Source organism: Modestobacter altitudinis, from assembly GCF_005930475.1.
Lineage (GTDB): Bacteria > Actinomycetota > Actinomycetes > Mycobacteriales > Geodermatophilaceae > Modestobacter > Modestobacter altitudinis.
Genome location: NZ_SJEW01000009.1, coordinates 1 through 56,036 on the forward strand (window position 1 = coordinate 1; position 56,036 = coordinate 56,036).

The window sequence follows — 56,036 nt, forward strand, 5'->3', positions numbered from 1 at the left end:
GATGGGGGTCGGCGCGGGCGTGCCGGTCGGGGCGCTGGTCGGTGTCGGGGTCGCCGTCGGCGTCGACTCCCTGGTGGGGGTCGCCGCACCGGTGACGCCGCCTGGCCGCGGTCGGACGCCGCTCGCCCGCACCGGCGTGCCGGCCGTGGGGACCGCCGCGTCGACCGTGGCGGGAGCCGTGGCGGCGGCCGCGGGGAGCAGGACCGGGACGTCGGCCGGGGTGGTCGCCCCCGTGGTCGCCCCCGTGGTCGCCCTCGTGGTCGCCCGGCTGGTGGCGCTGGGGGCCGCCGGCGTCACCGGAGCGGTGGTCACTGCGGGTTCGGTGGTGATGGCAGGCAGCTCGGCGGGTGGGACCACCGCCGACGGGGCGGCCGGCTGCTCGGTGCGCCGCGGCGCGACGGGGACCGTTGCGGTGGTCGGCGCGGCGGTGGCCGCCTGGCGCTCCGACGCCGCCACCTCGGCTCCGTCGCCGGACGAGGTGGTGGTGAAGGCGAAGCCCGCCAGCAGCCCCGCGACGAGCAGCACGGCCAGCGGGAGCAGCAGCCGCCTGCGCAGCCGCCCGGGTGGGGGCGCGGCACGGACGACGGGGACGTCGGGCACCGCGTCGTCCACCACGGTCGTGTCTGCGGTCGTGTCTGCGGTCGTGTCTGCGGTCGTGTCTGCGGCGAGGAGCTCGACGGGCGGGAACTCGACCGGCACCGGCTCGACCGGCACCGGCTCGACCGTCGGGGCCGCGGGGAGCGAGGACGCCGACCGCTCGGCGAGCGCCTCCCCGGCGCGGATGGCCTCCTGCCAGGCGGCCAGCTGGGCCGCGGCCTGCGCGTCGGCGGCACGCTGGGCGGCCAGTTCCTCCTCGCGCAGCTCGGCGAGGGCGGCCTCGAGGCGGGTCGGCAGCGGCCCGGCGGCGGCCTCCGGCGGGTCGTCGGTCTGGGCGCGGGGGTCGAGGCGGGGTGGCAGCTCGGGATGGACCCACTGGGGCAGCCAGGCCTCGTCCCAGGGCTCGTCGGGCATCGGCTGGGTGAGGAACTGGTCCGCGGGGCTCGCCGGGGCCACGGCCTCCTGCGGCGCCCCGGTGCTGTCCTCGTCCGGTCGCTCCGCAGCCACAGCCCGCTCCTCCCCGGCACCCTCCCGCCGACCACCTGTCGTGGTCGAGCCGGCCAGCGCGCCCGACCAGCCATGCTGCCGGACGCATCGACCCGCCCCGGGCAGGCGCGGCGTGGTCAGCCGGTCACACCCCGCTGGGGCTCTCCGGAGCCACATCCGTCCCACCGGCGACGGGCGGACGCACCGCCGCGGTGAGGTCGGCGTGCTGCTGCACCCACGCGTGCATGGCGATGCCGGCCGCCACCCCGGCGTTCAGCGACCGCGTCGAGCCGAACTGGGCGATGGACACCGTCATCGCGGCTCCCTCCCGTGCGGCCGCCGACAGCCCCGGGCCCTCCTGGCCGAAGAGGAGCAGCGAGCGCCGCGGGAGCTCGACCGTCTCCAGCGGGACGGCGTCCGGGCCGTTGTCCACGGCGACGACCACGAGCCCCTCGGCCGCAGCGGACCCCAGCAACCCGGCGACGTCGGGGTGGTGGCGCAGGTGCTGGTAGCGGTCGGTGACCATCGCCCCGCGCCGGTTCCACCGGCGCCGGCCGACGACGTGCACCTCGGCGGCGAGGAAGGCGTTGGCGGTGCGCACGACGGTGCCGATGTTGAGGTCGTGCGCGAAGTTCTCGATCGCCACGTGGAAGGGGTGCCGGCGGCTGTCCAGGTCCGCGACGATCGCCTCGAGGGTCCAGTAGCGGTACCGGTCGACGACGTTGCGGCGGTCCCCCTCGGCGAGCAGGTGCCGGTCGTACCGCGGGTCCTCCGGCCACGGGCCGTTCCAGGGGCCGACCCCGACGGAGCTGCCCCACTCGGTGGGGCCGGGTCCCGCGTCGTCCGTCGTCATCGCCCCGGCATGCTGTCACGCCGGGCGGTGCGGTTGGGTCGGAGAGGTGGAGGACCAGACGATCGGCCCGCTGCTGCACCTGACGACGGACGCCGAGTGGCGGGCGGCGCTGGGCACCGGCGCGGTGACCCCTCCGTCGTTGGCCGAGGTGGGGTTCGTGCACCTGTCGACGCCGGCACAGGTGCACCTGCCCGCCCAGCGGCTCTTCCCCGGTCGACGCGACGTCGTCGTGCTGGTGGTCGATCCGGCACGGCTGCCCGCCCCGGTGCGGTTCGAACCCGGGGTCCCGGGCGACCCGGCGAGCATGCGGTTCCCGCACCTGTACGGCCCGCTGCCGACCGCCGCGGTGGTCGCCGTCGTCCCCTGGCAGCTCGGGACGCCGCTGCAACTCCCCGGGCTGCCGACCTGACGGAACGGGCTAGCTGGGGGCGATGAGCGAGAGCGCGAGGTAGGCGACGACCGCGGACGGGAGCAGCGAGTCCATCCGGTCCATCAGACCGCCGTGGCCGGGCAGCAGGTTGCCCATGTCCTTGATCCCCAGGTCGCGCTTGATCAGCGACTCCGCCAGGTCGCCCAGGGTCGCCGTCAGTGCGATCGCGACGCCGTACAGCGCGCCGCCCCACCAGGGGGCGTGGAAGGTCAGCGTGGCCAGCAGCGTCCCGATCAGCACGCACGCGGTGATCGACCCGGCCAGCCCCTCCCAGGACTTCTTCGGGCTGATCGACGGTGCCATCGGGTGCTTGCCGAACAGGACCCCGGCCGCGAACCCGCCGACGTCGCTGCAGACCACCGTGGCGATGAAGGCGAGCACCCGGGCGGCGCCGTCGTCCGGGACGAGCAGCAGCACCGCGAACCCGGCGAGCAGCGGGACGTACAAGGCGACGAGGACCGCGGCCGAGGCATCGCGCAGGTAGCCGACGGGGCCCTGGCCGAGCCGCCACAGCAGGACGGCGAAGACGGTGAGCAGGAAGGCGACGACCAGTCCGGACGGCCCGCGGGCCCAGGCGAGCGCCAGCATCGCGAGCGCGCCGACCAGCACCGGTGTCCGGGGCGGGCGGTGACCGCCCCGGACCAGGGCGCCGGTGAGCTCCACGATGCTGATCAGCACGGCGGCGGTGAGGACCAGCAGGAACGCCGGACGCCAGATGAGCAGCGCGGCCAGGATGACCGCGCCCAGCCCGAGCCCGACCCCGATCGCCGAGGCCATGTCGCGGCCGGCGCGGCCGGTGGCCCGGGGTGCGCCGGTGGGGGTGTCGATCGGGTCCACCCCGGTCGCCTCCGCGCCCAGGGCGTCCGGGACGGCGGTCAGCGGCGGGTCGGCGGGGTCGTCAGCGGCCGGGACGCGCTCGGCACCGGACGCGTTCCCGGCGGCTCCCCACTGCAGACCGACGGTCTCCGGCCCCTGCCCCGGCGGCCGGTGCTGCGACCCCTGCCCCGGGACCGGCGGACGGGGCGGCGGCGGTGGCACCGGCGGCTGCCCGATGCGGAGCACCGGACCGGCGTCGTCGGCGTCTGCGTCGAAGACCCCGGCCCGGCCGCGGGGACGCTCGCGCCCCGAGCCGGTGGGCTCGGGGCGGTGCGGGCGGCGGGGCATGCCGAGGGGTCCGGGTCGGATCAGACGTCGAGGAGCTCGGTCTCCTTGTTCTTCATCGCCTCGTCGATGGCGCCGACGTGGGTGGCGGTGAGGTCGTCGAGCTCCTTCTCCGCACGCCGCACGTCGTCCTCGCCGGCCTCGCCGTCCTTGGAGATGCGGTCCAGCTCCTCCTTGGAGCGCCGCCGGATGTTCCGGATGGCGACCTTGGCGTCCTCGCCCTTGGACCGGGCGACCTTGACCAGGTCACGGCGCCGGTCCTCGGTGAGCTGCGGGAAGACGACGCGGATCAGTGACCCGTCGTTGGTCGGGTTCACGCCGAGGTCGGAGTCCCGGATCGCCCGCTCGATCGCCTGCAGCTGCCCGGCGTCATAGGGCTTGATGACCGCCATCCGGGCCTCGGGGATGGTGATGGAGGCCATCTGCGGGATGGGGGTGTAGGCGCCGTAGTAGTCGACGACGATCTTGTTGAACATCGACGGGGCGGCACGGCCGGTGCGGACGGAACCGAGGTCCTCGCGGGCGACCGACAGGGCCTTGTCCATCCGCTCCTCGGCGTCGAGCAGGGTGTCGTCGATCACGGTCATCTCCTCCTGCGGCAGTGCCGCCGTGCTGGCCGGTGGGTGTGCGGTGGTACGGGTGCGGACGGGGCCGGCGACCTCGTCCGTACCCACAGCCGGTCGGGTCAGACCGACTGGCTGATCAACGTGCCGATCTTCTCACCTGCGACGGCCCGGGCGATGTTGCCGTCCTGCAGCAGGTTGAACACGACGATGGGCATCTTGTTGTCCATGCACAGGCTGATCGCCGTCGCGTCGGCGACCTTCAGCTGCTTGGCCAGCACCGTCGCGTAGTCCAGGTCGGTGTACAGCGTGGCGTCGGGGTTGGTCCGCGGGTCGTCGTCGTAGACGCCGTCGACGCCGTTCTTGGCCATCAGCAGGACCTGGCAGCCGATCTCCAGCGCCCGCTGCGCGGCGACGGTGTCGGTGGAGAAGTACGGCATGCCGGCGCCGGCCCCGAAGATCACCAGCCGGCCCTTCTCCAGGTGCCGCACGGCCTTGCGGGGGATGTAGGGCTCGGCGACCTGGCCCATCGTGATCGCGGTCTGCACGCGGGTCTCCAGACCCACCTGCTCGCAGAAGGCCTGCAGGGCCAGCGCGTTCATGACGGTGCCGAGCATGCCCATGTAGTCGGCGTGCCGGCGGTCCATGCCCGCGTCGGCCAACTCGGCGCCACGGAAGAAGTTGCCACCCCCGACGACGACGGCGACCTGGGTGCCGCCGTGCACCACCTCGGCGAGCTGCTCGGCGATGCGGTGCACGATGCCGCCGTCGACCCCCACGCTGCCGCCACCGAAGGCCTCACCGGAGAGCTTGAGCAGCACCCGGCGGTAGCCGCTGCCATCGGTCGGGGCGGAGGCGGCCGGTGCGAACAGCAGGCCCTCCGGGTTGCTGCCAGCGGTCGTGTCGCTCACGTGGAGGGTCCCTCGGTTCGATGTCGTCGTGGGTGGATCCTGCCCCATCCGCCCCGCGGCTTCCTCCGCACCGGCGTCCGGACAGGCCACCGGCCCCCTCCCGGTGCGGGAAGGGGCCGGAGTGACGTGCTGGTCCTGCGTCAGGCCTGGCCGACCTCGAAGCGGACGAACCGCTCGACGGTCAGGCCGGCGTCACCGATGACCTGCTGCACGGTGCGCTTGGGCTCGGTGATCGAGGGCTGCTCCAGCAGGACGAAGTCCTTGTAGTAGGCGTTGACCCGACCGTCGACGATCCGGCTGATCGCCTGCTCGGGCTTGCCCTCCTCCTTCGCGGTCTGCTCGGCGACCCGGCGCTCGGTCTCCACCGCCTCGGCGGGGACCTCCTCGCGGGTCAGGTAGCGCGGACGGGCCGCGGCGACGTGCATCGCCAGCGAGCGGGCCGCGTCGGCGTCACCACCGGTGTACTGCACGGCGACGCCGATGGCCGGGGGCAGGTCGGTGGCCCGCTTGTGCAGGTAGACCGCCGTGGTGCCCTCGAAGACGGCGAAGCGGGACAGCACCAGCTTCTCGCCGATCCGGGCCGACTCGCTCTCGACCAGGGCGGCGACCGTCTGGCCGTCGACCTGGGCGGCCAGCAGCGCGTCCACGTCGGCCGGCTTCTCGGCCAGCACGACGTCGAGCAGGCGCTCGGCCAGCTTCACGAAGTCGGCGTTCTTGGCGACGAAGTCGGTCTCGCAGTCGAGCTCGAGCAGCGCGCCGTCCCGGCTGACGACGACGCCGTTGGTCGTCGAGCGCTCGAGGCGCTTGCCGACGTCCTTGGCGCCCTTGACGCGGAGGAACTCGATGGCCTTGTCGTAGTCGCCATCGGCCTCGGTGAGGGCCTTCTTGGAGTCCATCATGCCGGCGCCGGTGGCGTCACGGAGACGCTTCACGTCGGCTGCGGTGAAGGCAGGCATGTCACTTCCTCTGGTGTGGGGTGCTGGTGTGCGGACGTGCGGCGGCGCCGCTCCCCGCCCGGCGGGCGATGGGGAGCGGCGCCGGTGAGGTTCAGCCGTTCTGGGCGCCCTGGGTGCCGGTGGAGGTGTCGCCGGTGGCGGGCACGCCTGCGACCGGGGCGATCTCCTCGGCCGTGACGGTGGCCGGCTCGGCCGGGGTCTCGGGCAGCTCGGTCGCCGTGGCCGGCGCAGCGGCGTCGACGGCCGGGGCCGCGTCGACGGGCGGGACCGCGTCGACGGCCGGGGCCGCGTCGCCACCGGTGAGCAGCTCGCGCTCCCAGTCGGCCAGCGGCTCGCCACCGCCGACGGCCGGGGTCTCGGCGCCGTCCTCGGTGCGACCGGCGTTGGCCTGGGCGGCCGAGCGGGCCATGAGGCCCTCCGCGACCGCGTCAGCGATGACGCGGGTCAGCAGCGCGGTGCTGCGGATGGCGTCGTCGTTGCCCGGGATCTTGTAGTCGACCTCGTCGGGGTCGCAGTTGGTGTCGAGGATCGCGACGACCGGGATGTTCAGCTTGCGAGCCTCGCCGACGGCGATGTGCTCCTTCTTGGTGTCCACGATCCAGACGGCGCTGGGCACCTTCTTCATGTCGCGGATGCCGCCGAGGGAGCGCTCGAGCTTGGCCTTCTCGCGGGAGAGGACCAGCTGCTCCTTCTTCGAGAGGCTGACCAGCGCGCCGGTCTGCTCGAGGTCCTCGAGCTCCTTGAGGCGCTCGAGCCGCTTGTAGACGGTCTGGAAGTTGGTGAGCATGCCGCCCAACCAGCGCTGGTTCACGTAGGGCATGCCGACCCGGGTCGCCTGCTCGGCGATGACCTCCTGCGCCTGGCGCTTGGTCCCGATGAACATGATCGAACCGCCGTGGGCGACGGTCTGCTTCACGAACTCGTAGGCCTGGTCGATGTAACCCAGCGTCTGCTGGATGTCGATGATGTAGATGCCGTTGCGCTCGGTGAAGATGAAGCGCTTCATCTTCGGGTTCCAGCGACGGGTCTGGTGACCGAAGTGGACCCCGCTGTCGAGCAGGTTCTTCATGCTGACGACTGCCACGTGGCGCCGCCCTTCTGTGCTCGTGCGCGGGCGACCGGAGGCCTGGGCCGCGCTGCTCGGTTGTCGCGACGGCCCCGGTGGGGCCGCCGCCCTGGTGTCCGGCCACGCCACCGAACCCGTCGTGAGAGGGGACCGAGGTGGCGACCGCCCCGCTGCAGCAGCGGGAGGAGGACACGCGAAGTCGATCCGTCGAGGACGGACCGCACCGGTGAGCATACCCGTTCCCGGCGCCTGCTCCGCCCGGGTCGTCCCCAGGCCGGTGCCCGGTCCACCACCGGCTCCCGGTGGCGCCGCGACGCCGCCGCCGAGGGCAGGGTCGTCGACGTGCTGCGCGCCCGCCTGCTGGTCTTCCTGATCGTCGTCGTCTCCCTCGTCGGCGGCTCGCCGGCCGCCTCGGCAGCTCCGGGGCTGTGGGGGTCGCCGCTGCCGGGCGACCTCGTCGTTCCCCGCGCGTTCGACCCGCCGCCGACGCCGTACGCGGCCGGCCACCGTGGTGCCGACCTGGCCGGTGCCGCCGGGACCCCGGTGCTCGCCGCCGGTGCGGGGGTCGTGGCGTTCGCCGGGATGGTCGCCGGGCGTCCGGTGGTGAGCGTCGCGCACGCCGGCGGGCTCCGGACGACCTACGAGCCGGTGCAGCCCGCGGTGGCGGCCGGCCAGGCGGTCGCCCGCGGGACGCCGCTGGGGGTGCTGGTCGACGGCCATCCCGGGTGCACCGCCCAGGCGTGCCTGCACTGGGGGCTGCGTCGCGGCGACGTCTACCTGGACCCGTTGTCGCTGCTGCGGCCGCCCAGGGTCCGGCTGCTGCCGTGGCACTGACCGGACGGCGCGGCCGCCCACTACCGTCCGGGCGTGCGCTGGCGACGGAAGCAGACCCCGCAACCCGAGACACCCACGTCCCCGGAGGCGGCCGGTGCAGAGGCGGCCGGCGCGGAGGTCGCCGGGCCGCCGGACGACGCCCAGGTGCTGGACGACCTGCGGCGGGTCGTCGACCGGTTCGGCTGGGCGGTGCTGCACGGCGGCGGGAGCGGGCCGGGCGACCCGCGCTGGTCCCACACCGTGGGGCTTGCCGGCCTGGGGCACCCCGAGGTCATCGTCGTCGGGCTGCCGTTCGAGGCCGCCGAGACCTACCTCAACCTCGTGGGCGAGGCCGTCCGCGCGGGCGCCCGGTTCAGCCCCGGCGTGGTGACGACCGCCCTGACCGACGCCGACTCACCCGTGGTGTTCCTGCAGGTGGCCGACACCGACCGGTTGGCCGTGGCCGAGCAGTTCTCCGGCTCCGTGGACGCCCTGCAGCTGGTGTGGCCCGACTCGACCGGGAAGCTGCCGTGGGAGGAGGGCCACCGCAACCCGCCGCACGCCCAGCCGCTGCTGGGCCCCCGGCCGCAGGACTGAGCCGCTGCGCACCCTGTTCGCAGCAGCCTGCCGAGGCCACTGGTCCTCCGATGGGTCACCTCGACTGTCGTGGCCTCGCGGTCCAGGCGGTGCGCCGGTGATCGGCAGTCAGGCCCGAGCCGCGTCGCAGAGCGCGAGCACCATGTGCAGCCGACGATCAGCGACCTCCTGCAACGGGGGAAGGAGCAGTGTGGTGAGGCCCTCCTCCACCGCTGCTCCGTCCGGACGGGACCGGTCCCCGACCATGAGCGCGTCGCTCGCGTCCGCGCCCAGCGCCTCGAGGGTCCGCCGGAACATCAGCGGGTCGGGCTTCTGCACGCCCTGTTCACAGGACAACGTGAAGACGTCGACCAGGCCGGAGAGACCAGCTGCGTCGAACGCGGGACGCAGGTCGAAGTGAACGTCGCTGACCACCGCGATCTCGAGCCCGCGATCGCGGATCGCGCCCAGCGTCTCGGCGACATCGAGCGCGAAGGCGTTGTGTCGTGGGTCGGACTCGACCGAGTACAGCGCCTCCGCCAACTCACCGTCCAAGCCAGCGTCTGCGAACACGCTCATGTACGTCTTCCGGTGGAGTGCTGCGTCACTGTCCACACCGGGACCGTCCAGTCGGTCCTCATCGCCATTCGCTGCTCCGATCGCCGCGACGATCCTGTCGACGACGGCCGGCGCGGGATCGCATCTGACTTCCCGCAGTGCCTGTTCAACCCACTGGGTCTCGGTCAGCGTCGTGACGAGCGTTCCACGCCAGTCGAAGAGCACCGCGCGCGTCACAGAGCCACCGTACTGAGGCAGCCAGGCCGGGGCGGCTGCTCAACTGTGGTGTCCACCGACGCTCGTGCTCACGTGCGATGTCCATGGCTCGGCCAGGGTGTCCTGACACACCGGTCAGGCGATGTCGGCGAGCTTGCTGCGCAGGTGCAGCACGGCCTTGGTGTGCAGCTGGCAGATCCGGCTCTCGGTCACCCCGAGCACCCGGCCGATGTCGGCCAGTGTCAGGCCCTCGAAGTAGTAGAGGCTGACGACGACCTTCTCCCGCTCGGGGAGCTGCTCGACGGCGCGGGCCAGCAGCTGCCGGGCCTCACCGTGCTCGGCCATCGCCTGCGGGTCCAGCGCTGCGGTGTCCTTGAGGGTGTCGACCAGCCGCGGCGCGGAGCCGTCGTCGTCGACCAGCAGCTCGTCGAGGGCGACGACGTTGACCAGGGACAGCTGGCCGAGGAACTTGCGGATCTCCTCGACGTCCATGTCCATCTCGTCGGCGATCTCCTCGTCGGTCGGGCTGCGCTGGAGCTTGGCCTCCAGGGCGGCGACCGTGCGCTCGAACTGCCGCGCCTTCATCCGCACCGACCGCGGGATCCAGTCGGTCGAGCGGAGCTCGTCGATGATGGCGCCGCGGATGCGCGCCATCGCGTAGCTCTCGAACTTGATCTCCCGGGACGGCTCGAACCGGGTGATGGCGTCGATCAGCCCGAACGTCCCGTACGACACCAGGTCGGCCTGCTCGACGTGGGCGGGCAGGCCGCTGCCGACCCGGCCGGCGACGTACTTCACCAGCGGCGCGTAGTGCAGGATCAGCCGGTCGCGCAGGCCGGTGTCCCGCCCGTCGACGTATCGGGCCCACAGGTCCGCGATGAACGCGTCCGGGTCCTCGCTGGTCAGCCGGTCGACCGTCGCCTCAGACACGTGCACTCCCCCGCTCGACCACCAACAGCTTCTGCTCCAACGCCGTGCCCCTCATGCTCGCGGGTGTGCCTGGGCATGCACCGCACGCAACCGCTCGACGGTCACGTGGGTGTAGACCTGCGTCGTCGCGAGGCTAGCGTGACCCAGCAGCTCCTGGACGGTGCGGAGGTCAGCGCCGCCCTCCAGGACGTGCGTCGCCGCCGAGTGTCGCAGGCCGTGCGGGCCGACGTCGGGCACCCCCGGGGCAGCGGCCACTGCCGCGTGCACCACCCGGCGGGCCTCGCGGGCATCGAGCCGACCGCCACGCACGCCCAGCAGCAGGGCCGGCCCGCTGGTCGGGGTGGCCAGCACGGGGCGACCTGCGCTCAGCCACACCTCCAGGGCTGCCGCGGCCGGGGCGCCGTAGGGCACGCTGCGCTCCTTGCGGCCCTTGCCGAGCACCCGCAGCAGCCGCCGTCCCCGGTCCACGTCGTCGACGTCCAGACCGACCAGCTCCCCCACCCGGACGCCGCTGGCGTACAGCAGCTCGACGACCAGCACGTTGCGCAGCCGCAGGGCTGCCTCGGCCGGCTGCTCCGCCTCGGCCGGCGGCTGCGTCGCCTGGTCGAGGACCGCGCGCGCCTGGTCGGCACCGAGGACGCCGGGCAGGGTGCGGTGGGCGCGCGGGCTGGACAGCCGCAGGCCGACGTCCTCGGCCACCTGACCGCTGCGGCGCAGGTGCGCGGTGAAGGAGCGGGCCGAGGCGGCGTGGCGGGCGGTGGTCGACCTGCTGTCCCCGCGGGCGCGGCCCTGGGCGAGCCAGCTGCGCAGCGTCGCCAGGTCCAGGTCGGCGACCGTGCTCCCGCTCCGCCGGACGAGGTGGTCCAGCAGCGAGACGACGTCCCCGACGTACCCCCGGATGGTGTGCTCGGAGAGGTCCCGCTGCAGGCGCAGGTGCTCCTCCCAGCCGTCCAGCGACTCGGTGAGCGCGGGCGGCAGTGCCGCGCGCAGCTCAGCGGTCCCGGTGGCCATGGGCGCAGCCTCCGTCGGGAGCGGCTGCGGGTCAACGTGCCGCGCCGGGGACCGGTTGCGCGCAACAGCTCAGACGCGGTGCGGAGTCGTCGGACCCCTGCGCTCCACTGGTCACCTCCCCGCCGGTCGGCGGGCTCCTCGAGGAGTGCAGATGAGCGTCGAGTCGATCAACCCCGCCGGACTGCCGGTCCCCACGGCGTACGCGCAGCTGTCCGTGGCCAGCGGCTCCCGGACCGTCTACCTGTCCGGGCAGGTCGCGCGGGACGCAGCGGGTGAGCCCGTCGGGAACGGGGACCTCGCGGCCCAGGTGGAGCAGGCCTACCTCAACGTGGCCACCGCCGTCGGCTCGGTCGGTGGCAGCTTCGCGGACATCGCGAAGCTCACCGTCTACGTGGTCGACCACACCCCCGACAAGATGGCCGACCTGATGACCGGCGTCGGCCGGGTCGCCGAGCGCCTCGGGATCGACCCGATCAAGCCCATCACCCTGATCGGGGTCAGCGCGCTCGGCGAGCCGGACCTGCTCGTGGAGGTGGAGGCGGTGGCCGTCCTCCCCTGACCCGCTCACCGTGACGGCCGGCCGTCGGACGGGTCTCGGGCGATCCGCCAGCCGGTGCCGGTCCACTCCACCAGCCCGTGCACCTCGAGCACCGGCAGCACCCGCAGGACGTCGGCCACGTCGCAGCCGGCCACCGCGGCCAGCCGCTCCGGCGGCACACCGGTGCGCACCGGGCAGGCGTCCAGCACCCGGCGGGCGAGGTCGGACAACGAGTCGCGCGGAGACCCCGGCCGGGGCGGGGGCTCGGCGAGGTCCGTACCCAGGGACCCGACCACCTCGACCACCTCCGCCGCCGACGTCACCAGCCGCGCTCCTTGCTCGGTGTCGCGCAGCAGCTGGTGGCAGCCGACGCTCATCGCCGAGGTGACAGGACCGGGCACGGCCATCACCGCCTTGCCCAGGCCGTGGGCCCGGTTCGCGGTGGCCTGGGCGCCGGACCTCACGGCGGCCTCGACGACCACCGTGCCCCGGGAGAGCGCGGCGATCAGCCGGTTCCGCACCAGGAACCGGTGCGAGAGCGCCGCGCAGCCCGGCGGCCACTCACTGACCAGCGCCCCGTCGTCGAGGACCCGGGCGAACAGTGCCGAGTGCGCACCGGGGTAGGCCCGGTCGACGCCACAGGCCAGGACGGCGACGGTCGGTGCGCCGGCTGCGAGCGCGCCGCGGTGGGCAGCCGCGTCGATGCCGAAGGCCCCGCCGGAGACGGTCGTCCACCCGCGCTCCCCCAACCCGTGGGCGAGCTCCGCGGCGACGTGCTCCCCGTAGGCGGTGGAGGCCCGTGAGCCCACCAGCGCCACCGACCGGTCGACCAGCTCGTCCAGCGGCCGGTCGCCGCGCACCCACAACGCCACCGGGGGCACCAGGACCTTCGTCCGGTCCGGGAGGTCCCGCGGCTCGGTCGGCAGGCCGTGGGCGGCGAGCGTCAGGCAGTGCAGGGCGAACGCAGGCCACTCGTCGTCCTCCGGCACGACCAGCCGGGCGCCGCACCGGTCGGCACGCAGCAGGTCGTCCTGGCTGGCGTCCTCACCGGCCCGCCGGCCGGCGAGCGACTGGACCGCTGGGGGCGCGCTGCCCGACTGCAGCGCCTGCACCGCTGCCACCGGGCCCTCCCGCTCGACGAACCGCCAGAACGCCACCGAGCCCGGCTCCACCGCGCGGGACAGCCAGGCCCGCGCCAGCCGGACCTCCGGCTCCGCCGTCCCGGTCACGCCGCCACCCGCTGCAGGCGCATGCCGAGCGCCTCGGCGACCTGGTCGGGCCCGGGTGTGGCCAGACCCGCGAGGTCGGCGAGCGTCCAGGCGACCCGCAGCACCCGGTCGAACCCACGCACCGACAACGACCCCCGCTCCAGCGCCCGCTCGACGAGCGTCAGCGACCTCCGCGGCACCGACCAGCGGTCGCGGAGCAGGCGCCCGGGCACCTGGCTGTTGAGCGACAACCCGGTCCCGGCCATCCGCTCGGCCGCCGTGGCCCGCGCGGCACGCACCCGCGCCGCCACCGCCGACGTCGGCTCCGGTGGCTCCACCCCGTCCAGCCAGGCGGCCCGGGTGACCGGGGGAAGGGTCACCCGCAGGTCGATCCGGTCGAGCAGCGGCCCGGACAGCCGGGACTGGTAGCGGCGTCGCTCCAGCGCACTGCAGGTGCAGGCGGTGTCACCGGCTGCGCTCGCGCACGGGCAGGGGTTGGCCGCCAGGACCAGCTGTGCCCGGCAGGGGAACGTCGCCGACCCGCTGGCCCGGTGGATGGTCACCGACCCGCGCTCCAGCGGCTGGCGGAGCGTGTCCAGCACCGTCCGGGGGAACTCCGGTGCCTCGTCGAGGAACAGGACGCCCCGGTGCGCCCGGCACAGGGCGCCGGGCCGGATCTGCCCCGACCCGCCACCGACCAGCGCGGCCATCGTGGCCGAGTGGTGCGGGGACTCGAAGGTCGGCCGGGTGACCAGCGGCGCGCCCAGCGGCAGCGTGCCGGCGATCGAGGCGATCGCGGTCACCTCCAGGGCGGCCTGCTCGTCGAGCGGCGGCAGCAGCCCGGGCAGCCGCTCGGCCAGCATGGTCTTGCCCGCGCCGGGTGGACCGCTGAGGAAGAGGTGGTGCCCACCGGCCGCGGCCACCTCGACCGCCCGCCGTCCGGCGGCCTGCCCGACCACGTCGGCCAGGTCGGGACCGGGCGGCAGCGGAGCCGGCGCCGCCCGCACGTGCGCCGGGATCCGCGCCCGGCCGGCCAGGTGGGCGACGACCTGGCCGAGGGTGGCGGCGGCGAGCACCTCGATGCCCTCGACCAGGCCGGCCTCGTCGGCGTTGTCCTGCGGGACGACCACGCACCGGTGCCCGGCCCGGGCCGCGGCGAGCACCGCCGGGAGCACGCCCCGCACCGCACGCAGCGACCCGTCCAGGCCGAGCTCGCCGAGCAGCACCAGGTCACGGACGGACGCCGCGGGCAGCACCTCGGCCCCGGCGAGCACGGCGACGGCGAGCGCGAGGTCGAACCCGCTGCCCTGCTTGGGCATGGCCGCGGGCGAGAGCCCGATGGTCACCCGGCGCAGCGGGAAGTCGTGGCCGGTGTTGACCACGGCAGCACGCACCCGGTCCACCGACTGCCGCACCACCGCGTCGGGCAGCCCGACCAGCACCACCGTGGGCAGACCGGAGGCGAGGTCGACCTCCACCTCGACCATCGCACCCTGGACCCCGGCGAGCCCCACCGACCACGTCCGCGCGAGCGCCATCAGAACGCGTTCCGCAGGTGCGTGACGTGCGCGGGGCCGGATGTCGGGACGTGCACCCCGACGACGTCGAAGCGGAGGTCGGGCGCATGGTGGTCGTGAGCGGCGAGCCACGCCTGGGCCAGCCGCCGCAACCTCCGCCGCTTCGTCGCGGTGACCGCTTCGGCCGGCTGCCCGAACCCGGTGCCGGTGCGGGTCTTGACCTCGCAGAAGACCAGCGCGTCGCCGTCGCGGGCGACGACGTCGAGCTCACCCTCCCGGCAGCGCCAGTTGCGGCCGAGGACCTGCAGCCCGGCGTCGGTCAGCGCCCGGACGGCGACGCGCTCGCCGTAGGCGCCGAGCGCGGCGCGGTGGTCCGGCGGGGTGTTCTGCGGAGTCGGCACCCGTCGACCGTGCTGGGCGAGCAGGCCCCGGCACCAGAGCGCCGGCCCGGTTGTGGACGGAGCCCCGGCCTGTGGACGGCGTGGAGCGCGTCGCGCTCAGGACCGGTGAGGCTGCCGGGGTGGGCAGCCGACGACGATCAGGGCAGGCGGGGTTGCTCGGGCAGCTCGAGGTCGGGCTTGTCCAGCTCCTCGACGTTGACGTCCTTGAACGTCACCACCCGCACGTTCTTCACGAAGCGGGCCGGGCGGTACATGTCCCACACCCAGGCGTCGGAGAGCTTCAGCTCGAAGAACACCTCGCCCCCGGCGTCGCGGACCTGCAGGTCGACGCTGTTGGCCAGGTAGAAGCGCCGCTCGGTCTCCACCACGTAGGAGAACTGGCGGACGATGTCCTTGTACTCGCGATAGAGCTGCAGCTCCATCTCGGTCTCGTACTTCTCGAGGTCCTCGGTGCTCATCGCGCGTGCTCCATCGGTGCCGGGGACATCAGTGCTGGGTCGTCAGTGGTGGGACGTCAGTGCTGAGCCGTCAGTGCGGGGACGTCAGCCCTGCGGAGGTCGGGTTCCTGCCCATCATCGTGCATGCCGCCCCCGCCGGACAGGGCGACTCCACGCGCGGCGTGTGCCGCGCGGGCGCGGGCGACGTTGACGAACCGCATCCGGTGCTCCGGGCAGGGCCCGTGCTGGTCCAGGGCAGCGCTGTGCGCGTCGGTGATGTACCCCTTGTGCTCGGCGAACCCGTAGTGCGGGAACCGCTCGTGCAGCTCCAGCATCATCCGGTCCCGGCTGACCTTGGCCAGCACCGACGCAGCCGCCACGCACGCGGCGACCCGGTCGCCCTTCCACACCGCGAGCGACGGCTGGGACAGGCCGCTGACCGGGAAGCCGTCGGTCAGCACGTAGTCCGGCTCCACGTCCATGCCCCGCACGGCCCGCCGGAGCGCCTCGATGTTCGTCACGTGCATGCCCCGGGCGTCCAGGTCGCCGACCGGGATCGCCACGACCGACCAGGCCACGGCGCGGTCCAGCACCTCGGCGTAGACCTCGTCCCGGGTGGCCGGGGTGAGCAGCTTGGAGTCCGCGAGCCCGGGCACCCGGCCGCGGCGACCGGCGGGCAGCACGCAGGCAGCAGCGACCAGCGGACCGGCACAGGCGCCGCGACCGGCCTCGTCGGCGCCGGCGATCGCCGCGAAGCCCCGGCGGCGCAGTGAGCGTTCCATCGCCCAGAGGTCGTCGGGGGTCTCGTCGTCGGTCCGGCGCGAGCGGGGTGCAGCAGGAGCAGATCGAGCAGCCATCGCCTGCCGACCCTACGTCGGGCCGCCGACGGCCGGACCACCGCTCCACGGACGACCACGAGCCGATCCCCGGGGGAACGGGGACCGGCTCATGGCGGCCTGCGGGACGGCGTGCACCGCCCCGGCCGGCCCACCGGGACGGTCGTCCCGGCAGTGGGGGTCGGCCCGGGCGCCGGATGGCCAGGCGCCCGGGCCGACGAGGGTCCCGTCGGCTCAGCGGCCGGCGGTGGTCAGGGGGTGGGTGCTGCAGGTGCAGGTGCCACCGTTGCGGGCGGACAGGACGAGAGCTACTGCGTGGGCGCGGTCGCGGGCACCCAGCTTGCGCAGGATCGCCTTGACGTGGGACTTCACGGTGTCCTCGGAGATGAACAGCGCCTTGCCGATCGCCCGGTTGGACAGGCCCTGGACCAGCTCGTCGAGCACGTCGGACTCCCGGCGGGTCAGCGGCACCTCCGGGGTCAGCTCCCGCGACACCGGCACCTCCCCGGCCTCACCCCGGCGGATCTGCGGGTCCACCACGGTCCGCCCGGCCCGGGCGGCCAGCACCGCCCAGCCCAGCAGCGTCGGAGAGGTGTTCATCAGCAGGTAGCCGCGCACCCCCGCGGCCAGCGCCTCGTTGACCACGGCCGGGTCCTCGGCGGTGCCGACCGCGACGATGGCGATCTGGGGATAGCGGCGGCGCAGGTCCCGGCAGGCGTTCAACGTCGCCGCCCGGCCGGTGCCCAGCTCCACGATCACCGCGTCGGGGCGGGCGGTCTCGGCCAGGGTCAGCGCCCGCCGCGGCTCACCGGGGGTGCCCACCGCCTGCAGACCGGCGGTCTCGTTGACCATGCCGATCAGGCCACGGCGCAGGACCGGGGCGTCGGCGAGGATGAGGACGCGGGTCACGCCGCGGGTGGTGCCGGCCAGCGGGGTGGACACAGGTGACTCTCCGTTCGAGATCCGATGACGTGCTGTCATGGTCATCGGACGGGTGAACGGACTCCTTGAACTCCTCCGGCGAATTCGCTGCGACGGTGCGCGGCGCGGTCAGCCCGCGTCGGTCTCCCGACCCGGTCGGGTCTGCGCCGGCCGGCGGACCCGCCGCCACCCGGTGCGGGGAGGACGGCGCGACGGACCGGTCAGCCGGGCACCCCGGCGACGGCGTCGGCGGCGCACCGCGCTGATCGGCAACGCCCCTGCCAACCCCAGCGCGTAGGGGGCGGCGACGGCCGCGTCCCCGTGCACCCACGCCTCGGGTCGCACCGCCTGCGCCTCGGCCTGCTGCTGGATGTCTGGGCTGTCCAGCACGGTGAACCGGTCCAGCGGCCAGACGATGAGCGCGCCCTTGCCGATGACGTCGTCCACGGCGATGGTGCCGCTGTACTGGTCGCTGACGTGGCTGCGCGAGTCCGCCGACGCCGAGCGGTGGTCGCCCATCACCCAGAGCCGGCCGGCTGGCACGGTGACCGGGCCGAACTCGCGCCCGTTGGCCCCGCCCCCGAGCGGGGAGTCCTGGTAGATGTAGGGCTCGGTGAGCGGCTTCCCGTCGACGGTCACCCGGCCCTGCGCGTCGCAGCACTGCACGGTCTGCCCGGCGGTGGCGATGACCCGCTTGACGTAGTCGTCCTCGCTCGGCGGCGCCACCCCGATCGCCCGGCCCAGGCTCAGCAGCGCGCCGGAGACCCAGTTGCTGGGTTCGGCCACGGTGATCTCCGGGGACCAGGTGTCCGGTCCGCGGAACACCACGATGTCACCGGGCTCGGGCTCGCCGAACCAGTACGGGACCTTGTTCACCAGCACCCGGTCACCGGTGCAGCCGGTACATCCGTGGAGCGTCTGCTCCATCGAGCCGGAGGGGATGAAGAAGGCCTGGATCAGGAACGTCTTGACCAGCAGGGCCAGCACGAAGGCGATCACCAGGAGGACCGGCAGCTCACGCAGGAGCGAGCCCTTCTTGGCGGCCGTCGTGCCCCGGCGCCCGCGACGGCCGGCCGAGAGCGGCTCAGCGGCAGCAGCGCCCTCGCCGGCGGATGGGGTCACCGGCGCGCCGGACTCGTTCGTGGCGGACGGCCCGGGAGTGTCGGCGTCGGCAGGCTCACTGGGCCCGTGCGTGGTCATCGCCGATCAGCCTACGGTCCGCCGACGACCTGGCCCGCCGACCCGCCCGGCGCCTCCGACCGGACCGGCCCGTCCGGTGGAGTGCTCGGTGTCAGCGGGTGACGACGTCCCGCTTCTCCTTGATCTTGGCGGCCTTGCCGCGCAGCTCACGCAGGTAGTACAGCTTGGCCCGACGGACGTCGCCGCGGGTCAGCACCTCGATCTTCTCGACCACCGGGGTGTGCACCGGGAAGGTGCGCTCCACGCCGACGCCGAAGCTGACCTTGCGCACCGTGAAGGTCTCGCGGATGCCGCCACCCTGACGCCGGATGATGACGCCCTGGAAGACCTGGATGCGTGAGCGGTTGCCCTCGATGACCCGCACGTGCACCTTCACGGTGTCGCCGGGGCGGAACGTGGGGATGTCATCGCGCAGCGACGCAGCGTCGAGGGCGTCCAGGGTGTTCATCGCAGCAGTCCTCAGTCCTAGCGGGGAAACTCGTCTGTGGCACGGACAGCGGTCACCCGGGGTGTCCGTGCGGGGCGCTGCGCTCCGCTGCCCCAGGAGGGCAGCAGGCACCGTCGATGGGAACCGACGATCTGCAGCAGCTCTCTATTCTGCCACGACTTCAGTCGACGATGCGCGGCGGCCCGGCCCAGGGCCCCTCGAGCACGTCGGGGAGGACGGCCGCCAGCTCGCGGGGCGCGAACACCACGGCACCCGAGGCCACCTCCGCCAGCGTCCACCAGCGGTGCGGTTCGTCGTCGGCCAGCTCCTCGGCGGTGCGCCCGCTCGGGTCCACCTCGTGGTCGACGTCGCGCAGCACGAAGTAGGTCTCGCGGGAGTCGATGGTCTCGGCACCCCACGCGGTCAGGTGCCGGCGGAACCAGACCGGCCCCTCCAGGTCGGTCGACGCCACGCGCAGCCCGATCTCCTCGGCGAGTTCGCGGACGGCGGCCGACCGGAGGTCCTCGCCGGCCTCCACGCCGCCGCCGGGCGTGTACCACCACTGCACGCCCGTGCCCGGAGCCGGCGCGTGCCCCCGGGAGCCGAGCAGCAGCACGCGCTGCTGCCGGTCGAGGACCAGCACCCGGCTGCTCGGCCGCACCCGTGCCGGGCTCATGGCTGCGGATCGGCGTCCAGGGCGGCCCGGTCGCCGGCGTCCAACGCCCCGTCGGGCAGCGCGGCCAGCAGGTCGGGGCGACGGTCGGCGGTGCGGCGCAGCGACTGGACGCGACGCCACCGGGCGATCGCGGCGTGGTCGCCGGACAGCAGCACCGGGGGCACGTCGAGGTCCCGCCAGGCCGCCGGCCTGGTGTAGGAGGGGCCCTCGAGCAGCCCGTCGGCGTGCGAGTCGAACTCCACGGAGTCGGCGTTGCCGACCACGCCGGGGATCAGCCGGGTGACCGCCTCGACCATCACCAGCACGGCGGACTCACCGCCGGCCAGGACGTAGTCGCCGATGGAGACCTCGGACACCGGACCGGCACCGGCGGCCCAGTCCGCGACCCGCTGGTCGATCCCCTCGTACCGGCCGCAGGCGAAGACCAGCCCCGGCTCGGTCGCCCACTGCGCGGCCACCGCCTGGGTGAACGGCCGGCCGGCCGGGGTGGGGACCACCAGCCGGGTGCCGGGCGGCCGGACCGCCTCCAGCGCCCTCCCCCAGGGCTCGGGCCGCATGACCATGCCCGGACCGCCGCCGTAGGGGGCGTCGTCGACGGTGCGGTGGACGTCGTCGGTCCACTGCCGCAGGTCGTGCACGCCGACGGTGACCAGGCCACGCTGGGCGGCCTTGCCCAGCAGCGACTGCCCCAGCGGAGCGAGGTACTCGGGGAAGATCGTCAGGACGTCGATCCGGAACGTCACAGGTCGAGCAGCCCCTCGGGCGGGTCGACGACCAGCCGTCCGGCCGCCAGGTCGACCGTCGGCACGATGGCCGTGACGAACGGCACCAGCAGCTCGGCGCGGTCGGGGCGGCGGACGACGAGCAGCTCGGTGCCCTCGTGCCGCACCCCGGTGACCTCCCCGATCGGGGTGCCGTCGGGCAGCTCGGCGGCCAGCCCGACCAGCTGGTGGTCGTAGAAGGAGTCCGGGTCGTCCAGCTCGGGGAGCTTCTCGACCGGGACCAGCAGCATGGTGTTGCGCAGCTCGTCGGCCGCCTCGCGACCGGCGACCACCACGCCGTCCGGCCCGGCCAGGGTCAGCAGCAAGGTGCCGCTGTGCCAGCGGGCGGCTTCGACGGTGAGCGGGCCGCGGGCGGCCGGCTCGGTGAGCAGCGTGGCGCCGGGGGCGAACCGCAGGTCGGGGTCGTCGGTGCGGACCTCGACGGTCACCTGACCACGGACACCGTGGGGCCGGCCGATGCGGCCGACCACCACGGTGTCGGTGGACTGCGGGGTGGCGCCGGAGGCGCCGGGAGTGCTCAGCGCCCGTCGGTGTCGACGACGTCGACCCGCAGGCCGCGGCCGCCGACACCGGTCATGACCTGGCGCAGCGCCTTGGCGGTGCGCCCGCCGCGGCCGATGACCTTGCCGAGGTCGTCGGGGTGGACCCGGACCTCGAGGGTCTTGCCGCGCCGGCCGTTGACCAGGTCGACCACGACGTCGTCGGGGTTGTCGACGATGCCCTTGACCAGGTGCTCGAGCGCCTCTTCGAGCACGACTTACTCGGCAGGCGTCTCGGCGGGGGCGCCGGAGGCGGCAGTCCCGGAACCGGCGGCGCCGGCAGCCTCGGCGACGGCCTCAGCCGGAGCGGGGGCGGCGTCGGCCTTGGGAGCGGCCTTCTTCTTCGGCGTGGTCGCGTCGGCGGTCGGCTCGTTCATGGCCGCGCGGGCGGCCTCCTCGTAGATGGCCTTCTTGTCCGCCTTGGGGGCGGCGACCTTCATCGGCGCCGGGGCCGGCTCGCCCTTGAACTTCTGCCAGTCACCGGTCACCCGGAGGATGGCGGCGACGGCCTCGGTCGGCTGCGCGCCGACGCCGAGCCAGTAGGCGGCGCGCTCGGCGTCGACCTCGATGAAGGAGGGGTCCTCCTTCGGGTGGTACTTGCCGATGGTCTCGATGGACCGGCCGTCCCGCTTGGTGCGGGCGTCGGCGACGACGATGCGGTAGTACGGCGCGCGCATCTTGCCCAGGCGCATGAGCTTGATCTTGGTGGCCACGAGTGTGGTGTGCTCCTCGAACGTGTGTGGTTGCCCGCCGGACGGACGCGTGGGGGTACGCCGGGGCGGAGCGCTGGACACGGGCGGGAACGGTGAGAGGGCCGCCCCGCCGTGTTCGACAGACCATGATGCCAGATCCCAGGAGCAGAGCCGTGGGCAGCTCCGGACTGCTGCACCACCTGGAGCTCTGGGTGCCGGTCCTGGTTCGTGCGGCGAGGTCCTGGGGCTGGCTGCTCACCCGCCTGGCTGCGCTGCCCCACCAGGACTGGGAGCACGGCCGGTCGTGGCGGTGGGGGCCGACGTACCTCGTCCTCGAGCAGTCCCCGGCCCTGGTCGGCGACCGGCACGACCGGCGCTCCCCCGGGATGGACCACCTCGCCTCCTGGGCCGGGACGCGGCTACGAGGTCGAGCTGGTCGCGGGGTCACCCGACTCCTGAGGCGGCACCAGGAAGCCGCCCCAGCCGTCGCAGCTCCCGCCCTGGCGCTGCACGATGCCCACGATCTCCCGGGTGAAGGCCGCAGCGGTCTGGTGGTCGACCGCGGTCATGGCACTGAACTCCAGCCACACGGTGAGGAACCGGCGGTACAGACCGTCGACCCGGTAGCCGGCCGCGGTGAGCTCCTGACCGGCTGCCGTGGCCGACCGCCGCGACCGGAACCCGGCGGTGTGGTCGATCGGGCGCGAGGCGTGCACCTGGTCGCCGTACGCCAGGTTCTGCTCGACCACCTCGGCGGTCAGCTCCAGCTGCTCGGGGAGCGACCGCTCACCCACGGACGGCGGCGAACACGTCAGCGGCGGCCTCGGCGACCGGCACCTCCGTGCGCTCGCCCGTGACGCGGTCGCGCACCTCGATGACGCCCTCGGCCAGACCACGGCCGACGGTGACGATCGTCGGCATGCCGAGCAGCTCGGCGTCCTTGAACTTCACCCCGGGGCTCACCTTCGGCCGGTCGTCGTAGAGGACGGTGAGCCCGGCGGCGACCAGCTCACCGGCCAGGGACTCGGCGAAGGAGAAGACGGCGGCGTCCTTGCCGGTGGCGACGAGGTGGACGTCGGCCGGGGCGACCTCGCGCGGCCAGACCAGCCCGAGCTCGTCGTGCATGGACTCGGCGATCGCGGCGACCGCACGGGAGACCCCGATGCCGTAGGACCCCATGGTGACGGTGACGAGCTTGCCGTTCTCGTCGAGCACCTTGAGGCCCAGCGCCTCGGCGTACTTGCGGCCCAGCTGGAAGATGTGGCCCATCTCCACGCCGCGGGCCAGCTCCAGCGGGCCGGAGCCGTCGGGGGCGGGGTCCCCGGGCAGCACCTCGGCGGCCTCGATGACGCCGTCCCAGCTGAAGTCCCGCCCGGCGGTCAGGTCGAACACGTGCCGGCCCGCCTCGTTGGCGCCGGTGATCCACCGGCTGCCGGGGACGACCCGCGGGTCGACGAGGTAGCGGATCCCGGACTTCCCCTCGGTGCCCAGCACCTGCGGGCCGATGTAGCCCTTGACCAGGTCGGGGTGCGCGGCGAAGTCGGTGAACGGCTCCACCTCCGCCGGGCTCACCTGCGCCTCCAGGCGCTTGGTGTCGACCTCCCGGTCACCGGGCAGCCCGATCACCAGCGGCTCCCGGGTGCCGTCGGGGTGCGCCAGCGTGACGACGACGTTCTTGAGCGTGTGGGCGGCCGTGTAGCCGGCGTCCGGGAACAGGTCGTTGGCCACCGCGACCAGCGTGTCGATGGTCGGGGTGTCGGGGGTGTCCTCGACGTGCGCCTCGGGCAGCCCGTCGAGCGGGATCGACTCGGGGACGACGGTCCGCACCGCCTCGACGTTGGCCGCGTACCCGCCGGGCGAGCGCACGAAGGTGTCCTCGCCGATCGACGTCGGGTGCAGGAACTCCTCGCTCTTCGAGCCGCCCATCGCACCGGACATCGCCGAGACGATCACGTAGTCCAGGCCGAGCCGGTCGAAGACCTTGATGTAGGCGGCCCGGTGGGCGGCGTAGGAGGCGTCCAGCCCGGCGTCGTCCACGTCGAAGGAGTAGCTGTCCTTCATGGTGAACTCGCGACCGCGGAACAGCCCGGCCCGGGGCCGCGCCTCGTCCCGGTACTTGGTCTGGATCTGGTAGAGCGAGACCGGGAGGTCCTTGTAGGAGCCGTAGAGGTCCTTCACCAGGAGCGTGAACATCTCCTCGTGGGTGGGGCCGAGCAGGAAGTCGTTGCCGCGGCGGTCCTTGAGGCGGAAGAGGTTGTCGCCGTACTCGGTCCAGCGGCCGGTCGCCTCGTAGGGCTCGCGGGGCAGCAGTGCCGGGAAGTGCACCTCCTGCGCGCCCATCGCGTCCATCTCCTCGCGGACGATGCGCTCGACGTTGCGGAACACCCGCCAGCCCAGCGGCAGCCAGGTGAAGCCCCCCGGCGCAGCACGCCGGATGTAGCCGCCCCGGGCGAGCAGGCGGTGGCTGGGGACCTCGGCGTCGGCCGGGTCGTCGCGCAGGGTGCGCAGGAAGAGGGAGGACATCCGAAGGAGCACGGGACCAGTCTCCCAGGCGACGCGCGGCCGCCGTCCACGGGTTTGGCGCTCAGGCGGGTTCCGGCACCCCGCCGGGGTCGCCGCCGGGGTCGCCGGGCGTCGGTTCGATCGGCGGCGGGGGCAGCGGCTCGGGCGCGTCGGGGAGCAGCTCACCCGGGTCGTCGGGCACTGGCTCCGTGGGGTCGATCAAGGGGTCCGGCTCCGGGATCGGCGACACCATGCCGGTAGTCAACCAGCGTCAGGCGACGACGACCCCCCGGAGCACCATCCGTCGAGGCCGGGCCAACGTGTCCAGGTCCGCGCGCGGGTCGCTCTCGTAGACCACCAGGTCGGCGGGCGCGCCCTCGACGATGCCCGGCAGCCCGAGCCACTCCCGCGCCGCCCAGGACCCTGCCGCCAACGCGGCCTCGGCCGGCAGCCCCGCCGCGTGCAGCGCCCGCACCTCCTCGGCGATCACCCCGTGGGCGATGCCGCCGCCCGCGTCGGTGCCGGCGAACACCGGGACCCCCGCCTCGTACGCGGCCCGCACGACCGCACCGGAGCCGGCGTACAGCCGCCGCATCGTGGACGCGTAGCCGGGGAACCTCGCCTCCCCCGCCGCCGCGAAGCCGGGGAAGTTCTCCACGTTCACCAGCGTGGGGACGACGGCGGTGCCCCGCGCCGCCATCTCCGCGATGAGGTTCTCGGTCAGCCCGGTGCCGTGCTCGATGCAGTCGATCCCGGCGGCCAGCAGCCCGGGGAGCGCGTCGGTGCCGAACGTGTGCGCGGTGACCCGGGCGCCCTCGGCGTGCACGGCCTCGATCGCCGCGGTGAGCACCTCGGCCGGCCACTCCGGGGCCAGGTCGCCGATGCCGCGGTCGATCCAGTCCCCCACCAGCTTGACCCAGCCGTCACCCCGCCGGGCCTGGACGACGGCCTCGGCGACCAGATCGGCCGGGTCGAGCTCGATCGCCAGCCCGGGGATGTACCGCCGGGGCGCGGCCAGGTGCCGCCCGGCCCGGATGACCCGCGGCAGGTCGAGGTGCTCGTCCAGCTCCCGGGTGTCGACGGGCGAGCCGCAGTCGCGCAGCGCCAGCACCCCAGCGGCCCGCTCGGTCAGTGCCTGCTCGCGCGCCGCGGCGAGGTCCTCGACCGCGGTGCCACCGGTCGCGATGCCGACGTGGCAGTGCGCGTCGACCAGGCCGGGCAGCAGCCAGCCCCCGCGGCTGACGGTCTCCGCGCCGGGCACGGCCTCGAAGGTGATCCGCCCGCCGGTCACCCACAGGTCGCGGTGCTCGCCCTCGGGCAGCAGCACACCCGACAGGTGCAGTGCGGGTGCCGTCACCGGCCGGGCCGGTCGTCCTTGAACTGGCTGAAGTCCAGCTTGCTGAGGTCCGGGAGCGCCTGACCCGGGGGCAGCCCGGGCACCCCGCCGGGCATGCCGCCGGGCAGCTGGCCGGGGAACCCGGCGCCGCCCATGCCGCCCGGGGCGCCGATCGGCCGCCGGGCCGGGCCGGGCTTCTTGCCGCCCTTGCCCTTCTTGCCCTTGCCGCGGGTGGCCTGCGCCTGCTGTTGCCGGCCCCGCGCCTTCTTCGACATCGGTCCCATGCCGGGCATGCCCATGCTGCCGGCCATCTGGCCCATCATCTTCTGCGCCTGGGCGAAGCGCTCCAGCAGCTGGTTGACGTCGGTGACGCTCACCCCGGAGCCGTTCGCGATCCGGACCCGCCGCGAGGCGTTGATGATCTTCGGGGTGACCCGCTCCGCCGGGGTCATCGACCGGATGATCGCCGCAGTGCGGTCCAGGTCGCGGTCGTCGACCTGCTTGAGCTGCTCCTTCATCTGCCCGGCGCCGGGCAGCATGCCGAGCAGGTTGGCGATCGGCCCCATCTTGCGGATGGCGAGCATCTGCTCGAGGAAGTCCTCGAGGGTGAAGCCCTCGCGGCTGGCCAGCTTGCCGGCCATCTTCTCGGCCTGGTCGGCGTCGAAGGCCTGCTCGGCCTGCTCGATCAGGGTGAGCACGTCGCCCATGCCGAGGATGCGGGAGGCCATCCGCTCGGGGTGGAAGACGTCGAAGTCGGCGAGCTTCTCACCGGTCGAGGCGAACATGATCGGCTGACCGGTGACGTGTCGCACCGACAGCGCGGCACCACCGCGGGCGTCGCCGTCGAGCTTGGTGAGCACGACGCCGCTGAAGCCGACGCCCTCCTGGAAGGCGGTCGCCGTGGTGACGGCGTCCTGGCCGATCATCGCGTCGACGACGAAGAGCGTCTCGTCCGGGGAGACGGCGTCGCGGATGCCGGCGGCCTGGGCCATCAGCTCCGCGTCGATGCCCAGCCGGCCGGCGGTGTCGACGACGACGACGTCGTGCATGGTGCGGCGGGCGAAGTCGATGGACTCGCGGGCGACCGCGATCGGGTCGCCGACCCCGTTGCCCGGCTCGGGGGCGAAGACGTCCACCCCGGCCTGGCCGGCGACGACGCTCAGCTGCTGAACCGCGTTCGGTCGCTGCAGGTCGCAGGCCACCAGCAGCGGGGTGTGCCCCTGCGCCTTCAGCCAGCGGCCGAGCTTCCCGGCGAGCGTGGTCTTCCCGGCGCCCTGCAGACCGGCCAGCATGATCACCGTCGGCGACTGCTTGGCGTAGCGGATCCGGCGGGTCTCCCCGCCCAGGATGTCGACCAGCTCGTCGTTGACGATCTTGATGATCTGCTGCGCGGGGTTCAGCGCCTGGGAGACGTCGGCGCCGACCGCCCGCTCCTTGACCTTCGCGATGAAGGCGCGGACGACCGGCAGGGCCACGTCGGCCTCGAGCAGCGCGATGCGGATCTCCCGCGCCGTCGCGTCGATGTCCTCGGCGGACAGCCGGCCCTTGCCGCGCAGGCCGGTGAAGACCTTGTCCAGGCGGTCGGAGAGGGTCTCGAACACAGCACGTCCTCACAGCAGTCGGGCGTGCAGCCGCACCGGCCGATGGCCGGTGGCCCGGCTCGGGCACCCGGGGCCACCCCGGGGCCGTCACGCCACCTGTGTCCAGGGTAGTGGCGTCGGCCGCTCAGGCGGCGCGGTGCCAGGTCTCCGGTCGGGAGACGAGGACGTCGCCGATGACCAGCGCGGTGCCGCACCCGGTGCAGGCCCACTCGGGGCAGGCGCCGCCGTCCTCGGTGTGGCCGTCGATGCAGCCCGGCTGCTCGAAGTCGGCGTCCTCGCCACAGGTGGGGCAGGGCAGGGTCTGCAGGTCGCTCATGGGGCGCTCCTCTCGTCTCGGCGCCGGTTCGTCGGGACGCTGTCCCGTCCGGCTCCTGGAACGTCTCACGGCGGTACGACAGAACTCGCGAAGCCGGATCGGCGTGTCGCGCTTGCGCGAGGACACCGTCAGCGCTCGCCGAGGGCGGCCGGGTCCGGGGCCTCCCCACGGACGGCCGCGACGAGCGCCCGCTCGGCCCGGTCGCGCTGGCCGGGGTCGATCGGGGTGCCCGAGGGATCGCAGACGTAGAAGGCGTCCACGGCGTCGGCGCCCAGCGTCTCGACCGTCGCCGAGCTGACGTCCAGCCCGGCATCGGCGAGGGCGGCGGTGAGCCGGTGCAGCAGGCCCGCGCGGTCGGTCGCCCGCACCTCGACCAGCCCGGTGATGCCCGTGGCCTCCGCGTCGAACCAGGAGATCCGCGGCGGGCGGCCGGGGGTGCGGTCCTGGCTGTAGTCGCGCTCGCGCTGGCGGAGCCGTTCGCCCAGCGGGAGCGTCCCCTCCAGCGCCGCGCGCACGCCGTCGGCCAGGATCTCCGGCACCGGCGGGCGCCCGAACCGCGGTCGGACGGCGAAGACCAGCGTGCCGTGACCGTCCTGCACGCTCACCCGGGCGGCCCGCACGTCGAGCTGGTTGAGCGCCAGCACACCGGCACAGAGGCTGAACAGCCCGGGCCGGTCCGGGGCGCCGATGGTGACCTGCTGCCCGTCGAGCACGTCCTCGACCCCGACGGTGACCGGCTCGGTCTGCCCGTCGATCGCCGGCGCCCTGGTGGTCACCTGCGGCTCGGTCGGCTCGAGCACCGGCTCGGGCAGCGGGGTGCTGCCCAGCCGGGCGGCGACCCGGGCCACCAGCGCGGCCACCAGGTGGGCCTTCCAGGGCGACCAGGCCGAGCTGCTGGTCGCCGCGCCGTCGGCCTGCGCGAGGCCGTGCAGCAGCTGCAGCAGGGCGGTGTCCCCGCCGATCGCCTCCACCACCCGGTCCACGGTCAACGGGTCGTCGAGGTCCCGGCGGGTGGCCACGTCGGGCAGCAGCAGGTGGTGGCGGACCATCGCGACCAGCGTCTCGACGTCGGGCTCGCTGAAGCCCATCCGGGCGGCCATCTCGGCCACCACGACGACGCCCACGTCGGTGTGGTCGCCCGGCCAGCCCTTGCCGATGTCGTGCAGCAGCGCCCCGACCAGCAGCAGGTCCGGGCGGTCGACGTCCCGGGTGAGCTCGGCCGCGGCCGCGGCCGCCTCGACGAGGTGCCGGTCGACGGTGAACCGGTGCCATGGGTGCCGCTGCGGCAGCGACCGCACCCGGTCCCACTCCGGCAGCATCCGGGACAGCAGCCCCTCCTGGTCCAGCTGCTCGAGCACCGGGACGGCGCTGCGCCCGCTGGCCAGCAGCCGGAGGAAGGACCAGCGCACCTCCGGCGGCCACGGCTCGGGCAGCGGCGGGGCGTGCACGGCCAGCACCTTGAGCGTGTACGGGGAGAGCAGCAGGTCGGCCCGGGCCGCGGCGGCGGCACCGCGCAGCACCAGACCGGGATCGGCGGCGGGGCGGGCGTCCCGGGCCAGCACCACCTCGTCGCCCTGGCGCACCAGCCCCTCGGCCAGCGGCTCCCGGCGCACCCGGCGGTAGCGGGACCGCGGGCGGCGCACCAGCGTGGCGTCGACCCGGCGCCACGTCTCGTCGGCGACGAAGGCCAGCCGGCGGCCGGCCAGGCTGACCCGGCGCAGCAGCACGTCGTCGTCGGCCAGCCCGAGCTGGTCGGCGACCGGTCGCTGCTCCTGGCGCACCAGTGCGTCGGTGGCCCGGCCGCTGCTGCGCTGGAGGGCGTCCCGCACGTCGAGGAGGAAGGTGTAGGCCTCACCGGCGTCGGCCGGCGGCTCGTCGGCCAGCTGGGCGGCGGCGACCGCGCGGAGCACCTGGCCCTCGCGGAGCCCGCCGTAGGACTCCTTGAGGTCGGGTTCGAGGAGGAAGCCGAGCTCACCGAGCTGCCGGCTCCGGCTGCGGCGGAGGTCGCGCAGCTGGGGCAGCAGGCGCCCGGCGTGCTGCCGCCACGAGCCGAGGGTCGCCGTCCGCAGGGCCGCGGTGACCTCCGGGTCCCCGGCGACGTGCCGGGTGTCGAGCAGGCCGAGCCCGGCCTTGACGTCGTCCCCGGCCACGGACACGGCCTCGGCGACGGTCCGCACGGAGTGGTCCAGCCGCAGGCCGGCGTCCCAGATCGGGTACCAGAGCGCGTCGGCCAGCGCGGCGATCTCCGGCCGCCCGTCGTGCACCAGCACCAGGTCGAGGTCGCCGTGCGGCGGCAGCTCCCGGCGCCCCAGGCTGCCGACCGCCACCAGCGCCACCCCGGCGCCGGCCGGCCCGGACGGCGGGCCACTGCGCCGGCGGCCGGGGCGGGGGGTCCCGGCGAGGGCGTCGGCCAGCAGGCCGGCCAGCCAGTCGTCGACCGCCCGGACTCGTTCGGCGCGGGGCAGGGTGGTCAGGGCGGAGTGGTCCAGCACGGGCACCTCTCGGTCGTGGCGCAGCGGTCGTCCGTCCGGGAGAACGGCGTCGGCCGGGACAGCGGGTCTCCCCACCGCCCCGGCCGACGCTCCATGCCGTTCCCGGCCCCGTCCCGAGGCTCACCCGAGCGTGCGGGGGACGGGGAGGACGGGGTCCTTGCTCAGAGCGCGTCGGCCCCGCGCTCACCGGTGCGGACCCGGACGATCTCGTCGATCGTGGTGACCCACACCTTGCCGTCGCCGATCTGGCCGGTGGACGCCGACTCGACGACGGCGTCCACCACGCGGGCGGCGTCCAGCTCGCTGACGACCACCTCGATGCGGACCTTGGGGACGAAGTCCACCTGGTACTCCGCACCGCGGTAGACCTCGGTGTGCCCACGCTGACGGCCGAAGCCCTGGACCTCGCTGACCGTGAGGCCGGCGATGCCGATCAGCTCGAGGGCGTTCTTGACGTCGTCGAGCTTGAACGGCTTGACGATCGCGGTGACGAGCTTCATGCCCGGGTCGCTCCTTCGGTGTTGCGGGCCTCGGCGTGTGCCTGGCCGACCAGTGTGGCTCCGCCACTGCCGCCCAGCGAGGCGAAGTCGTAGGCCGTCTCAGCGTGCACGACGCTGTCGATGCCGGCGACCTCGTCCTCCTCGCTGATCCGGAAGCCCATCGTCTTCTGGATGACGAGGCCGATGACGTAGGTGAGCACGAAGGAGTAGGCCAGGACGGCGAGCGCGCCGACCGCCTGCTTGCCCAGCTGTCCCAGACCGCCCCCGTAGAACAGGCCCTCGACGCCGGCGGTGGCGCTCGCCGAGGCGAGCAGCCCCACCGACAGGGTGCCCCAGAGACCGCCGACCAGGTGGACGCCGACGACGTCGAGCGAGTCGTCGTAACCGAGCTTGTACTTCAGCCCGACGGCCAGGGCGCAGACCACACCGGCGACGGCGCCGACGACGATCGCGCCGACCGGGGTGACCGCCGAGCAGGACGGCGTGATGGCGACCAGACCGGCCACGACACCGGACGCGGCACCCAGCGAGGTGGCGTGGCCGTCGCGGATCTTCTCCGTCAGCAGCCAGCCCAGCGCCGCGGCACCAGTGGCGACCATGGTGGTCACGAAGACCTCGGCGGCCTGGCCGTTGGCCGACAGCGCGGACCCGGCGTTGAAGCCGAACCAGCCGAACCACAGCAGCCCGGCACCGAGCATGACCAACGTCAGGTTGTGCGGCCGCATCGGGTCACGGCCGAAGCCGCGCCGCTTGCCGAGCACCAGGGCGAGGGCCAGGCCGGCCGCACCGGCGTTGATGTGCACCGCGGTGCCACCGGCGAAGTCGACCGCCAGCAGGTTGTTGGCGATCCAGCCACCGGTCTCGGACTCCGCGCCGTCGAAGGCGAAGACCCAGTGCGCGACCGGGAAGTACACGACCGTGGCCCAGACGCCGGAGAACACCATCCACGGGCCGAAGCGGGCGCGGTCGGCGATGGCACCGGAGATCAGCGCCACGGTGATGATCGCGAAGACGGCCTGGAAGGCGACGAAGGCCATCGAGGGGATGGTGAAGACCAGGCTGGTCGCAGCGAAGCCGTTGTCGATGCCCTCGGTGCCCATCAGGCCCTTGAGGCCGAAGAACTCGAAGGGGTCGCCGAGCAGGCCGCCGCCGACGTCGTCCCCGAAGGCCATCGAGTAGCCGTAGAGCACCCAGAGCACGCTGATGAGAGCCAGCGCTCCGAAGCTCATCATCATCATGTTCAAGACGCTCTTCGCGCGGACCATGCCGCCGTAGAAGAGTGCGAGACCCGGGGTCATCAGCAGCACCAGTGCGGCGCTGGCCAGGACCCAGGCGGTGTCGCCGGTGTCCACGGCAACCTCCTGAGGTGTCGGGTGTGGCGGGGCCACGGTGTGAGCGGACCACCTGCGCCGGGGCAGCGGGTGGAGGGCGACGTCCCCGAGATCTCGGGGACGTGGTGCAGACGGTGCCGACCTCGTGTTTCCGACGGCGGCGCGGACGTGTTTCCCCGCGGTGAACTCCGCATCGCGTGTCGCCGTCATGTGTTCCGGTCGTGTTGCGCGACCCGTCGCCGTGCCCGTCCGGGTGCTCTCGGTCACGGCTCGGTACGGTGCCGACCCTTGTTGCGACCTCTGTGCAGTTGCAAAGAGCGTGCAATAAGGTCTGCCGGTGACCTCGGCCCCGACGACCTCCCCCGTCCCGTCCACCGGAGGGTTCAGCTCTCGGGAGCGGCGCAGCATCGGCGGGATGACCGGCTTCGTGGCGCTGTTGCACGTGCTCGGCTGGGGGGTTCTCGTCTTCGCCGTCGCCCCGCGGGACTACCAGCTGGGCAGCACCGGTGTCCTCGGCGTCGGGGTCGGGCTGACCGCTTACATGCTCGGTGTGCGGCACGCCTTCGACGCCGACCACATCGCCTCGATCGACAACACGACCCGCAAGCTCGTCGGTGAGGGCAAGCCGTCGGTGAGCGCCGGGTTCTGGTTCTCCCTCGGCCACTCGTCGGTCGTCTTCGTCGCCAGCCTGCTGCTCGTCGCGGGCGTGCGGTCGGTCGCCGGGGTCGTGCAGGACGGCGACTCCGAGGTCGGCCAGACCCTGGGCCTGATCGGCACCCTGGTCGCCGGCAGCTTCCTCCTGGTCATCGGCCTGATGAACCTGACCGCCGCCGTGGGCATCGCCCAGGTCTTCCGCCGGATGCGGTCCGGGGAGTACGACGAGGCCGAGCTGGAGCACCACCTGCACAACCGCGGCTTCCTGGCCCGGCTGCTGAACCGGGTGACCCGGCGGGTCAGCAAGGCCTGGCACCTCTACCCCGTCGGTCTGCTGATGGGCCTGGGGTTCGACACCGCCACGCAGGTCGCCCTGCTCGTGCTGGCCGCCGGCTCCGCCGCCTTCGTCCTGCCCTGGTACGCCATCCTCGTGCTGCCGGTGCTCTTCGCGGCCGGCATGAGCCTGTTCGACACCGCGGACGGCGTGCTGATGTCCCGCGCGTACGGCTGGGCGTTCCTCAAGCCGGTCCGGAAGGTCTTCTACAACCTGACGGTGACGCTGCTGTCGGTGACCGTGGCGCTGGTCATCGGGCTGATGGTGCTGATCGGGCTGCTGGTCGACCGGCTCGGCGTCGACGGCGGGCCGCTGGCCTGGATCGCCTCGCTGGACCTGGAGTTCGTCGGCTTCGCCATCGTGGGGGTCTTCGCGCTCACCTGGGCCCTCGCCGTCGCCGTGTGGCGGTTCGGCCGGATCGAGCAGCGCTGGACGCCGAACCCCGCCGACAGCTGAGGCCCGCTCACCCCCCGACGATCGCCTCCGCGAAGGCCTCGGGCTCGAACGGCGCCAGGTCGTCGGGCCCCTCTCCCAGCCCGATCAGCTTCACCGGGATGCCCAGCTCGCGCTGGACCGAGACCACGATGCCGCCCTTGGCGGTGCCGTCGAGCTTGGTGAGGACGACGCCGGTCACGTCGACCGCCTCGGTGAACACCCGCGCCTGCACGACGCCGTTCTGGCCGGTGGTGGCGTCCAGCACGAGCAGCACCTCGTCCACCGGCCCGTGCTTCTCCACGACCCGCTTGACCTTGCCGAGCTCGTCCATCAGCCCGGACTTGGTGTGCAGCCGGCCCGCGGTGTCGACCAGGACGGCGTCGACCTCGCCCTCGATGCCGGTGCGGACCGCCTCGAACGCCACCGAGGCCGGGTCACCACCCTCACGGCCGCGCACGGTGAGCACGCCCACCCGCTCGCCCCACGTCTCCAGCTGGTCGGCGGCCGCCGCGCGGAAGGTGTCGGCGGCCCCGAGGACGACGCTCTTGCCGTCGCCGACCAGGACCCGGGCGATCTTGCCGACCGTCGTCGTCTTGCCCGCGCCGTTGACCCCGACCACGAGGACGACGGCAGGCCGGCCGTCGTGCCGGTCGGTGCGCAGCGTCCGGTCGAGGTCCGGGCCCAGGACCGCGGTCAGCTCGCGCACCACCAGGTCGCGCAGCTGGAGGCCCGACGCGGTGGCGAGCACCATGCTCTGGGTCCGCAGCCGCTGCACGATCTGGGTCGTCGCACCCACCCCGATGTCGGCGGCGAGCAGCGTCTCCTCGACCTCCTCCCAGTCGTCCTCGGTCAGCCGCTCCCGGGCGAGCACGGTGAGCAGGCCGCGGCCGAGGGAGGACTGCGAGCGGGCCAGCCGCGAGCGGAGGCGGACCAGCCGGCCGGCCGAGGGCAGCGGGATGTCGAAGACCAGCCCCGGCTCCGGCTCGGCCGGCGGCAGCTCGACGGGCGCCGCCGGCTCGGCCTCCGCCGGCACGGCCGGCGCCGGTGGGCCGGTGTAGAGGTCGGCCGCGGTCGCCCCCGACGTCGGGTCCGGAGCGATCGGCGGGCGGGTCAGCGTCGTGCCGGCGGCCGCGTCGTCGTCCAGCCGCAGGGTCCGCCGCCCCCGGCCGACGAGCAGGCTGATCCCGGTGACCAGGGCGACGACCAGGATCGCGAGGGCGATGAGCACGAACTCCATGCCCGCCAGTCTCCCAGCCTCCCCGCATCGCGGGCTGGGCGGCAGACCGGGACCATGGGGCAGGCTGTCCCCCATGCCCGAGAACGCCGGCACTCGCCCGCTCCTGCTGCTCGGCCCCCTGGTCCGGCACGTCGACCCGGTGTCCGCCACCATCTGGGTGGAGACCGACCGTCCCTGCGAGGTGACGGTGCTCGGCCGGCGGGCCCGCACCTTCTGCGTGAACGGGCACCACTACGCGCTGGTGGTCGTCGAGGGCCTGGAGCCGGGTTCCACCACGCCCTACGAGGTGCACCTGGACGGGGCGCAGGTCTGGCCGCAGGCGCACTCCGCCTTCCCGCCGAGCCGGATCCGCACCGCCGGCCGGCCGGGTGTGTTCCGGCTGGCGTTCGGCTCCTGCCGGTACGCCACGCCGACCAGTGCGGACGTCCGCGATGCCATCCCGCCGGACGCGCTGGACAGCTACGCCCGGAAGATCGCCGGCACCCCCGAGGACCAGTGGCCCGACGCGCTGGTGCTGCTCGGTGACCAGGTCTACGCCGACGAGCTCACCCCAGCGACGACGGCGTGGGTGTCCCAGCGCCGGGACCTGTCCCAGCCGCCGGGCGCCCAGGCCGCGGACTACGAGGAGTACACCCGCCTCTACACGGAGTCCTGGAGCGATCCGCAGGTCCGCTGGCTGATGTCCAACGTCCCGTCGTCCATGGTGTTCGACGACCACGAGATGATCGACGACTGGAACACCTCGGCCGCCTGGCGCGCCGAGGTGACCGGGACCGACTGGTGGCAGAAGCGGATCACCGGCGGGCTGACGAGCTACTGGGTCTACCAGCACCTGGGCAACCTCTCGCCCAACGAGCTGGCCGAGAACGACCTGTGGCAGGCGATCGAGGGCAGCGAGTCCCGGGACGCCGGCCCGCTGCTCGACGCGATGGCCCACCAGGCCGACACCGAGCCGCGGTCGGTGCGCTGGAGCTTCGTCCGGCACTGGGGCTCGGCGCGACTGATCATGCTCGACAGCCGGGCCGGGCGGGTGCTCGAGGAGGACGACCGCAAGATCCTCGACGACGCGGAGTTCGACTGGGTCGAGGCCGCCATGCGCAACGCCGTCACCGACGGCGTCGAGCACCTGCTGATCGGCACCTCCCTGCCCTGGCTGCTCCCCCACTCCGTGCACGACCTGGAACGCTGGAACGAGACGCTGTCGGTGCGGCACGCCGGCAAGCCGCTGGGCCGGCTCGCCGAGCAGCTCCGGCAGGCCGCGGACCTCGAGCACTGGGCGGCGTTCGGGGGGTCCTTCGAGCGGCTGGGCCGGGCGCTGGTGTCGCTGGGCCGGGGCGAGCTGGGCCGCGCTCCGGCCACCGCCCTCGTCCTCTCCGGCGACGTCCACCACGCCTACGCCGCGGAGCTGGTGAACCCCGGCGGCCTGGACACCCGGGTGCACCAGCTGACCGTCTCGCCGCTGCACAACTCCGCGCCGCACGCCATCGAGATCGGGTTCAAGGTCGGCTGGAGCCGCTGGGCGCGGGCGATCACCGGCGGCCTGCGCGCCCTGGCCCGGGTGGAGCGCAGTCCGCTGCGGTGGCGCAAGCAGGCCGGCCCGTACTTCGGCAACGAGCTGGGCGAGCTGCTGCTGGAGGGCCGGGACGCCCGGTTCCTGCTGTGGGCGACCAGCCGGGAGGACGACGGGACACCGCGCTTCACCCAGGTGCTGGACACCCGGCTGTCGTAGGCGATCTCCGGGTGAGCGCCGTCCGACTGGTCACCTTCAACACCCACCACGGCGTCGGGGACGACGGCCGGCACGACCTGGCCCGGGTGGCCCGGCTGCTCGACGACGCCGATCCCGACGTCATCTGCCTGCAGGAGGTCGACCGGCACTTCGGTGAGCGGAGCGAGTTCGTCGACCAGGCACTGCTGCTGGCCGAGGCGCTGGACCGGGAGCTCGCCTGGGCACCGTCGATCGACAAGGCCCCCCAGGGCGGCCGGACGGAGCGACGGCAGTACGGCAACGCCCTGCTGTCGCGGCTGCCGGTGCGCAGCTCCGAGGTCCACGCCCTGCCCGGTGGCGGTGAGCCGCGGAGCGCGCTGCACGCCCGGCTGCAGCTCGAGGGGAGCGAGCTCGAGGTGGTCACCACCCACCTGTCCAGCCGGTCGCCCGCCGACCGGGCGGCGCAGGCCGCCACCCTCGCCCGGCTGCACCCCGGGGGCTCGCCGACGGTGGTGGTCGGTGACCTCAACGCCGACGCCGGTGCCCCCGAGCTCGACGCGCTGCGCCAGCGGTTCGCCGACGCGTGGGAGCTGGCCACCGACCGCAGCGACCAGGCCGGCCGGTTCTCGCTGCGCGGGGGCCGCGGCCTGACCCATCCGGCGCGGCGACCGCGGGTGCGGATCGACCAGGTGTGGGTCTCCCCGGACGTGTCCGTCGTCGACGCCCGGGTGCTCGACGGCGCGGCCACCTCCGACCATCACCCGCTGCTGGTCGACCTGGTGATGAAGGACCCCCTCTCCCCCGCCCCTCGCACGCTCGGGGCGGGCCCCTAGAGGGGGCCGTACCGCTAGGCCGTCTGGAGCTCCCGGAGACGCTGGCTGATGACGCCGGTGATGCCGTCGCCGCGCATGCTCACGCCGTAGAGGGCGTCGGCGATCTCCATCGTCCGCTTCTGGTGGGTGATGACGATCAGCTGCGAGCTGCTGCGGAGCTGCTCGACGAGGGTGAGCAGCCGGCCCAGGTTGACGTCGTCGAGCGCGGCCTCGACCTCGTCGAGCACGTAGAACGGCGAGGGGCGGGCGCGGAAGATCGCCACCAGCAGCGCGACCGCGGTCAGCGACCGCTCACCGCCGGACAGCAGCGACAGCCGCTTCACCTTCTTACCGGGCGGGCGCGCCTCGACCTCCACCCCGGTCGTCAGCAGGTCGTCGGGGTCGGTGAGGTAGATGCGTCCCTCGCCGCCGGGGAAGAGGATCGAGAAGACCTCGGCGAACTCGCGCTGGGTGTCGGCGAAGGCCTCGGCGAACACCTCGTGGATGCGGGCGTCGACCTCGCGGACGACGGTGAGCAGGTCCCGGCGGGTGTTCTTGAGGTCCTCCAGCTGGGTGGCGAGGAAGGTGTGCCGCTCCTCCAGCGCGGCGAACTCCTCCAGCGCCAGCGGGTTGACCTTGCCCAGCGCGGCGAGGTCGCGCTCGGCGCGGGCGGCCCGGCGTTCGGTCACCGCGCGGTCGTAGCGGACCGGCTCTGGTTCGGGCTCGCCCGCCTCGGCCGCTGCCGCGACCTGTGCCTGGGTCGGCGGCACCAGCGCCGCCGGGCCGTACTCGCCGACCAGGGTGGGCAGGTCGACGCCGTACTCCTCGGCCGCGCGCGCCTCCAGTGCCTCGATCCGCAGCCGCTGCTCGGCGCGGGCGACCTCGTCGCGGTGCACCTCGTCGGTGAGCCGGTCCAGCTCTCCGGTGTGCTCCCGGACCCGGGCGCGGACCACCAGCAGCTCGGCCTCCCGGCCGGTGCGGGCCACGGCCAGGGCGTCGCGCTCGGTGACGGCACGGGCCAGCGACGCGCTCAGCGCGGTCTGGGCCTCCTCCGCGCCGCGGCGCACGGCTGCGGCGACGCGGGCCCCGCGCTCCCGGGCGACCCGGGCCGCCGCGGCCCGCTCGCGCGCGGCGCGCTCCTGCCGGGCCTGGCGACGCAACGACTCCGCCCGCCCGGTGAGCGACCGGGCGCGCTCCTCGGCGGTGCGCACCCCGAGCCGGGCCTCGGTCTCCGCCTGCCGGGCACCGGCGGCCTCGGCCCGGAGCCGGTCGCGCTCGTCGGTCGAGGGCTCCTCCTCCAACGGCGCGGCCTCGGCGGCGGCCAGCCGCTCCTCGATCTCGACCAGCCCGGCGACCGCGGCGTCGCGGGCCTGCTCCGCGCGCACCCGGGCGGCATCCAGCCGCTGCGCCTCGGCGACCGCCGAGCGCGCGGCGGCTCCCAGCTCGGCCAGCTCGGCGGCGGCGGCCGAGCGCGCCCGGTCACCGGCCTGCCGGGCGGTGAGCGCGGTGTCGACGTCGGCGGAGCGCTGCGCGGCGACGTCCCGGGCGTCGGCCAGCTCGTCGGCCAGCCGGGCGGCGGTGGCGGTGGCGCGGTCCAGCTCCGCCGCGGCCTCGTCGACCCGGGCCCGCACCTCGAGCCCCGACGGGGCGTTCAGCTGGCCGCCCACCGCCCAGTCGGCGCCGAGCAGGTCACCGGAGCCGGTGACCGCCCGGACCCGCGGGTGGGTGCGCACCAGCGCCACGGCGGCGGCCAGGTCGCCGACGACGGCGACCCGCTCCAGCGCGCGGGCCAGCGCCGGGCCGAGCTCGGCGGGTGCGGTGACCAGGTCGAGGGCCCAGCGAGCGCCCTCGGGCAGCTCCGGCCAGCCGTCCCGGGCGACCGGGGGCAGGCCGCCGGTGACCAGCAGGCCCACCCGCCCGCCGTCGGTCCCGGCCAGGTGGGTGAGCACGTCGGCGGCCTCGGCGACCCCGGCGACGACCACCGCGTCGGCCAGCCCGCCCAGGGCGGCCGCGATCGGGACCTCGGCGCCCGGCGCGACGGTGAGCCGGTCGGGGACCGGCCCGAGCACCCCGGACAGGCCGGCGGCGAGCACGGCGGCCGCGCCGTCGGCGGGGGCGAGCCCCAGGGCCAGCGCGTCGCGGCGGGCCTGCCAGCCGGCGCGGTCCCGTTCGGCGGCGCGTTCGGCGGCGGTCAGCTCGGCGACGGTGCGGGCGGCCCCGGCGGAGGCCGCGATCGCGGCGGCGTGCGCTGCGGCGAGGTCCTCGTCACCGCCGGCGTCCTCGGTCAGCTCTGCGCGCCGGGCCTCCAGCCGTTCCGCAGCCGCGTCGGCCCGGTCGGCGGCCTCGGTGGCCGCGGCGGCGAGCCGGTCGATCTCCGCCTCCCCCGCCGCGGCACGCGACCGGCCCGCGGCCACCTTCCCGGAGAGCCGGGCCAGGTGCTCGCGGCGGTCGGCCAGCGCACGGGCGGCGGCGACCAGGGCACGCTCCGCCTCGGACAGGGCCGTCTCCACCTCGGCCCGCAGCGCCACGGCGGTCGTCAGCCGGGCGCGCTCGGCCTCCAGTGACTCGGCGAGCTCGCGCTCGGTCGCCTCGACCCGCTCGGCCTCGGCGTCCAGCGCGTCCGGGTCGCGGCCGGTGGGACCGGCCGGCGGCGCGGCGGACAGGTGCCGGTGCCGCTCGGCGGCCAGCTGGCCGACGCTGCGGAAGCGCTCGGCCAGGGTGGACAGCCGGTACCAGCTGTCCTGGGCGGTGGCCAGCGCGGGCGCATCGGCGGCCAGCTGCCGTTCCAGGGCCGACTCGGTGCGGGAGGCCTCACCCAGCGCGGCCTCGACCACCGCCCGGCGGGCGCGCGCGGCGGTCTCGTCGGCGACGTCGGCATCGAGGGCGTCGCGCAGCCCGACCAGGTCGTCGGCGAGCAGCCGCAGCCGGGCGTCCCGCAGGTCGGCCTGGACCCCGGCCGCCCGGCGGGCCACCTCGGCCTGCTTGCCCAGCGGCTTGAGCTGGCGGCGCAGCTCGGCGGTCAGGTCGCCCAGCCGGTCGAGGTTGGCCTGCATCGCGTCGAGCTTGCGGAGCGCCTTCTCCTTGCGCTTGCGGTGCTTGAGGACGCCGGCGGCCTCCTCGACGAAGGCGCGCCTGTCCTCCGGGCGACCGGACAGGACGGCGTCGAGCTGCCCCTGCCCGACGATGACGTGCATCTCCCGGCCGATGCCCGAGTCGCTCAGCAGTTCCTGGACGTCGAGCAGCCGGACCTTGTCACCGTTGATCTCGTACTCGCTCTCACCGGAGCGGTACATCCGGCGGGTGATCGACACCTCGGTGTAGTCGATGGGCAGCGCGCCGTCGGCGTTGTCGATCGTCAGCGTCACCTCGGCGCGGCCCAGCGCCGGCCGACCGGCCGTGCCGGCGAAGATGACGTCCTCCATCTTCCCGCCGCGCAGGCTCTTGGCGCCCTGCTCGCCGAGCACCCAGGCGATCGCGTCGACGACGTTGGACTTGCCCGAGCCGTTCGGGCCGACGACGGCGGTGATGCCGGGTTCCAGGCGGAGCGTCGTCGGCGACGCGAAGGACTTGAAGCCCTTGAGCGTCAGGCTGGACAGGTGCACGGCGGAGAGGCTCCCGGAGGGGTACGACAGTCCTGCTCGGCGCAGGGTCGCCCCATGATGACCGACGGCATGCCGATCGCCCCTCGCGTCGGTGGACGCGAGGGGCGCCTGGGGCGGGTGAGCAGGAGGACGCCTCCCTCTCACCCCTCGCCGGCTCGGGATGAGCCTCCGGACGGGGCCGTCAGGCGAGAGCGGGCGCGGCCGACTCGTGGGCCATGGTGAGCAGCTCGCGGGCGATCGTGGCGTCCCGCTCCTCACGGAGGGCGGCGATCTCCTCCTCGAGGCGGCGCACCTTCGCGCGCAGGGCGGCGTTCTCCTCGGCTACTCGAAGCTCGTGCGGAGCGACGATCGAACCGAACAGGGCCTTGGCCATGGCTCAGCGGCCTTTCACGTGCAGGAGTGGGTCCCTCGCACCGCCGGGGCGGTCTGCGCGGGTTGGTGTCCTCAGGGTGACAGCCGCTTCGACCTGGGTCAACGGCGCAGCTACCTCTGCCGGGTGTCGGGCGGATGTCGTCTTGGTCACCCCACGGTGAAGCCGGCCACCCCTGCACCACGTCGTCGCGGTGCTGCACACCGGCGACCGCGCCCGGCGCCCGCGGTCCGGAGAGCTCGGCCAGGACCGCACGGACGTCGTCCGCCGGGCCCTCGAGCACCACCTCGGCCCGTCCACGAAGGACCCCGCTGCCCCCCACGCCTCGCAGGCTCGGCGCGGGCCCCTGCACCGGGGCCGGGCCGACGCCCTGCACCTGACCCTCGACCAGCGCGAGGACGCGCAGCACCGTCACGATCGTCGGACCCGTGGCCGCGGTTGGCACTGCGGGCAGCTGTAGCTGGACCGGTTCATGAACGACTCGCGGCGGATCGGGGTCCCGCACCGGGGGCACGGCCGGTCCAGCTGGCCGTAGACCGCCAGGTGCCGGGAGAAGTACCCGCTCTGCCCGTTGACGTCGACGTAGAGCGAGTCGAAGGAGGTGCCGCCCTGCTCGAGGCTCTCCCCCAGCACGTCGCGGACGCCCTCCAGGAGGTCGGCGACCTGGGCGCGGGTGAGCTTGTCGGTGGGCCGGGCGCCGTGCAGCCGGGCGCGCCACAGCGACTCGTCGGCGTAGATGTTGCCGACCCCGCCGATCAGGGTCTGGTCCAGCAGCGCACGCTTGACCTCGGTGTGCCGACGGCGGAGCGCGGCGCTGAAGGCGTCGACGTCGAAGGCGTCGTCCAGCGGGTCGATGGCGATGTGTGCCAGCCGCGGCGGCACGTCGGCGGGGTCCGTCCCCGCGCCGTCCTCCACCGCCAGCCCGCCGAACGTGCGCTGGTCGACGAAGCGCAGCTCGCGGCCGCCGTCGGTGAACCGGAGACGGGCGCGCAGGTGGACCTCGTCGGCCTCCTCGGGCTTCTCCACGAGCAGCTGCCCGCTCATCCCGAGATGGGCGACCAGGGCACGGCCGGTGGGGGTGCCGTCGGCCTCGGCGACGGGCAGCCACAGGTACTTCCCGCGCCGGTGGGCGGCGGTCAGGGTGCGACCGGTCAGCGCGGCCACGAAGTGCTCGGTCCCCTCGAGGTGCCGGCGGACCGCCCGCGGGTGGTGCACCTCGACCGCGGCGACGGTCCGGCCGGTGACCCAGCGGTCGAGGCCGCGCCGGACGACCTCGACCTCGGGCAGCTCGGGCACGTCAGCCGCCCGCGGGTCCGCCGTCGGTCGCCGTCGTGAGCGAGTGCCACGCGGCTTCGGCGGCCTCCTGCTCGGCGGCCTTCTTGGTGCGTCCGGTGCCCTTGCCGCGGATCTGGCCGGCCAGCAGCACGGCGGCGGTGAACGTCTTGGCGTGGTCGGGACCGGTGTCCTCGACGTCGTAGACCGGGGCGCCCAGGCCCTGGCCGGCAGCGAGCTCCTGCAGGCTGGTCTTCCAGTCCAGTGCGGCGCCGCGGGTGGCCGACTCGGCCAGCAGCGGGTCGAACAGCCGGTGGACGATCGCCGAGGCGGTGGTCAGCCCCAGCCCCAGGTGGACGGCGCCGATGAGCGCCTCCAGTGCATCGGCGAGGATCGAGTCCTTCTCCCGGCCGCCGGTGGTCGTCTCGCCGCGGCCCAGCAGCAGGTGCGGGCCGATGCCGCCCTCGCCGAGCGAGCGGGAGACGCGGGCCAGCGAGTTCATGTTGACCACCGAGGCGCGCAGCTTGGCCAGCTGCCCCTCGGGCAGCTCGGGGTGGCTCCGGTAGAGCTCGTCGGTCACCACGAGCCCGAGCACCGAGTCGCCGAGGAACTCCAGGCGCTCGTTGGTCGGCAGGCCACCGTGCTCGTACGCGTAGGACCGGTGGGTCAGCGCCAGCTCCAGCAGTGCCGGGGACAGCTCGACGCCCAGGGCGTCGGCGAGCCAGCGGCCGGCGGCGTCGGTGTGCTCGGTCACGACGGGCGGACGACCGGCGGCGTCCACGGCCGCAGGCCCCCTGCCGGGGGGCCTGCCGCCGAGGACGCCGGAGCGGAGGTCGGCTGCGCCATGGTGCGGGTGCGCAGGGTCAGACCGCGAGGACCTGACGGCCGTCGTGCTGACCGCAGGTGGGGCACGCGATGTGCGGGGGCTTGAGCTCGCCGCAGGCCTTGTTCGGGCAGGGGGCCAGGGTCGGGGCCGTGGCCTTCCACTGCGACCGGCGCGAGCGGGTGTTGCTGCGCGAGGTGCGCCGCTTCGGGACAGCCATGATCAGTTCTCCTCGGTGTCGGTGCTCCCGGAGCCCGGCTGGGCCCCGTCGGCGTCGTTCGCAGTGCTGTCGTTCAGGTCGGCGAAGCGCGCGGCCAGCCCGGCGAACCGGGGGTCGATCACCTCGTGCGAGTGGTCAGCGGGCAGGTCGTCCAGCCGCTCACCGCAGTCGACGCACAGGCCGGCGCAGTCCGGCGTGCAGGTCGGCGACAGCGGCAGGGTGAGGACGACGGTGTCCCGGACGAGCGGGGCCAGGTCGAGCGTGTCGCCCTCGATCCGGCGCACCTCGTCCTCGCCGCTGGTGGCCTCGGTGGTGCTGCCCTCGTAGGCGTACAGCTCCTGGACGTCGAGCTCCAGGGTGTCCTCGACGGGGTCCAGGCACCGCGCGCACTGCCCGGTCACCGGGACGTCGACGGTGCCGCTGACCAGCACGCCCTCCATCACGGACTCGAGCCGCAGGTGCAGGTCGACCGGTGCGCCCTCGGGGACCCCGATCATCTCGACACCCCAGCCCGGCCGGGCGGGGAGCGTCCTGTCCCACTCGCGCATGGTGCCGGCGCGCCGGCCCAGCTCGCGGAGGTCGACGGTCCACGCCTTGGCAGCTGCCTTCTCCGCGGCCTTCTCGGCGACCGAGCGGGTCGCGGGGTCGGCGGCGGGGCGCTGCGCGTCGGTGGACGCGGCGCCGGGGAACGGTGCAGGGGAAGCAGACATGTCAGTACTCGTCGTCGTCGATGGTGGGTTCGCCGGGAGCGCACGGGAGGCAGCGGCCGGACGGAGGTCGAGCTTACCCGATCCTCCGCCGGCCTCGTCCCGGTGTCAGGGCGTGCGCAGGTCCGGTGGGCCCAGCGCGGTCGGTCAGGGCGTGCGCAGGTTGACGCGCGCCTTCTCCACCGAACGCATCATGTGCGACAGCGTGTTCCCGAAGTCGGCGAGCCGGGTGTCGACGTAGTCGTCGACCTCCGCGCGCATCCGGGCGACCTCGGCCGCGGTCCGCGCCCCGAGCGCGTCGGCCCGGTCGACCGCCGTCCGGTACACCTCGGTCTCGGTGAGCAACCGCTCGTGCTCGACCTCACCGGCGGCGACCAGTTCGTCCTGCTGGCGCTGCCCGTCGGCGAGGAGCTGCTCGCGCAGCCGGCGGGCCTCGGCGAGCAGCCGCTCGGCCTCCGCCTCGGCCTCGGCCAGCAGCTCGTCGGCCTCCGCCTGGGCCTGGGTGAGGATCTCGTCGCGCTGCCGGCGGGCGGTGCCGACCAGCTCCTCGCGCTGGCGGCGGGCGTTGGCCACGACCTGCTCGCTGTCGCTGCGGGTGCGCCCGGTCAGCCGCTCGGCCTCCGCCTGGGCCTGCTGGAGGATCTCGGTGCGCTGCTCGACGATGGCGCCGGCCTGCTGCACCTCCTCGGGGAGGGACTCACGCAGGTCGTCGAGCAGGTCGAGCAGGTGGTCGCGCGGCACCATGCAGGACGAGGACATCGGCACGCTGCGGGCGTTCTCGATGACCGTGGTCAGTTCGTCCACGGTCTCGTACAGCCGGTAGACGACCTCCGTCATGGCTGCTGCCTCTCCCTCGCCTGCGCCACCAGCCGGTCGTTGACCGCCTTGGGGACCAGTGACGAGACATCGCCGCCGAACTTCGCGATCTGCTTGACCAGGCTCGAGGAGAGGTGGCCGACCTGCGGCGCGGTCGGCACGAACAGGGTCTCGACCCCGGCCAGCTCGCGGTTCATCTGCGCCATCTGCAGCTCGTACTCGAAGTCGCCGACGGCCCGGAGGCCCTTGACGATCACCGGGATGTCCCGGTCGCGGCAGTAGTTCACCAGCAGGCCCTCGAAGCTGTCCACGGTGACGTTGGACAGGTCGACGACCGCCTCACGCAGCAGGGCCATCCGCTCCGAGACGTCGAACAGGCCCGCCTTGCCGGGGTTGACCAGCACTGCGACGACCAGTTCGTCGTACAGGGCGGCGGCGCGCGCGATCACGTCGACATGGCCGTTGGTGACCGGGTCGAACGAACCGGGACAGACCGCACGCCTCACGACAAGCGACCGTACCGGAGCACCGCCTCCCCGTACCGACGATCACGGACTCCGATCAGCGGTGTCGGCCACTCCCACGGCTGCTCGCGACTGGACCGCTCGACGACGACCACGGCGTCCGGGCTCAGCCAGCCGTTCCCGGCGAGGGCGCGCAGCACGCCCAGCACCTCCTCCTCGGGAGCCGCGTACGGCGGGTCGGCGACCACCAGGTCGAAGCCGGCCGGGGCCGCCCCCGCGACCACGGTCGGCACGCTGCCCGGCAGCACCACGGCACCACGCAGGCCCACCGCGGCGATGTTCTCGCGCAGCACCGGCAGCACCCCGCCGCCGGACTCCACGAAGACCACCTCGGCCGCGCCGCGGGACAGCGCCTCCAGACCGAGCGCGCCGGAGCCGGCGTAGAGGTCCAGCACCCGGATGCCGTCGAGGTCCAGCAGCGAGCCCAGCGAGTTGAACAGGCCCTCGCGCGCCCGGTCGCCGGTGGGCCGCACCCCGGCGCGCGGGACCTTCAGCCGCCGCCCACCAGCAGATCCAGCGATGATGCGGGTCACGCCCCCGGCCCCCTGCAGGGTCCCACCGCGAGTGGGAGGACCCCGTCCTCCTCACCCCTCGCACGCTCGGGGCGAGCCTCGGGACGGGGCCTGGGGGGCAGGGGGTCCTTCCTCACGCCTTCTCCAGGTAGTCGGCTCGCTCGTCCATCGCCAGCGCGGCGACCGCGGCGGCCAGCTCGGGGTGGTCGGCGAGTCCGCCGCCCTGCTCGACCAGGGCGGTCGCCTCGGCCCGCGCCTCGGCGATGAGCGTCTCGTCGTCCAGCAGCGAGAGCAGCTTGACGTTCGAGCGGCGGCCGGACTGCGCCGCGCCGAGCACGTCACCCTCCCGGCGGGTCTCCAGGTCCAGCCGGGCCAGCTCGAAGCCGTCGGTGGTGCCGGCGACGGCGGCCAGCCGCTGCCCGGTCGCCGACGAGCTGGACGCCTCGCTGACCAGCAGGCACAGCCCCGCGTGCCTGCCCCGGGCCACCCGGCCGCGCAGCTGGTGCAGCTGGCTGACGCCGAACCGGTCGGCGTCCATCACCACCATCACCGTGGCGTTGGGCACGTCGACGCCGACCTCGACGACGGTGGTGGCGACCAGCACGTCGACCTCGGCGGCGGCGAAGGCCCGCATCCGGGCCTCCTTCTCCTCCGCGGGCATCCGGCCGTGCAGCACCTCCACCCGCAGCGCCGACAGCGGCCCGGAGCGCAGACCCTCCGCGACGTCGAGCACGGCCAGCGGCGGACGGCGGTCGCTGCCGCCCTTCTCCTCCTCCTCCGGCGGGGCGCCGTCGGCGTCGTCCGGCCCGTCGTCGTCCGCGGCCTTGCCGTTCCCGCCGTCCTCCAGGTCACCGATCCGGGGGCAGACGACGTAGGCCTGCCGCCCGGCCGCGACCTCCTCCCGCACCCGGGCCCAGGCGCGGTCCAGCCAGGCAGGCTTGTCCCGCACCGGGACCACCGAGCTGGACACACCACCCCGGCCGGCGGGCAGCTGGCGCAGCGTGGAGGTCTCCAGGTCGCCGTAGACGGTCATGGCCACGGTGCGCGGGATCGGCGTCGCCGTCATCACCAGCACGTGCGGCGGTCGGGTGCCCTTGGCGCGCAACGCGTCGCGCTGCTCGACGCCGAAGCGGTGCTGCTCGTCGACGACGACCAGACCGAGGTCGGCGAACTCCACGCCCTCCTGCAGCAACGCGTGCGTGCCGACGACGATGCCGGCACTGCCGTCGGCGACCGCGGCCCGGGCCTCCCGGCGGACGGCGGCCTTCTGCGACCCGGTCAGCAGCACCACCCGGGTGCCCGCCGGGTCGCCGTCCAGCTCGCCGGCCCGGGCCAACGGACCCAGGATCGCGGTCAGGCTGCGGGCGTGCTGGGCGGCGAGCACCTCGGTGGGCGCGAGCAGCGCCGCCTGGCCGCCGGCGTCGACCACCTGGGCCATCGCGCGCAGCGCGACGACGGTCTTGCCCGAGCCCACCTCGCCCTGCAGCAGCCGGTTCATCGGCTGCACCCGGGCCAGCTCCCCGGCCAGCTCCTCACCGACCTCGCGCTGGCCCTCGGTGAGGGAGAACGGCAGCGCGGCGTCGACGGCGTCCAGCAGCCCGCCGCGGCGCCGCGGGCGCTCGATGCCGGGCTCCAGGGCAGCGGCGCGCCGGCGGGCGGCGAGCGTGCACTGCAGCACCAGTGCCTCGTCCCACTTCAGGCGCTCGTCGGCGAACTCCACCTGGGCGGTCGACTCGGGACGGTGCTTGTAGACCAGCGCCGTGGCCAGCGACGGCAGGCCGTGCCGGTCGCGGACCGGCTGGGGGATCGGGTCGTCGAGCAGGGCCTCCAGCGAGCTCCGGTCGTCCAGCAGCAGCTTGACCGACTTCTGGATCACCCAGCTGGAGACGTCCTTGCTGGCCGGGTAGATCGGCACCAGGGCGCGGGCCCAGTCGTCGTCGTCGCCGGTCATGATGTGGCAGTCGGGGTGGCTGAACTGCTTGTCGCCCCGCCAGAGCCCCACGGTGCCGGCGAACAGACCCCACTCCCCGACGTCCAGGTGCGCATGCCGGTTGTTGAAGAAGACCAGCCGCATGCTGCCCGCGCCGTCGCCCACGGTGACCTCGGTCAGCGTCCCCCGGCGCTGCTGCATCCTGCGGGTGCTCACGCTCTTGACCTGGGCCAGCACGGTCACCCGGTCGCCGACCTCGAGGTCGTCCAGCCGGGCCATCTCCCCGCGGCGGGCGTACCGGCGCGGGTAGTGCCGCAGCAGGTCGCGCACGGTGCGCAGCTGCAACTGGTCGGCCATCACCTTCGCGGTCTTGGGGCCGAGCACCCGGACCAGGTCGGTGTCCATGGCCACCATCACTCCACCCCCACCAGCAGGGGCAGCGCCCCGGCACCCCCGGCGTACCGGACCACCTCGACCGTCGGGTGCACCGCCGCCAGGTGGGCGGACACGCTGTCGCCCAGGGCGGCGTCCGCCCCCACGACCAGCGTCGCCATCTCCCCGCCGGCCGAGAGCAGCCGGTCGAGCAGGTCCCGGGCCACCGTGGCGGGGTCCGCGCCGATGACGACGACGTCACCCTCCGCGCTGCCCAGCACGTCGCCGGGGCGGCAGCGCCCGGCCGAGGTGAGGGCCTCCTGGTCGGCGACCGTGACCTCGGCCCAGCGGGTGGCCGCGGCCGCCTCGGCCAGCGCGATGACGTCGTCGCCGAACCGGCGGGCCGGGTCGGCGACGGCCAGCGCGGCCAGCCCCTGGACCGGTGACCGGGTCGGGACGACGACCACGTCCCGGCCCTGGGCGCGGGCGCGGTCGGCGGCCCGGCCGGCGGGGGCGATCGCCCCCGCGGCGTTGGGCAGCACGACGACCTGCTCGGCGCCCGTGCCCAGGACGGCACGCAGCACGTCGTCCTCGTCGACGCCGTCGACCGGCGCGGTGAGGACGGCGACGCCCTCCCCCGCGAACAGCTCGGCCAGCCCGGCCGCGCAGGCCAGCGCGACGACCGCCCGGACGCCCGGGGCCGCAGCCGGCGGGAGCAGCGGTGCCAGCGCGGTGACCGAGATGCGGTGCGGCCGGCCGGCCTCGATGCCGGCCTCGATCGCGGCGCCGACGTCGGCGACGTGCACGTGCACGTTCCACTCGCGTCCGGCGGGGGTGTCGACGCCGACCACGACAAGGCAGTCCCCGAGCGCGGCGAGCCGGGTCTGCAGCCGGGCGACGGCGGCCGGGTCGGAGTCGGCGAGCAGGAACTGCACCTCGCTGCCCGGACCGGGAGCGGGCGGGCCGGGCACCGGGACCAGGGGGCGGGCCGGGCGGCCGCCGAGCGGAGGGCGGACCGGCGCCACCCCGGTCACCGTGCCGACCAGCGCGTCCAGCACCAGGCACCAGCCCGCTCCCCCGGCGTCGACGACCCCGGCGTCGCGCAGCGCGGCGAGCTGGCCGGTGGTGGCCTGCAGCGCGGTGAGCGCGCCGTCGGCGGCCGCCCGGACGACGTCGGCGAGCCCGGTCCGCCCCTCGGCGACCGCGGTGGCCGCGGCCTCGGCGCCCGACCGGGCCACGGTGAGGAAGGTGCCCTCCTCGGGGTCGGCGACGGCGCCGTACGCGGTCCGGGAGGCGCTGGTGAGCGCCGTGGCGAGGACCTCGCCGTCGACCTCGGGCTCGTCGGCCAGCCCGTCGGCGAGGCCGCGCAGGAGCTGGGCGAGGATCGCGCCGGAGTTGCCCCGGGCACCCAGCACGGCGCCCCGGGCGAGCACCAGCCACGGGGACTCGGGTCGGCGGCCGCCGTCGTCCCGCGCGGCCTGCAGGGCGGCGTCGAGGGCAGCGTGCCCGGCCTCGGCGGTGAGCAGCAGGTTGGTGCCGGTGTCACCGTCGGGCACCGGGAAGACGTTGAGCTCGTCGAGCCGGCTGCGGGCCGCGCCGAGGCTGTCGACGACGGCACGACTCCACCGGCCGACCGCGGCGTCGTCCAGCGCCCTCAGCACGCCCGGCAGGGTACCGGGGGCCGCTGACAGGACCGGTCCACGCGTGCCCTCCCCGGCCGCCGGGCCGGGGTGGGCCGACAGCGGTCCCGGACACCGGTTACAGTGGTACCCAGCGTGTGCGTGGCTGGTGTCTGCCCTCGGGCCTCCGGCGGCACCGCGACCTGACTTCAGTTGGACCAATTCTCTGGGAGTGATCGACCGTGGCTGCCGTGTGCGACGTGTGTGGCAAGGGCCCCGGTTTCGGCATGTCGGTGTCCCACTCGCACCGCCGTACGCCGCGCCGTTGGAACCCGAACATCCAGGCCGTGAAGGCCGTCGTCGGTGCCGGCACCCGCCGCCGCATCAACGCCTGCACCTCCTGCATCCGCGCGGGCAAGGTCGTCCGCGGCTGACGAAGGACCCCGTCCTCCTCACCCCTCGCAAGCTCGGGGCGAGCCTCTGGACGGGGCCGAGGAGCGCGACATGGACCCCGGAGGCCGCTGGCCTCCGGGGTCTTCTGCGTGCTCAGCCGCCGATGCCCCGGGCACGGGCGGCGGTGACCAGCAGCTCGACCACCGCGTCGTGCGGCAGGGCGGTGCTGTCGACCACCAGGTGGTAGTGCCGGGACTCGGCCGGGTCGCAGCGGTAGAAGTGCCGCACGTAGGCGACCCGGGCCCGGTCGGCGGCCTCCTGGTCCCGGCGCACCTCGTCCTCCGGCCGGCCCGAGTGCGCGACCGCGGCGGCCAGCCGCCGTCCCGGCGGCCCGTCCAGCCGCACGTGCAGCACGTCGGGGCGGTCCCGCAGCACCATCGCCGCAGCCCGGCCGAGGACCACCCCGCCCGGGCCCGCGACGATCTCGCCGAGCACCCGCTCGGTCTGCACCCGGTAGGCCCGCTCGTCGGGGAGCGCGGACGTCGGGAGCACACCGCCGACCGGGTCGGGCATCGTGCCCAGCGAGCTCACCAGCCGCCACAGGCCGCGGGTGACGGTCTCGTCGTTGGCCTCCGCCTCGGCGACGGGCACTCCCAGCCGCCCGGCCACCTGGGCCGGGATGACCCGGTCGTGGAACGGCAGCCGCAGGCGCTCGGCGACGGCCGGGGCGATCTCGGCGCCGCCGGCACCGAACGACGCCGACACGGTCACGACGCCCATGCGTCGTCCTCCTCGGGCTGCCCGACTTCCAGGTCCTTGCCCAGGAAGACCGCGTCCGGTGCGTCGGCGTACACCCCGTACCCGGGGACGGGCACATAACCCGCGCGGTCGTAGAGCGCCAGCGCCTCGGGCTGCCGGTCACCGGAGTTGAGCAGCAGCTGCCGGTGGCCGGCCTCGCGCGCGGAGCGCTCCAGCGTGACGAGCACGAGGGCGGCGATGCCGCGCCGGCGGAAGGCCGGCTCCACGTACATCCGCTTGACCTCCGCGACGCCGTTGCCGAAGGACCGCCAGCCGCCGCACCCGGCGGGCACCCCGTCGACCTCGGCGACCAGGAAGAGCCCCACCGGTGCGGAGAACTCGGCCGGGTCGACCACGGCCTCGTCGAAGCCGCCGTAGCGGACGACGTACTCCTGCTGCACCCGCGCGACCAGGTGCTGGGCGACCGGGTCGCTGTACCCCACGGCGCGGAGCCGGACCAGGCCCGGCTCAGCCGAAGTGGACATGACCCGTCTCCTCCCCCAGCTCGGCCGCCACCTGCGCGGCGGGCACCCCGTCCACCCGGACCCCGGGTCCGTCCTCCGTCGCCTCGTGCACGACCCCGATACTCGTCCACCCCTCGGGGAGTGCGACACCGGAGGGGAAGGTGGCCACCAGGGCGTGGTCCTCCCCGCCGGTGAGGACCCAGCTGAGCGGGTCGCCACCGAGCGCCGCGGCGACCTGCGGCAGCGGCCCGATCACGTAGGTCTCCCGCAGCACGGCTCGGTCCAGGTCCAGCACGACGCCGCTGTCCGCGGCCAGGTGGCCGGCGTCGGCGAGGAGCCCGTCGCTGGTGTCGCACATGGCGGTGGCCCCGGCGTCGGCGGCGGCCGGACCGGCGGCGTACGGCGGCAGCGGGCGGCGGTGGGCGCCCACCGCGGCGGCCGGCGCGGTGAAGCCCCGGCGGAGCACCGCCAGTCCGCAGGCCGACCAGCCGAGCCGGCCGGCCACCGCCACCACGTCCCCCGGCCGGGCACCGGAGCGCAGGACCGGCGCCCGGCCACCGAGGTCGCCCAGCGCCGTCACCGACAGCACGACGGCCGAGGAGTCCGGTGCGCTCGCCGAGGTGTCGCCGCCGACGACCGCGGCGCCGAACGGGGCGCACTCGGCCGCCATGCCGGCCGCGACGCCCTCCAGCCAGGCCGCCGAGGTGTCCGCGGGGCAGGCCAGCCCGACCAGCAGCGCGGTGGGCACCGCGCCCATGGCGGCGACGTCGGCCAGGTTGGCCGCGGCGGCCTTGTGCCCGACGTCCTCGGCGGAGGACCAGTCGCGACGGAAGTGCCGGCCCTCCACCAGGACGTCGGTGCAGGCCACCACCCTGCCGTCGGGTGCGCGCAGCACGGCCGCGTCGTCGCCTGGGCCGACCTCGGCCAGCGCCGCGGTGCCCGACCGGGCGACCACCCGGGCGATGAGCGGGAACTCCCCGACGGCCCCGACGGTGTCCGCCGGGTCGGGCGGGGGCGAGAGCGGGCGGGGCCGCGTCACGCGGCGTCCCGCGCGGCTCGGTAACGTTGCTGGCCGGTCCGCTGCTCAGCAGGCCTGCGCCCGAGGAAGGTCAACCCGTGGTCCACGCCTACATCCTGATCCAGACCGAAGTCGGCAAGGCAGCCGCGGTCGCCGCGAGCATCAGCGAGATCGCCGGCGTGACGAAGGCCGAGGACGTCACCGGCCCCTACGACGTGATCGTGCGGGCCGAGGCGAACACCGTCGACGAGCTCGGCCGGCTCGTCGTGGCCCGGGTGCAGTCGGTCGACGGCATCACCCGCACGCTGACCTGCCCCGTCGTCAACCTCTGAGCTCCTGAGCACGCCGACCCCCTCCGACCGGCTGCTGCGCCGGGCGGCGCTGGTGACCCTCGCCGTCCTGGTGGCGGTGGTGGCCGTGCTGCTGGTGCTGGTCAACGTGCAGCGCGACGACGAGCCCGCCGACGCCGGCACCGCGGTGGCCGACGTCTCCGGCACGACGTCGGCGCCGCGGGGCGACCTGCCCCCGGTGCAGGTCGACACCCCCGACGCCACCTCCGCCGCGGAGCTGGCCTGCCCGGTGCTGATGGGCCAGCTGCCGCTGGAGCTGGCCGGGGAGACCTCCCGCCTGGTCGACTCCGACACCCCCTACGCCTACGCCTGGGGCGACCCGGCGATCGTGCTGGTGTGCGGCGTCGCCCCGCCGGCCGGCTACGTCGTGGGGACCTCGACGATCGTCATCTCCGGCGTCGAGTGGTTCGTCGACGACACCGACCCCGACGTCGTCGTCTGGACGACGGTCGACCGGAACGTGCCCGTCCAGGTGTCGGTGCCGACGAGCACCGACAGCGCCACGGTGACCGCGCTGTGCCCGATCATCGCCACGGCGCTGCCCTACGTCACCCCCGCACCCGGCGGCTGAGGGAGGCCCTCGTTCAGCCGGCGGGGAGCCGGTCGAGCTGGGCGACGGTCACCGCGACGAGCTCCGCCCAGGCGTCCGCCGGGGTCGCCGCGACCGCGGCGACCGAGACGGTGAAGGCGCCGACGGCGCACCAGGCGAAGGCGGCCGGTCCGGCGAAGCCGTGGTCGGGCGCGGGCTCGTCCCGCGCCATGGTCACGCAGCCGGACGGCAGGTCGTCCGGGGCGCTGTCGGTCAGCCCGCCGTAGTACTCCGCGTCGTTGCGCGCGAGGTCCTCCGCGTAGGACCCCGCGCCTGCTCCGTCCTGGAACTGGTCGAGGAACACGCTGGTCAGCGCGGCGTCGGCGCGCCAGAAGCGCTCCCAGCCACGCAGGTAGCCGTAGTCGCTGAGCACCTGCCGCTGCTGCTGCGCGTCGCCGCCGTACCGGGCCACGTCGTCGATCGTCTTGGCCCCCGCCGGCGGGACGAGCTCGTCGTCGGGCACCAGCGGCAGGCCGGAGGGCACCGCGTCGACGAGCAGGGCCTCCAGCCCGGCCGCGTCGGAGGGAACGGCCTCGGACGCCGACGCTGACGACTCCCCCGGGCCGGCCGCGGGGGCCTCCTGGGACGTGCAGCCGGTGCACCACGGGGTGAGCAGCAGCATCGGGGCCGCCACGGTCCGCAGCAGCCGGGAGGTCACCCGCCGTCCAGCCCGGCACTGGAGACCAGCCGGTCGACCAGCTCGGGGTAGCTGACGCCGGTGGCCGCCCACATCCGCGGGAACATCGAGATGGGCGTGAACCCGGGCATCGTGTTGACCTCGTTCACCACCCACCGGTCGGCTCCGGTCGCGGGGTCGGTAGAGAGGAAGAAGTCGACCCGGGCCAGCCCGCGGCAGTCCATCGCGAGGTAGGCCCGGCGGGAGATCTCCTGCACCGCGGCGGTCTGGGAGGCGGTGAGGTCGGCGGGGACGTCGAACTCGACGGCGTCCTCGAGGTACTTCGCGTCGAAGTCGTACCACTCGGTGCCCGGCCGCAGCCGGATCTCCGCCGGGAGGCTGGCCTCGGGCTGCCCGCCGCCGGGCCGGGCCAGGACGCCGCACTCGATCTCCCGGCCGGGGACAGCGGCCTCCACGACCACCTTGCGGTCGACCGCGGCCGCGGTCGCCACCGCCGCGGGGAACTGCGCCCAGTCGGTGACCCGGGTGATCCCGATGCTGGACCCGGCGCGGGACGGCTTGACGAAGACCGGCAGGCCCAGCCGCTCCCGCGCCGCCTCGTCGAGCACGTCCGGGTCGGGGCAGATCGCGCCGCGGGCGTCGCGCAGCACCACGTGGTCGCCCTGCGGGATCCCGGCGGCGGACAGCAGCTTCTTGGTGAACTCCTTGTCCATCGAGGCCGCGCTGGCGAACACCCCCGAGCCGACGTAGGGCAGCCCGGACATCTCCAGCAGACCCTGGATCGTGCCGTCCTCCCCGTAGGCGCCGTGCAGCACCGGGAAGACGACGTCGACCTCGGTGAGCCGACCGATGGCCTGACCGGGCTCCAGCACCGCCAGCCCCCGCCCGGCCGGGTCGCCGACCAGCGAGACGGCGGTGCCGCCGGTGACCTCGGGCAGCGTGCCGCCCTCGATGGCCAGCGCCGCGCCGTCGTGCAGCACCCACCGGCCGTCCCGGGCGATGCCCACCGGCACCACCTCGTAGCGCTCCGGGTCCAGCGCGGCGAGCACGCTCCCGGCCGACACGCAGGAGATCGCGTGCTCCGCGCTCCGCCCGCCGAAGACGACTGCCACCCTGGTCCTGCGCGCCTCGCCGGTCATCGCCGCCGACCCTAGCCGAGCGCCGCGAGGGCCGAGGTGAGGTCCGCGACGAGGTCGGCGGTGTCCTCGATCCCGCAGGAGAAGCGGACGAACCCCGCCGGGACGGCGTCTCCGCCCCACTGGGCGCGCCGGTCGATCGTGGTGTGCACGCCACCGAAGCTGGTCGCGGCGAGCAGCAGCCGGCTGCTGGCGACCAGCCGCTGCACGGCTGCGGAGTCGGCGAGCTCGGCGGAGACGACGCCGTTCGGGCGGAGCATCTGGGTGGTCGCCAGCGCGTACGACGGGTCGCCGGGCCGCCACGGCCACCGGACCCCGCTGACCGCGGGGTGCCCGGCGAGCAGCTCGGTGAGGGCGGCGGCGTTGGCGGCCTGCCGGGCCAGCCGCAGGTCCAGGGTGCTCATCGACCGGTGGGCCAGCCAGGCCTCGAACGGGCCCGGGGTGTTGCCGGTGGTCTTCCGCCAGGCCGCGATCCGGGTGTTCAGCTCCCGGCCGGTGTCGGTGCGAGCGCTGCTCACGTGCCCGAGCAGGACGTCGCTGTGCCCGGTCAGCGCCTTGGTGTCCGACCCGAGGGTGAGGTCCGCCCCGAGCGCCAGCGGGCGCTGGCCGATCGGCGAGGCGGTGGTGTTGTCGACCGCCAGCACCGCTCCGGCGGCCGTGGTGGCCCGGGCGACCGCGGCGATGTCGCAGACGTCCAGCTGCGGGTTGCTCGGGGTCTCCAGCAGCACCAGCCGGACGCCGTCGAGGTCCCCGCGGGCGGCGACGGCCTCGATCTCCAGGGTCGGCACCAGGTCGACCTGCAGGCCGAAGCGCTCGAGCTCGTCGCGGGCCAGCACCCGGGTCGCGTAGTAGCCGTCCGAGGGCAGCACCACCCGGTCACCGGGGCGCACCAGGGCCAGCACGGCGGAGCTGATGGCCGCCATGCCGGTGGCGAAGGACAGGCAGTCGCCGCCGTCCAGCTCGCCGACGGCCCGCTCGAAGACCCGCAGCGTCGGGTTGTCCGGCCGGGCGTACCCGTCGGCGCCCTGCCAGCCCGGCGGCTGGTCGCCGAGGTGGTACGGCGCGGCGAACACCGGGGAGGGGCGCAGCGGGGTGCCCGGCACCGCCGGGTCGTCGCCGGCGTGGACCAGCCGGGTCCCGTCCCCGAGCTCGGCGGGCAGGTCGGGGGTGCTCACGAACGGTCCTCCAGGGGGTCTGAGCGACCCGGGAGGTCTACTCGGGCTTCGCTTCTCTGGACATCATCTCGCGCACCATCTGGGCGGCCGACTCCCCCTCGTGGCAGACCCGCACCACGGCCTCGGTGATCGGCACGTCGACCCCGTGCG

The 56,036-nt window shown here is 74.6% G+C and carries 60 protein-coding genes and 1 pseudogene (1 of these 61 running past the window's edge); 10 read left to right on the forward strand and 51 right to left on the reverse strand.

Going from position 1 to position 56,036, the window contains the following annotated elements; genetic code table 11:
- Positions 1 to 1,104: pseudogene (locus tag FHL79_RS05270) on the reverse strand (hypothetical protein); the annotation flags it as partial.
- Positions 1,105 to 1,228: 124 nt separating this feature from the next.
- Positions 1,229 to 1,936, reverse strand: coding sequence for a TrmH family RNA methyltransferase (locus FHL79_RS05275; protein ID WP_138757584.1), 708 nt, complete (start codon positions 1,934 to 1,936; stop codon positions 1,229 to 1,231).
- Positions 1,937 to 1,982: 46 nt separating this feature from the next.
- On the opposite strand from FHL79_RS05275, the gene FHL79_RS05280 reads away from it, so the two are divergent.
- Entirely contained in the window at positions 1,983 to 2,345 is a 363-nt protein-coding gene (locus FHL79_RS05280; protein ID WP_138757585.1) for a DUF952 domain-containing protein, read from the forward strand.
- Between the two features lie 9 nt (positions 2,346 to 2,354).
- On the opposite strand, the gene FHL79_RS05285 is transcribed toward FHL79_RS05280, so the two are convergent.
- The 5 genes from FHL79_RS05285 to rpsB form a co-directional block, all read right to left on the reverse strand.
- Positions 2,355 to 3,530, reverse strand: a complete 1,176-nt coding sequence (locus FHL79_RS05285; protein WP_138757586.1) for a phosphatidate cytidylyltransferase — start codon at positions 3,528 to 3,530, stop codon at positions 2,355 to 2,357.
- A 20-nt stretch (positions 3,531 to 3,550) separates the two neighbouring features.
- Positions 3,551 to 4,108 (reverse strand): ribosome recycling factor, encoded by a 558-nt coding sequence (gene frr / locus FHL79_RS05290; RefSeq protein WP_138734893.1) that lies wholly within the window; start codon positions 4,106 to 4,108, stop codon positions 3,551 to 3,553.
- A gap of 104 nt (positions 4,109 to 4,212) precedes the next feature.
- A complete protein-coding gene (gene pyrH / locus FHL79_RS05295) occupies positions 4,213 to 5,001 on the reverse strand; it encodes a UMP kinase (protein ID WP_439331122.1) in 789 nt (262 codons plus the stop codon).
- Positions 5,002 to 5,141: 140 nt separating this feature from the next.
- Complete coding sequence (gene tsf / locus FHL79_RS05300; RefSeq protein ID WP_138757587.1) at positions 5,142 to 5,957, reverse strand: translation elongation factor Ts; 816 nt, start codon at positions 5,955 to 5,957, stop codon at positions 5,142 to 5,144.
- Between the two features lie 91 nt (positions 5,958 to 6,048).
- A complete protein-coding gene (rpsB, locus tag FHL79_RS05305) occupies positions 6,049 to 7,041 on the reverse strand; it encodes a 30S ribosomal protein S2 (RefSeq protein ID WP_138757588.1) in 993 nt (330 codons plus the stop codon).
- Between the two features lie 324 nt (positions 7,042 to 7,365).
- On the opposite strand from rpsB, the gene FHL79_RS05310 reads away from it, so the two are divergent.
- Both FHL79_RS05310 and FHL79_RS05315 read left to right on the forward strand, forming a co-directional pair.
- Entirely contained in the window at positions 7,366 to 7,857 is a 492-nt protein-coding gene (locus FHL79_RS05310; protein WP_138757589.1) for a M23 family metallopeptidase, read from the forward strand.
- A 33-nt stretch (positions 7,858 to 7,890) separates the two neighbouring features.
- Positions 7,891 to 8,433 (forward strand): DUF4262 domain-containing protein, encoded by a 543-nt coding sequence (locus FHL79_RS05315; protein ID WP_138757590.1) that lies wholly within the window; start codon positions 7,891 to 7,893, stop codon positions 8,431 to 8,433.
- A 108-nt stretch (positions 8,434 to 8,541) separates the two neighbouring features.
- Here FHL79_RS05315 and FHL79_RS05320 read toward each other — a convergent pair whose 3' ends face one another.
- From FHL79_RS05320 to FHL79_RS05330, 3 genes are all read right to left on the reverse strand, one after another.
- Complete coding sequence (locus tag FHL79_RS05320) at positions 8,542 to 9,207, reverse strand: HAD family hydrolase (RefSeq protein WP_138757591.1); 666 nt, start codon at positions 9,205 to 9,207, stop codon at positions 8,542 to 8,544.
- Positions 9,208 to 9,321: 114 nt separating this feature from the next.
- Positions 9,322 to 10,116: an RNA polymerase sigma factor WhiG gene (gene whiG / locus FHL79_RS05325; protein WP_138757592.1), complete on the reverse strand. Its 795-nt coding sequence runs from the start codon at positions 10,114 to 10,116 to the stop codon at positions 9,322 to 9,324.
- 51 nt (positions 10,117 to 10,167) lie between these two features.
- Entirely contained in the window at positions 10,168 to 11,127 is a 960-nt protein-coding gene (locus FHL79_RS05330; protein ID WP_138757593.1) for a tyrosine recombinase XerC, read from the reverse strand.
- 151 nt (positions 11,128 to 11,278) lie between these two features.
- Here FHL79_RS05330 and FHL79_RS05335 point away from each other — a divergent pair, with 151 nt between their 5' ends.
- Complete coding sequence (locus FHL79_RS05335; protein WP_138757594.1) at positions 11,279 to 11,686, forward strand: RidA family protein; 408 nt, start codon at positions 11,279 to 11,281, stop codon at positions 11,684 to 11,686.
- Between the two features lie 5 nt (positions 11,687 to 11,691).
- Here FHL79_RS05335 and dprA read toward each other — a convergent pair whose 3' ends face one another.
- The 22 genes from dprA to FHL79_RS05445 form a co-directional block, all read right to left on the reverse strand.
- Positions 11,692 to 12,894: a DNA-processing protein DprA gene (gene dprA, locus FHL79_RS05340; RefSeq protein WP_138757595.1), complete on the reverse strand. Its 1,203-nt coding sequence runs from the start codon at positions 12,892 to 12,894 to the stop codon at positions 11,692 to 11,694.
- Positions 12,891 to 14,411, reverse strand: a complete 1,521-nt coding sequence (locus FHL79_RS05345; protein WP_138757596.1) for a YifB family Mg chelatase-like AAA ATPase — start codon at positions 14,409 to 14,411, stop codon at positions 12,891 to 12,893. The genes dprA and FHL79_RS05345 overlap by 4 nt, the downstream gene beginning before the upstream one ends.
- Positions 14,411 to 14,791: a YraN family protein gene (locus FHL79_RS05350; protein WP_138757597.1), complete on the reverse strand. Its 381-nt coding sequence runs from the start codon at positions 14,789 to 14,791 to the stop codon at positions 14,411 to 14,413. The genes FHL79_RS05345 and FHL79_RS05350 overlap by 1 nt, the downstream gene beginning before the upstream one ends.
- Before the next feature lie 137 nt (positions 14,792 to 14,928).
- Positions 14,929 to 15,249, reverse strand: a complete 321-nt coding sequence (locus tag FHL79_RS05355) for a DUF2469 domain-containing protein (protein ID WP_014742360.1) — start codon at positions 15,247 to 15,249, stop codon at positions 14,929 to 14,931.
- 56 nt (positions 15,250 to 15,305) lie between these two features.
- Entirely contained in the window at positions 15,306 to 16,085 is a 780-nt protein-coding gene (locus FHL79_RS05360) for a ribonuclease HII (RefSeq protein WP_138757598.1), read from the reverse strand.
- A gap of 213 nt (positions 16,086 to 16,298) precedes the next feature.
- Positions 16,299 to 17,006: a response regulator transcription factor gene (locus tag FHL79_RS05365; RefSeq protein ID WP_138757599.1), complete on the reverse strand. Its 708-nt coding sequence runs from the start codon at positions 17,004 to 17,006 to the stop codon at positions 16,299 to 16,301.
- Positions 17,007 to 17,114: 108 nt separating this feature from the next.
- The gene (gene lepB / locus FHL79_RS05370; RefSeq protein ID WP_138757600.1) at positions 17,115 to 18,185 is read right to left on the reverse strand and encodes a signal peptidase I; all 1,071 of its coding nucleotides are present in this window, start codon (positions 18,183 to 18,185) and stop codon (positions 17,115 to 17,117) included.
- A 91-nt stretch (positions 18,186 to 18,276) separates the two neighbouring features.
- On the reverse strand, positions 18,277 to 18,633 hold the full coding sequence (gene rplS, locus FHL79_RS05375) for a 50S ribosomal protein L19 (protein ID WP_138734904.1): 357 nt from the start codon (positions 18,631 to 18,633) through the stop codon (positions 18,277 to 18,279).
- Positions 18,634 to 18,793: 160 nt separating this feature from the next.
- Complete coding sequence (locus tag FHL79_RS05380; RefSeq protein WP_138757601.1) at positions 18,794 to 19,288, reverse strand: NUDIX hydrolase; 495 nt, start codon at positions 19,286 to 19,288, stop codon at positions 18,794 to 18,796.
- The gene (trmD, locus tag FHL79_RS05385; protein ID WP_138757602.1) at positions 19,285 to 20,031 is read right to left on the reverse strand and encodes a tRNA (guanosine(37)-N1)-methyltransferase TrmD; all 747 of its coding nucleotides are present in this window, start codon (positions 20,029 to 20,031) and stop codon (positions 19,285 to 19,287) included. Before trmD ends, FHL79_RS05380 begins: the two co-directional genes overlap by 4 nt.
- Positions 20,028 to 20,543 (reverse strand): ribosome maturation factor RimM, encoded by a 516-nt coding sequence (gene rimM, locus FHL79_RS05390; RefSeq protein WP_138757603.1) that lies wholly within the window; start codon positions 20,541 to 20,543, stop codon positions 20,028 to 20,030. Before rimM ends, trmD begins: the two co-directional genes overlap by 4 nt.
- A gap of 44 nt (positions 20,544 to 20,587) precedes the next feature.
- On the reverse strand, positions 20,588 to 20,824 hold the full coding sequence (locus FHL79_RS05395) for an RNA-binding protein (protein ID WP_014742367.1): 237 nt from the start codon (positions 20,822 to 20,824) through the stop codon (positions 20,588 to 20,590).
- Positions 20,825 to 20,827: 3 nt separating this feature from the next.
- On the reverse strand, positions 20,828 to 21,322 hold the full coding sequence (gene rpsP / locus FHL79_RS05400; RefSeq protein WP_138757604.1) for a 30S ribosomal protein S16: 495 nt from the start codon (positions 21,320 to 21,322) through the stop codon (positions 20,828 to 20,830).
- A gap of 398 nt (positions 21,323 to 21,720) precedes the next feature.
- Entirely contained in the window at positions 21,721 to 22,095 is a 375-nt protein-coding gene (locus FHL79_RS05410; RefSeq protein WP_171058035.1) for a ribonuclease E inhibitor RraB, read from the reverse strand.
- Positions 22,088 to 23,824 carry a proline--tRNA ligase gene (locus FHL79_RS05415; protein ID WP_246080375.1) on the reverse strand — a complete coding sequence of 579 codons (1,737 nt, stop codon included), beginning with the start codon at positions 23,822 to 23,824 and terminating at the stop codon, positions 22,088 to 22,090. The genes FHL79_RS05410 and FHL79_RS05415 overlap by 8 nt, the downstream gene beginning before the upstream one ends.
- A 61-nt stretch (positions 23,825 to 23,885) precedes the next feature.
- On the reverse strand, positions 23,886 to 24,026 hold the full coding sequence (locus FHL79_RS24990; RefSeq protein WP_171058033.1) for a hypothetical protein: 141 nt from the start codon (positions 24,024 to 24,026) through the stop codon (positions 23,886 to 23,888).
- Between the two features lie 48 nt (positions 24,027 to 24,074).
- A complete protein-coding gene (locus tag FHL79_RS05420; RefSeq protein WP_171058036.1) occupies positions 24,075 to 25,160 on the reverse strand; it encodes an amidohydrolase family protein in 1,086 nt (361 codons plus the stop codon).
- Entirely contained in the window at positions 25,157 to 26,740 is a 1,584-nt protein-coding gene (ffh, locus tag FHL79_RS05425) for a signal recognition particle protein (RefSeq protein ID WP_138757607.1), read from the reverse strand. The genes FHL79_RS05420 and ffh overlap by 4 nt, the downstream gene beginning before the upstream one ends.
- Positions 26,741 to 26,864: 124 nt before the next feature.
- On the reverse strand, positions 26,865 to 27,056 hold the full coding sequence (locus FHL79_RS05430; RefSeq protein WP_138757608.1) for a hypothetical protein: 192 nt from the start codon (positions 27,054 to 27,056) through the stop codon (positions 26,865 to 26,867).
- Positions 27,057 to 27,184: 128 nt separating this feature from the next.
- On the reverse strand, positions 27,185 to 29,554 hold the full coding sequence (locus tag FHL79_RS05435; RefSeq protein ID WP_246080377.1) for a [protein-PII] uridylyltransferase: 2,370 nt from the start codon (positions 29,552 to 29,554) through the stop codon (positions 27,185 to 27,187).
- A gap of 155 nt (positions 29,555 to 29,709) precedes the next feature.
- A complete protein-coding gene (locus tag FHL79_RS05440) occupies positions 29,710 to 30,048 on the reverse strand; it encodes a P-II family nitrogen regulator (RefSeq protein WP_138734912.1) in 339 nt (112 codons plus the stop codon).
- On the reverse strand, positions 30,045 to 31,400 hold the full coding sequence (locus tag FHL79_RS05445; protein ID WP_138757609.1) for an ammonium transporter: 1,356 nt from the start codon (positions 31,398 to 31,400) through the stop codon (positions 30,045 to 30,047). Before FHL79_RS05445 ends, FHL79_RS05440 begins: the two co-directional genes overlap by 4 nt.
- 316 nt (positions 31,401 to 31,716) lie before the next feature.
- Here FHL79_RS05445 and nicT point away from each other — a divergent pair, with 316 nt between their 5' ends.
- A complete protein-coding gene (gene nicT, locus FHL79_RS05450; RefSeq protein ID WP_138757610.1) occupies positions 31,717 to 32,823 on the forward strand; it encodes a Nickel transporter NicT in 1,107 nt (368 codons plus the stop codon).
- A 7-nt stretch (positions 32,824 to 32,830) separates the two neighbouring features.
- On the opposite strand, the gene ftsY is transcribed toward nicT, so the two are convergent.
- The gene (ftsY, locus tag FHL79_RS05455; RefSeq protein WP_138757611.1) at positions 32,831 to 34,039 is read right to left on the reverse strand and encodes a signal recognition particle-docking protein FtsY; all 1,209 of its coding nucleotides are present in this window, start codon (positions 34,037 to 34,039) and stop codon (positions 32,831 to 32,833) included.
- A 73-nt stretch (positions 34,040 to 34,112) separates the two neighbouring features.
- Here ftsY and FHL79_RS05460 point away from each other — a divergent pair, with 73 nt between their 5' ends.
- Positions 34,113 to 35,768: an alkaline phosphatase D family protein gene (locus FHL79_RS05460; protein WP_138757612.1), complete on the forward strand. Its 1,656-nt coding sequence runs from the start codon at positions 34,113 to 34,115 to the stop codon at positions 35,766 to 35,768.
- An 11-nt stretch (positions 35,769 to 35,779) separates the two neighbouring features.
- Positions 35,780 to 36,580, forward strand: coding sequence for an endonuclease/exonuclease/phosphatase family protein (locus FHL79_RS05465; RefSeq protein ID WP_138757613.1), 801 nt, complete (start codon positions 35,780 to 35,782; stop codon positions 36,578 to 36,580).
- A 14-nt stretch (positions 36,581 to 36,594) separates the two neighbouring features.
- Here FHL79_RS05465 and smc read toward each other — a convergent pair whose 3' ends face one another.
- From smc to FHL79_RS05525, 11 genes are all read right to left on the reverse strand, one after another.
- On the reverse strand, positions 36,595 to 40,161 hold the full coding sequence (gene smc / locus FHL79_RS05470) for a chromosome segregation protein SMC (RefSeq protein ID WP_138757614.1): 3,567 nt from the start codon (positions 40,159 to 40,161) through the stop codon (positions 36,595 to 36,597).
- A 181-nt stretch (positions 40,162 to 40,342) separates the two neighbouring features.
- On the reverse strand, positions 40,343 to 40,534 hold the full coding sequence (locus FHL79_RS05475; RefSeq protein WP_138757615.1) for a hypothetical protein: 192 nt from the start codon (positions 40,532 to 40,534) through the stop codon (positions 40,343 to 40,345).
- A gap of 408 nt (positions 40,535 to 40,942) precedes the next feature.
- Positions 40,943 to 41,827, reverse strand: coding sequence for a bifunctional DNA-formamidopyrimidine glycosylase/DNA-(apurinic or apyrimidinic site) lyase (mutM, locus tag FHL79_RS05485; RefSeq protein WP_138757616.1), 885 nt, complete (start codon positions 41,825 to 41,827; stop codon positions 40,943 to 40,945).
- Between the two features lies 1 nt (position 41,828).
- Complete coding sequence (rnc, locus tag FHL79_RS05490) at positions 41,829 to 42,557, reverse strand: ribonuclease III (protein WP_138757617.1); 729 nt, start codon at positions 42,555 to 42,557, stop codon at positions 41,829 to 41,831.
- A gap of 109 nt (positions 42,558 to 42,666) precedes the next feature.
- On the reverse strand, positions 42,667 to 42,846 hold the full coding sequence (rpmF, locus tag FHL79_RS05495) for a 50S ribosomal protein L32 (RefSeq protein ID WP_014742387.1): 180 nt from the start codon (positions 42,844 to 42,846) through the stop codon (positions 42,667 to 42,669).
- 2 nt (positions 42,847 to 42,848) lie between these two features.
- Positions 42,849 to 43,556, reverse strand: a complete 708-nt coding sequence (locus FHL79_RS05500; RefSeq protein WP_138757618.1) for a YceD family protein — start codon at positions 43,554 to 43,556, stop codon at positions 42,849 to 42,851.
- Positions 43,557 to 43,700: 144 nt separating this feature from the next.
- A complete protein-coding gene (locus tag FHL79_RS05505; protein WP_138757619.1) occupies positions 43,701 to 44,390 on the reverse strand; it encodes a hypothetical protein in 690 nt (229 codons plus the stop codon).
- Entirely contained in the window at positions 44,387 to 44,875 is a 489-nt protein-coding gene (gene coaD / locus FHL79_RS05510; RefSeq protein ID WP_138757620.1) for a pantetheine-phosphate adenylyltransferase, read from the reverse strand. Before coaD ends, FHL79_RS05505 begins: the two co-directional genes overlap by 4 nt.
- A complete protein-coding gene (rsmD, locus tag FHL79_RS05515) occupies positions 44,872 to 45,426 on the reverse strand; it encodes a 16S rRNA (guanine(966)-N(2))-methyltransferase RsmD (protein ID WP_138757621.1) in 555 nt (184 codons plus the stop codon). Before rsmD ends, coaD begins: the two co-directional genes overlap by 4 nt.
- 112 nt (positions 45,427 to 45,538) lie before the next feature.
- On the reverse strand, positions 45,539 to 47,740 hold the full coding sequence (gene recG / locus FHL79_RS05520) for an ATP-dependent DNA helicase RecG (protein WP_246080379.1): 2,202 nt from the start codon (positions 47,738 to 47,740) through the stop codon (positions 45,539 to 45,541).
- Between the two features lie 8 nt (positions 47,741 to 47,748).
- Entirely contained in the window at positions 47,749 to 49,368 is a 1,620-nt protein-coding gene (locus FHL79_RS05525; protein WP_171058037.1) for a DAK2 domain-containing protein, read from the reverse strand.
- A 209-nt stretch (positions 49,369 to 49,577) separates the two neighbouring features.
- Between FHL79_RS05525 and rpmB the strand changes: the two genes are divergently transcribed.
- Positions 49,578 to 49,760, forward strand: coding sequence for a 50S ribosomal protein L28 (rpmB, locus tag FHL79_RS05530; protein ID WP_439331091.1), 183 nt, complete (start codon positions 49,578 to 49,580; stop codon positions 49,758 to 49,760).
- 112 nt (positions 49,761 to 49,872) lie between these two features.
- Here rpmB and FHL79_RS05540 read toward each other — a convergent pair whose 3' ends face one another.
- The 3 genes from FHL79_RS05540 to FHL79_RS05550 are packed head-to-tail and all read right to left on the reverse strand — an operon-like array spanning position 49,873 to position 52,020.
- Positions 49,873 to 50,499, reverse strand: a complete 627-nt coding sequence (locus tag FHL79_RS05540) for a cytidylate kinase-like family protein (protein WP_138757623.1) — start codon at positions 50,497 to 50,499, stop codon at positions 49,873 to 49,875.
- A complete protein-coding gene (locus FHL79_RS05545; protein WP_138757624.1) occupies positions 50,487 to 51,002 on the reverse strand; it encodes a GNAT family N-acetyltransferase in 516 nt (171 codons plus the stop codon). The genes FHL79_RS05540 and FHL79_RS05545 overlap by 13 nt, the downstream gene beginning before the upstream one ends.
- A complete protein-coding gene (locus FHL79_RS05550; RefSeq protein WP_138757625.1) occupies positions 50,986 to 52,020 on the reverse strand; it encodes a thiamine-phosphate kinase in 1,035 nt (344 codons plus the stop codon). Before FHL79_RS05550 ends, FHL79_RS05545 begins: the two co-directional genes overlap by 17 nt.
- A 77-nt stretch (positions 52,021 to 52,097) precedes the next feature.
- Between FHL79_RS05550 and FHL79_RS05555 the strand changes: the two genes are divergently transcribed.
- Positions 52,098 to 52,331: an Lrp/AsnC ligand binding domain-containing protein gene (locus tag FHL79_RS05555; RefSeq protein WP_014742398.1), complete on the forward strand. Its 234-nt coding sequence runs from the start codon at positions 52,098 to 52,100 to the stop codon at positions 52,329 to 52,331.
- A 52-nt stretch (positions 52,332 to 52,383) separates the two neighbouring features.
- The gene (locus tag FHL79_RS05560) at positions 52,384 to 52,920 is read left to right on the forward strand and encodes a DUF3515 domain-containing protein (RefSeq protein ID WP_246080381.1); all 537 of its coding nucleotides are present in this window, start codon (positions 52,384 to 52,386) and stop codon (positions 52,918 to 52,920) included.
- Positions 52,921 to 52,933: 13 nt separating this feature from the next.
- On the opposite strand, the gene FHL79_RS05565 is transcribed toward FHL79_RS05560, so the two are convergent.
- The 4 genes in view from FHL79_RS05565 to FHL79_RS05580 are tightly spaced (at most 38 nt apart) and all read right to left on the reverse strand, a layout consistent with a single transcriptional unit that may run on beyond the window.
- A complete protein-coding gene (locus FHL79_RS05565) occupies positions 52,934 to 53,596 on the reverse strand; it encodes a hypothetical protein (protein ID WP_138757627.1) in 663 nt (220 codons plus the stop codon).
- A complete protein-coding gene (locus FHL79_RS05570; RefSeq protein WP_281283852.1) occupies positions 53,593 to 54,687 on the reverse strand; it encodes a D-alanine--D-alanine ligase family protein in 1,095 nt (364 codons plus the stop codon). Before FHL79_RS05570 ends, FHL79_RS05565 begins: the two co-directional genes overlap by 4 nt.
- Before the next feature lie 38 nt (positions 54,688 to 54,725).
- Complete coding sequence (locus FHL79_RS05575) at positions 54,726 to 55,886, reverse strand: cystathionine gamma-lyase (RefSeq protein ID WP_138757629.1); 1,161 nt, start codon at positions 55,884 to 55,886, stop codon at positions 54,726 to 54,728.
- 37 nt (positions 55,887 to 55,923) lie between these two features.
- Positions 55,924 to 56,036, reverse strand: partial view of an NAD(P)H-dependent glycerol-3-phosphate dehydrogenase gene (locus FHL79_RS05580; protein ID WP_138757630.1) — the 3' portion only. 883 nt of this gene lie beyond the right edge of the window; 113 of the gene's 996 nt are visible here — the last part of the coding sequence; its start codon lies beyond the right edge, outside the window — the gene reads right to left on this strand; it ends in the stop codon at positions 55,924 to 55,926.

Excerpts from the sequence above, each read along its gene's own strand:
- lepB (WP_138757600.1), bottom strand. The coding sequence starts at position 18,185 with ATGACCACGCACGGGCCCAGTGAGCCTGCCGACGCCGACACTCCCGGG.
- FHL79_RS05355 (WP_014742360.1), bottom strand. The coding sequence starts at position 15,249 with ATGAGCACCGAGGACCTCGAGAAGTACGAGACCGAGATGGAGCTGCAG.
- rplS (WP_138734904.1), bottom strand. The coding sequence starts at position 18,633 with ATGAACACCCTGGACGCCCTCGACGCTGCGTCGCTGCGCGATGACATC.
- FHL79_RS05545 (WP_138757624.1), bottom strand. The coding sequence starts at position 51,002 with ATGTCCACTTCGGCTGAGCCGGGCCTGGTCCGGCTCCGCGCCGTGGGG.
- FHL79_RS05335 (WP_138757594.1), top strand. The coding sequence starts at position 11,279 with ATGAGCGTCGAGTCGATCAACCCCGCCGGACTGCCGGTCCCCACGGCG.
- FHL79_RS05440 (WP_138734912.1), bottom strand. The coding sequence starts at position 30,048 with ATGAAGCTCGTCACCGCGATCGTCAAGCCGTTCAAGCTCGACGACGTC.
- FHL79_RS05500 (WP_138757618.1), bottom strand. The coding sequence starts at position 43,556 with ATGTCTGCTTCCCCTGCACCGTTCCCCGGCGCCGCGTCCACCGACGCG.
- FHL79_RS05345 (WP_138757596.1), bottom strand. The coding sequence starts at position 14,411 with ATGGCGCTCGCGCGGACGTGGTCGGTGGGGCTCGCCGGGGTCCAGGGT.
- FHL79_RS05505 (WP_138757619.1), bottom strand. The coding sequence starts at position 44,390 with ATGACGGAGGTCGTCTACCGGCTGTACGAGACCGTGGACGAACTGACC.
- FHL79_RS05475 (WP_138757615.1), bottom strand. The coding sequence starts at position 40,534 with ATGGCCAAGGCCCTGTTCGGTTCGATCGTCGCTCCGCACGAGCTTCGA.
- FHL79_RS05380 (WP_138757601.1), bottom strand. The coding sequence starts at position 19,288 with ATGAGCCCGGCACGGGTGCGGCCGAGCAGCCGGGTGCTGGTCCTCGAC.
- FHL79_RS05360 (WP_138757598.1), bottom strand. The coding sequence starts at position 16,085 with ATGGCTGCTCGATCTGCTCCTGCTGCACCCCGCTCGCGCCGGACCGAC.
- FHL79_RS05540 (WP_138757623.1), bottom strand. The coding sequence starts at position 50,499 with ATGGGCGTCGTGACCGTGTCGGCGTCGTTCGGTGCCGGCGGCGCCGAG.
- tsf (WP_138757587.1), bottom strand. The coding sequence starts at position 5,957 with ATGCCTGCCTTCACCGCAGCCGACGTGAAGCGTCTCCGTGACGCCACC.
- rpmF (WP_014742387.1), bottom strand. The coding sequence starts at position 42,846 with ATGGCTGTCCCGAAGCGGCGCACCTCGCGCAGCAACACCCGCTCGCGC.
- FHL79_RS05430 (WP_138757608.1), bottom strand. The coding sequence starts at position 27,056 with ATGAGCGACCTGCAGACCCTGCCCTGCCCCACCTGTGGCGAGGACGCC.
- FHL79_RS05460 (WP_138757612.1), top strand. The coding sequence starts at position 34,113 with ATGCCCGAGAACGCCGGCACTCGCCCGCTCCTGCTGCTCGGCCCCCTG.
- recG (WP_246080379.1), bottom strand. The coding sequence starts at position 47,740 with ATGGACACCGACCTGGTCCGGGTGCTCGGCCCCAAGACCGCGAAGGTG.
- FHL79_RS05415 (WP_246080375.1), bottom strand. The coding sequence starts at position 23,824 with ATGTCCTCCCTCTTCCTGCGCACCCTGCGCGACGACCCGGCCGACGCC.
- ftsY (WP_138757611.1), bottom strand. The coding sequence starts at position 34,039 with ATGGAGTTCGTGCTCATCGCCCTCGCGATCCTGGTCGTCGCCCTGGTC.
- FHL79_RS05275 (WP_138757584.1), bottom strand. The coding sequence starts at position 1,936 with ATGACGACGGACGACGCGGGACCCGGCCCCACCGAGTGGGGCAGCTCC.
- FHL79_RS05330 (WP_138757593.1), bottom strand. The coding sequence starts at position 11,127 with ATGGCCACCGGGACCGCTGAGCTGCGCGCGGCACTGCCGCCCGCGCTC.
- FHL79_RS05285 (WP_138757586.1), bottom strand. The coding sequence starts at position 3,530 with ATGCCCCGCCGCCCGCACCGCCCCGAGCCCACCGGCTCGGGGCGCGAG.